Below are 57,671 nucleotides of genomic sequence, written 5' to 3'. Positions count from 1 at the left end.
TGAACTGATAGATGACCCTGCTTTTATTATGGTTAGCTATAAGGGTAAGGTGATCGATGGTTTTAGTACCAGTATCCGTCGTAATCCATTCAGAGGTAAAAGTGCAGAAAAGAATGTGGGACTTGTGGCGTCCCTCTGCCAGGACGCTATCGGGGAGCAGGAACCGAGAATACGCAGACTGATGAAGAAGGCGGCGGAATACAGGAAGGAAGGGGTAGAGGATGTGGCGATTTCGTGGTTCCGGAAATATCTCGATATCACCGTACGACCGTTGATGGGGATGTTTAATAAATACGGATTCGGAATGGAATTCCATCAGCAGAATATGCTTCTGGAGCTCAATGATGAGCTTTTTCCGGAAAAGCTGTATTACCGGGATAACCAGGGCTATTTTTTCCGCGAAGGCAAAATGGGTGAACTCACCGGTATATTACCGGATTTCGGTAAAGACAGCAGGTCATTTATTGCCGAGCCCAGAATGATAAATTTCTGGGGGTATTATTTTTTGGTCAATCATCTTTTCGGATTGATCAATGCGTTCGGAAAGAATAACCTGGTATCTGAGCGCAGGCTTATAGAACTTCTGTACGAAGCTTTAAAAGCCGGGGAAGGAGCTGATAAAACCGGACTGGTTTCTCATATGCTGAATAGTGTGAAGCTTGTGGTTAAAGGCAACTTGCTTACCAGCCTGAACAATATGGATGAGGCCAGTGCGCCACGTACCAATCCGGCAGTTTATACTGCTTTTCCCAATCCGCTCAACAAATACTTTTTTTCCGACCAACTGATCTGCCCTCGGGGAAAAGATATTGTTTTCAGCCGGTATTTTGAAAAAGAAGATGTGACCATCACTTTAAGGCCTGTAGACCTGGATCGCGACCTGGAGATGCTTCACGAATGGTTTCACCGGGAACACACCCTGAATATATGGCAAATGAACTGGCCCATTCGGGAGCTGGAAAAATACTACAGGACATTGCTTCCGGGAGATATGCTGTACAGTTATATAGGTGAAGCCAACGGCGTGCCCACTTTTAATATTGAGGTGTACTGGGCAAGCCGGGATATTGTAGGTGAGTATTACGATGTATTGCCTACGGATTACGGAACCCATCAGCTTATCGCCCCCACCGATCCGAAGCTGAAATATGCCTCTCCGGCCACACAATCGATGATGGATTTTGTTTTTGCAGAACCCAAGGTAGGGAAAATGGTAGGAGAAGGTGCGGTAAATTCCCTGGCCTCCATGATGAACAAGGCACACGTAGGGTTCAAGATTGAAAAGGTTATCGAAATGCCGCATAAAAAGGCAAACCTCAATTTCTGTTACAGGGAATGGTACTGGGCCAAGTTTCCTGCAGCCAGGGATTTTAAGAATATCCCGGTTTCTGAACCCCAGATGTAGAACTTAACCAAATATGTAAAAAAATGAATTCCCAAAATAAATATACTGTCATAGGGATCGGTATCGGGCCTTTTAACCTTGGCCTGGCAGCCCTTTTAGATCCCGTAGAAGAGCTCTCTTCCGTATTTTTTGACCAGTCGGACGGATTTGACTGGCACCCGGGACTGATGTTTAGTAATGCTACGTTACAAGTTCCTTTTCTCGCAGACCTGGTCACTATGGCCGATCCTTCGAGCAAATTCAGTTTTCTGAACTTTATGAAGGAGAACGATAGGTTGTACAAATTCTATATCCGGGAAAGTTTTTTTATGCTGCGAAAAGAGTATAATGCCTACTGTCAATGGGCAGCTTCCCGGCTGCCGAATTGTAAATTCTCGCATCGTGTCGTTGCAATAGACCATAATAAAGGGCTGTATGAGGTCGCCGTAAAGCATACCAAGACCGGGGAAGTTTCCGTGCACTATGCCGAAAAACTGGTTTTGGGCACGGGAACTTCACCCCGTATCCCCGCCTTTGTCCAAACAGAAACTATGCCTGGGGTTATACACACTTCGGGATATCTATATTCCAGGCCTGATATTTTAAAGAAAAAAACAGTGACCATTATAGGTTCCGGTCAAAGTGCAGCGGAAGTTTTCAGAGATCTGCTCCCCGTGACCAAAGAGGGGTTACAGTTAAACTGGTTTACGCGATCTTCCCATTTCTTTCCGCTGGAAAATAATGCCAAGCTTACCCTGGAACTTACCTCCCCGGAATATGTAGACCATTTTCACAGTTTGCCTCACAAAAGCAGGTTACAATTGCTGGCCAGGCAGAGCGGCCTGTATAAAGGAATTGATGAAGACCTGATCAATGAAATTTTCAACACCCTTTATGAAATGAGTGTAGAAGAAGACCTCCTCAATGTCGAATTGCGGTCTAATATTGAACTTGGTGAAATAAAAGTTTCCGCCGATGGGTCTTACGATCTCGGCTTTACCCATACCGAACTACAAAAGCCCTACTACAGTCATAGTGATTTTGTGATCCTCGCTACGGGGTACACCTATAAAGAACCCGATTTCCTGAAAGGGATTGAGGATCGTATAGACCGTATGGAAAGTGGTCTTTATAATGTACACCGATATTACACTATCGATAAGAACGGAGGAGAGATTTTCGTGCAGAATGCAGAACTCCATACTCACGGATTGGTAACACCGGATCTCGGTATGGGGGCGTACCGCAATTCCTGTATTATAAACCGGTTACTCGGGCGGGAGTATTATAAGGTGGAAAAGCGAATTGCATTCCAGGAATTCGGTGTTGAAAAAACATCTTCAGTATCGGGGGTGTCAGAAAAAGAAAATATGGTATTAATAGCCGAAGATACGAAGTAGCAAGCAAAAGCAGAAGATCATGACAAGCATTACAGATATATTTAGCGATACACAACATCTCCGGGTGGAGGTATGGCAGAAAGTCAATCGTAATTTACTGGCTAAGAGTCTGGTAGAGCTGATGCGTGAAGATGTGGCTAAACCACAGGTAACAGGAAAGGAACGGGATGGACTTACACATTTTAAACTGGATACGGACCATAAAAACATTCACTATGTGTTTTCTGCCTACCCGAGATTTCTGAATTACTGGCATGTTCAAAAGGAAACCATTTCTAAATATGAAAACGGAGTGGCGCTGGATACTTTGGATGTCCCTGATTTTTTTATTGAACTTCAGCAGACTTTCGGGATGGAGTCTTTTACGCTCACCCACTATGTCGAAGAGCTGACCCATACATTGTATGCCGATGCCTATGTACATTCCAAAGGGAGAATGACGGCCGAAGAGCTTGTAGCTTCAGATTTTCAGACGATAGAACATCATACTACCGATGGGCATCCCTGGGTGATTGTCAATAAAGGACGTATAGGGTTCGATGCAGATGATTTTAAAAAGTTTACACCTGAAGTGCATAAAAACACGCGCTTATTCTGGGTAGCAGCTCAAAAGCGGCGGACTTCACTGCAATTGATTTCCGGGGAAGACTGTTCTGCTTTTTTCGAAAAAGAGTTGGGAAAAAATCTGTTAGAAAAATTTATTAGAGTACTTGTTGATCAAAATGTGTCTCCTGAGGATTATGTATTTATACCCATTCATTTCTGGCAATGGAAAAATAAACTTGCCATTCAATTTGCCGGAGATATAGCCGCAAAGTATGTCATTCCGTTGGGCGTGGGGGATGACCTTTACAGTCCCCAGCAGAGTATCCGCACTTTTTTCAATCAGAGCCATCCTAACAAGCATTATGTCAAGACGGCTATTTCTATATTGAACACCAGTCATATAAGAGGGTTGCCCCCTAAACAATTATCTGTAGCTCCCCAGTTGACAGATTGGCTAAAAGGTATGATGGAGAGGGACCCGAGTTTACAGGAAATGGGAATTATATTACTGGGAGAAATAGCTTCTGTAAGTTATGCTCACTCAAAATATAGTAAGATTGAAAGTCCACCGTATCAATACAATGAGTTTCTTGGAGCACTTTGGAGAGAAAGCCCTGTGAACTTGCTGGAACCCGGTGAAAAATTGATGACTATGGCTTCCTTGTTATATGTTGATGATGACGGAAAAAGTGTTATACAGGAACTCATAGAAAAATCCGGATACTCCACAGAACAGTGGTTGCGTGCTTATCTTAAAGCTTATTTAAAGCCCGTTCTTCAGATTTATTACAATCATTCTATTTGTATCGATCCTCATGGGCAGAATGTTATTCTGGTAATAAAAGATTACGTGCCGGTTAGGATAGCTCTACAGGATTTCGTCGGAGATATATTGCTCAACGAAGAAGCGCAGAAAAAACTTCCCGAAACATTGGTTAAAAATATGTTTATAACGTCGCCAAATCCCGAAAATGCTCCTTTGACCATACTTATTGCTGTTTTTGATGCGTTTTTTAGGTATTTGAGTAATGTATTGATCGCTTCGTTAAGTTATCCGGAGCAGTCGTTTTGGAGATGTGTATATGAAATAGTTCTGGAACATCAAACCGAGCATCCCGAGTTAAAGGAAAAGTTCGAAAAGTACGATATATTCATTCCGGAGTTCAAGCGTTTGATATTCAATAGCAGGCGCTTATATAACGGATACTCGGAGACGTCGGACTTCCCTCATATGAAGAAAAGTGGTTTGCTTCCCAATCCTATGTACCTTATACAGCAATCCCAAGCGGTAACACTGAACGAAGATCAATGAAAACCGCTTTGCTAAAAACACGGACCTTTCTGAGTCTTTTCAAGCAGGCGTTGCTCGGTAAAGAACATAATTACGTTTCCGGAAGTATTAACAGAACAATTGTTTTGCTCGCTGTACCAATGGTAGGAGAACTTCTCATGGAATCGTTGTTTGTCTGTGCGAACCTCTTTTTTGTAAGCAGAATAGGTACGGAAGCCATATCCATTGCCGGGGGTGTTACCTCGGTAGTTACGCTTTCCTACTCGGTGTCTGTCGGCTTGAGTATTGCTGCTTCGGCATTGGTGTCCAGAAGAATCGGCGAAAAGAATTTCAAAGCAGCCGGACTTCATGCTATGCAGGTCATATATCTCGCCACACCATTGGCGGTGATAATAAGCCTGGTATGTAGTGTATGGGCTAAAGATATCATGAGCCTCATCGGATTGTCTGCCGGGATGGTAGAACGGGGTGGGGGTTATGCGGTGCTTATGTTTGCCTCCGGGGGTTTTCTCATTCTGCGTCTAACGGTAAACGGTATTTTGCGTGGGGCGGGCGATGCTTCCACAGCTATGCGAACACAGTGGTTGTCCAATGGGTTGAATATTATATTATGTCCTCTGTTTATTTACGGTTGGGGGCCTGTTCCTGCTTACGGGCTTCTCGGAGTAGCTATTGCTGCAGTGATTGCCCGGGTAACAGGAGTTGTTTACCAGGCATGGCACCTGGCCGGGGGGAGAACCGTACTGGAAATCGGTAAAGCACAGTTGTGTTTTCATTTCGGAATATTCAAAAAGGTGGTCAGGCTTGCCTTTGGGGGTACCGTACAGTTTATGATCCCGGCTTCGAGCTGGGTATTTATGATAAAGATTATCTCTCATTTCGGCGAAAATGCATTGGCCGGTTACGTCCTTGCCCAAAGGGTAGCTTCCATTGCCACGATGCCGGCATGGGGGATTGGCAATGCCGCGGGGATCTTAACGGGGCAGAATCTCGGGGCAAAGCAACCGGAAAGGGCCGAAAAATCCGTGTGGAGAGCCGGAGGTATCAACATGGGGTTTCTCGTGTTTATTGCAGTTTGCTGGATCTTTCTCGCACAACCTGTAATCCGGATATTTACAGATATTCCCGAGGTCATTGCGCATAGTACAACTTATATCCACTTGATTTCCATGGCATATATCATGTTGGGATATACCATGGTAATTTCCAGGGCCCTCAATGCTGCCGGGGAAGTTATGGTGGTTACACTTCTCTATATACTGATGTTTTATGTGACGCAACTCCCCCTTTCCTATACTATGGGTATTTCCTTTGGTCTGGGACCCAAGGGGGTTTTTGCGGCAATCCTGATTTCGGAAATTGTTCTGGCTACGGCCTGTATCCTGGTTTTCCGGAGAGGTACATGGAAAAAAAGTAAAGTTTAATCAATTGATATATTAATACTAAGTAATAAAAAATGAATACAACAGCACAATTCCACGGAGTATTTGCAAAAGCTTTTGAAATACCTGTAGACAATGTAAATGATCAGTTGGAGTACCAGGGCATAGCCGAATGGGACTCCATGAGTCACCTGGTCCTGGTCACCGAACTGGAAAATTCCTACGAGATCTCCATTGATATGGAGGATATTCTTGAAATGGGCAGCGTAGAGAAGATAAGAGTTATTTTACAGAAGTACGGTGTAGAGATTCAATAATTATATAAGTAAAACGCTATGGGACTTTACGATATAATTAAAGCGAATGAGAATCTGACCTTTATCGATGCCGGATCTGGAGTATCCAGATCTTTCGGGGAGATAGACGGTTCCCTGGATATCGAGAACCTGCGGTCCGTTGTTTTTATCTATAATGATAACCAGCTTCCGGCCATAGAAACTTTTCTGAATTTTTACCGTACAGATCATGTTGCAGCATTGCTCGGTGCAGGTCTTCATGAAGAATTCAAGCAGCATCTCGAAACAGAATATAAACCTTATTACATCTACGATCCTTTACGTTCCCGGATACCGGGGTACATCCGTCTGGATGTTTCGGATGCCATAACGTTATTCCGGCGCTGGGAGAAACCGGAAGAATATGCGATCCATCCCAAAATCAAGGTTTTGATGAGTACCTCCGGGACTACCGGGTCTCCCAAGTTTGTCAGGATTTCGGATGATAACCTTGTGCATAACGCCAGCTCTATCTTGGAGTATATGCCGGTTTCTTCCGATGATGTAGCCCCACTGAATGTCCCCGTAAACTTTGTGTATGGCCTGTCTATTTTTACGACAAACTGTATACGCGGAGGTACAATTGTCTGCACGGATAAAGATGCTTTCCGGAAAGAGTTCTGGACAGATTTTACAAAATATGGTTACACCACACTCGGTGGGGTACCCTATTTCTACGAAATGCTCCACCGGATAGGCTTTTTTAAAAAGGATTATCCTTCGCTTAAATACCTTACACATACCGGAGGAATGTTGAACAGTCAGCTGATCGAAGTGATATCGGACTACAGTCAGAAGCTCGGTAAGCGGTTTTTTGCCCAATACGGACAAACGGAAGCAAGCGGCCGAATGGCCTTTCTGCCTCCGCAGGACCTGGGTAGAAAAGGTTCGTCCATAGGTGTTCCTATCGAAGGAGGACGGTTTGAAATAGATGAGGAAACAGCAGAGCTCGTTTATTACGGCCCCAATGTTTCCGGAGGATATGCTTCTGCAAGTTCGGATCTTAAGTTTTTTGAAACGCGTGAAAAGCTGTACACCGGAGATCGTGCGAGAAAGGATGAAGAAGGGTACTATTATATCATAGGAAGGATAAAGCGTATCGTGAAGTTGTTTGGAATTCGGCTTAATCTGGACGAAACCGAACTTCTCCTGAAAAATACCTTTTCCGGAAAAACTTTTATATGTGCCGGGATCAATGACAGGTTTCTTGCCGTGCTGTTTACCGATCAGGACATCAAGAAAGAGGATGTCATGGGTGTTTTAAAAGAAAAACTAAATCTTCATGCAAGTTCTCTTAAAGTCCTTTATATCGACAATGTCCCGCTGACTCCGAACGGAAAAGTCAATTATCCCACTATTACGAAATGGCTTGAGTCCGGAGATGTTGTCGTATAATCCCAAATTAAATACCATGAGCTTTTACCCCCGATAATTTTTTCAAAATGTGCAGGTTATGCAGCGAAACTGTATGGTGCCAATACGCACAAAAAGTTTAATAGATAAACCAAAACCAAAAACAAAAATGCAGAACAGATCAAATTATTTATTCAGGGTGGAGCGTATACTGGGAGTACTGGTATTGTGGTTTCTGATACCGGCTGTCTCTTTAGCGCAGGATCATTCGGGTAAAGGAGCAGTTACCGGAGTTGTAAAAGACGAAAAAGGAAATCCGATGGCATGGGCCAATGTTGTTGTAAAAGGTACAGCCCATGGTGAAATCACAGATAACTCCGGAGCTTATCGTATAGAAAAAATCCCGGTAGGGGAGAGGGTATTACGTATAACCCTCATCGGATATGAGTCACGTGAGGTCCGCATAACCGTACGGGAAGGACAGACCGCAACCATTCCGGAGGTGATGCTCAGGGAGCAAACCGAACAGCTGGAGGGAGTTACGCTGGAAGGAGATAAAACCAATCGCTTTGCCAATAAAAAGACGGAATACGTGGCAAGGATGCCGCTCCATAATTTAGAGAACCCCCAGGTGTACAGTATTGTAGGGAAAGATCTGATACAGGAACAGATTATTACCGATATCAACGAGACCATGAGAAATGTTCCTGGGGTGGTGCCACTTTCCTATCCTTCGGGTGGTTTTGCAGCTACGTTCAGAGGATTTACGGTTGGGGTGAATGCCAGGAACGGTATGGAATCCCTGTCGTCGAGATCTTCCCTCGATATTGCTAATGTAGAACGTATTGAGGTCCTTAAGGGGCCTTCCGGAACATTGTTCGGAAGTAATATTTCGTCTTTCGGAGGTGTGATAAACCTGGTGACAAAGAGACCGATGGAAGCCGGAAGAACGGAGCTTTCATATACTACCGGAAGTTTTAATCTTCACCGTCTTACCGCAGATATCAATACGCCGCTTAACGAAGACAAGACCGTATTGTTTCGTCTGAATGCCGCAGTAAACCGGGAGAAGAGTTTTCAGGATTTCGGATTTAACAACACCTTCCTTATAGCTCCGAGCCTTACTTACAAAGCATCGGACCGTCTGACTTTTAACCTTGATGCCGAAATATATGATGTAAACAATACCAGGCCGACATACAATTATTACGGAGCCAATTCGGGAATTAACGGTCCGCAGGATATAGCGTTGGGGTACAGAAAATCGTTATTTCACGAAGAATTCGACGCAAAATCCAAATCGTTGAAAATTTTTGCGGAGGCAAAATACATACTTTCGGAAAACTGGACATCGACAACGTTGTTCTCCATGGTAGAAGAGGATTTGCAGCATAGTTATCAGGGGTACGCTACCTGGATATCGCCTACGAAGGCCGTGCGAAGAATGGGGGATTTTGGTCCCATAAATACGTATCATACCAATATTCAGGAAAATATAAACGGCACATTTAATACCGGGAAGATCAGGCACAAGGTTTTGATCGGAGCCAACTACAAGTGGTATAACCAAAATGCGGTGTATACGATGTCCGATGATATTGACACTGTCGATGTAACCACGGATTTTGCCGCACTCCGAAAAGGGGGGCTGGCTGGAGTGAACATAAACCCCAGGAAATTTGATAATCCCAATGAGTACGTGCTTAGCGGTTATGTGACCGATGTTGTGGAGTTTACCGACCGGTTTTCGACAATGCTCAGCCTGAGGGTAGATCATTTTAAGAGAGATAAAGCCGGAGCTAAAGACAGCTATGAACAGACTTCAGTAGCGCCTAAACTGGGCCTGGTATATCAGGTGGTTAAAGACCAGGTTTCGGTATTCGGAAATTATATGAGTGGTTTCCAGAACCAGGAGCCGAGAAATCAACCGGACGGATCTTCCTTGGTTCTGGATCCGCTATATGCCGTACAATATGAAGGAGGAATAAAAGCAGAGACCTTTGACAATAAACTCAGTGCTACAGTCAGCTATTATAATATTACTATTGATGATGCTATCCGAACAGGCTCGGACGGTTTTATCACTCAGGATGGCAAACAGATAAGTAAAGGTGTCGATGTGGATATCGTGGCCAATCCTGTCTCCGGATTGAATATCGTAGCGGGTTATGCCTTTAACGATAATAAGATTGTACGTACCAGTGATCCGGATATCGAAGGGAACAAAGCAGTCAGTTCTCCGGAACACGTAGCCAATTTCTGGGCGTCCTATACATTCCAGAACCATTGGAGAGGACTCGGCATAGGTGTCGGCGGAAATTATGTAAGTGATAATTACAGGTTTAGTGATAACGTGTTTACTATACCTTCCTATACCGTATTGAATGCCACTGTGTTTTACAACCAGCCCAAATGGAGAGTCGGACTTAAATTGAATAATCTGACCGATGAAAAATACTGGTCTGTATGGGAGATGCGGCAACAGCCTTTTAATTTTGCAGCGAATCTAACCCTTAGGTTCTAAATCTGTATAAATATATCTTTTCGGGTCCTCCGGAGCTTTTCACAAATCTTGTGAAATAAGGCTTTGGAGGATCTCCTCGTTGTAAGATGCCATGTCCGGATGTAATCATCCTTTTTTAAAAGGTTCTGGGATGATGTATCCTGGTGTTGAGATACAATGGAATGATATCTGAAAAATATTTTCTTTTAGATTCCGTATATTTGTGATAATGCGTAAAAAAGTAAAACCCAATTACCGGATTCTGATGTTGGAAGCCTCTGCTGATTTGTCTTCCCTGAAGAAGTTTTTCAAAATCATATCTCCTCCATAGCTAAGTCATAAGCGCTTTCTTCTTTTTTAAGAAGTACCCAGTACCCGGTCGACGGCAGGGCGACCGTCTTATTTTATATTTCACATCATTAAAAAGCTAAAACGTATTTCAGCATTATGACATTTGTTATCTACAATCCCAATCAGAAACTTTCCGACGACCAAAAAGAGGAAGTCGCCGGTTTTTTATACACCCAACTCGAAAAATACGGGGATAAAAAAGTGGATATTCTCGCCGCGATAAATTTTGCCATGAGGGATGTTATTCCGTCTATGGGAGGATTTGTTCTGGTAGCTAAGGAAAATAAAGAGATTGTTGCGGTTACTGTGGTAAACAGTACCGGCATGAAAGGGTATATCCCGGAGAATATCCTGGTTTATATTGCAACACACAAGGATAGCAGGGGAAAGGGTATCGGTAAAGAACTCATGCAGAAAGCAATGGAGCTTGCAGATGGTAGTATCGCACTTCACGTGGAGCCGGACAATCCCGCGAAACATCTTTACGAAAAACTCGGTTTTGAAAACAAATACCTCGAAATGCGTTTCACTAAAAAATAGAGCATGAGCTTTATCGATATTGCTATTTTTGCAGCCTACATCATAGGTGTTATGATCGTGGGATGGCATTACTATCTCAAAAATGAAAGTAATGAAGACTATTATGTAGGCGGACGGAATATGAGCAGTGTTCACGTCGGGCTTTCGGTCGTGGCTACGGATGTAGGAGGAGGGTTTTCCATAGGTCTGGGCGGACTTGGATTTGTCATGGGAATTTCCGGATCGTGGATGCTTTTTACCGGGTTAATCGGGGCGTGGCTCGCGTCGGTGCTGCTTATTCCCCGCGTTATAGAAATGGGGCATGCGCACAAACTCCTGACTTTTCCGCAGCTTTTGCACCGGTTTTACGGCAAACAGGTAGCCCTGCTTGCAGGGATTATTTCATTTATAGGGTACCTCGGCTTTACTTCTTCCCAGCTTCTGGCAGGAGCCAAACTGGCCACAGGAACCTTTCCTGCGCTCAGCCTGGATAATGCCTTGATCATTATGGGAGTTGTAGCGGTAGCTTATACCGTGGCAGGTGGTATAAAAGCAGTGATCTATACCGATACTTTTCAGTGGATACTGCTTATGGGCGGACTTATCTGTATAGGGATCCCTCTGGCTTATATAAAACTCGGAGGTATGGATGCCATACGGGAAAGCCTCCCTCCCGAATTTTTCAGCTTCACCAACCTTAGCTGGGTGCAGTTTGTCAATTGGCTGGTTACCATAGTTCCTATCTGGTTTATCGGGATGACCCTGTATCAGCGGATATTTGCCTGTAAGGATGAAAAAACTGCCCGGAAGGCCTGGTATATTGCCGGTTTGTTCGAGTATCCCGTAATGGCCTTTATGGGCGTGTTACTCGGACTTTTTGCACGGGTGGCAGCAGATGCGGGAATGTTTGCCGAGTTTGATTATGCCTCCGGGGCAGCCATGGCCGAGACCGATCCCGAAATGGGATTGCCCCTCTTGCTCCGGTCTATTCTGCCTGTGGGATTGACCGGGTTGATGATGTCGGCTTATTTCTCTGCCATCATGTCTACGGCCGATAGTTGCCTGATGGCGGCTTCGGGAAATTTTGTGACCGATATTCTCGGGTTGAAGAGCACCGATAAAAAAGTGATCCGTATATCACAGATCATCACGCTCGTTATCGGGGTACTCGCTATACTTATCGCTTCCCAGATGCAGAATGTACTCGATCTGATGCTGAATTCTTATGCCTTTATGGTATCCGGGCTCTTTGTTCCTGTTCTTGGTATGCTTTTTGCGGAAAAGGTTAAACCGTATGCAGCCCTTTCTGCTATGCTGGTTGGAGGATGCAGTACATTGATTTTTAGTATTTTTACTATTCCTATCCCCTTCGGATTCGATCCTATTATCGTGGGGATATTATCCTCTGCTCTGGTTTTTGTAGCAGTTAATCGTAAATAAAATATGGCATATCTCGAACTAAATTCGGCAGCTTTAAAACACAATTTTCTTTTTCTCAAGGATTTGTTTGGCGGACATGGGAAAGACTGGGGTGTGGTTTCCAAGCTGTTGTGCGGTAATAAATTGTTTTTGGAAGAAGTGATAAAGCTGCATCCGGATTGTATCTTCGATTCACGGTTGAGCAATCTGCAAATGATAAAGAACATCAACCCGAAAATAAAAACGGGGTATATAAAACCACCTCCGACGCGAAGTATAAAAAAACTTATCGAAGTTGCTGATATCAGTTTCAATACCCAGTTCGAGACCATTGAAATGATCGATCGTTATGCGAAAGAAGCCGGTAAAATTCACCAGATCGTAATTATGATCGAAATGGGAGACCTTAGAGAAGGGGTTATGCGTGAGGATTTCGTAGCGTTCTATGCCCGTATCTTTGAGCTTCAGCATATCGAGGTTATTGGTATCGGGGCAAATCTTAATTGTCTTAACGGTATAATGCCTTCTCATGACAAACTGATACAACTCAGTCTTTACGAGCAACTGATCGAGGCTAAGTTCGACAAGAAAATCCCATGGGTTTCCCTGGGCACATCCATTACCCTGCCTTTGCTCTTAAAGAGCCTGGTTCCTGAAGGAATCAATCACTTCCGGATCGGCGAAAGCCTGTTTTTCGGGAATGACCTGTTCGAAGATGCTCCGCTGGAAGGAATGAAGCAGGATGTTTTTATGCTTTATGCCGAGGTTCTGGAGGTGATGGAAAAACCGGTCAACCCTACGGGATATGTAGGGTCCAACGTTGCCGGAGAGACCCCGGTTTTCGAAATAGAAGACTATTCCGAAACCAGTGTCCGTATCCTGGTAGATATCGGTATCCTCGATATCGAAGTGAAAAATATTCGCCCCTTACGCGAAGAGTACCATCTCGAAGGAGGGAGCTCCGACATGATTGTCCTGGATGTCGGTAAAAACACACATCATATCAAGGTAGGCGATATGGTACCTTTTCATGTCAATTATATGGGGGCATTGCGTTTGCTGAATTCCAAATATATCGAAAAACGCCTCGGGTAATCTATAGGCTTCGGGTACATCACCCGTTCGGCTCTTGAGGATGTCCTTCTACAAAGTCAAGTGAGAATACGGAAGTAACTTTCCAGAGTTCTACGATTTCCTTTTCATCCATTCGTATTTGCGGAGAGATGACTTTTTTGTCATTGATAAGGTGCAGAAATCCGGGATATTGGGTGTCGCGCTTTATCCGGTTGATAAAAACGCCCTTTAATTTACTGACCAGTATATAGATCTGGCCGTCAATGATATGCCCGGTGTCTTCCAAATGTTCGCCAACCACGAAGTTACCATCTTCCAGTTTCGGAGACATTCCTGAGCCCATGATCTGGAAAGCCCGGATGTTTTTACCACTTATAAAAGGAAAGTTAAACCTTGGGAGCGAGTCGATAAACTGCGGATCTTTTAAGTGTGTGACATAGGGATAATAAATTTCCCTGGGCACTACTGGAAATTCCTTTTTCCGGTGCTGCCCGCAACGGGAGAAAACCTTGGGACAAAGAAAAATCTTATTCAGATCGAGCCGGTAACTATGGCACGTTTCCAGCACTTTTTTGTAATCCAGCGTATTGCGTTTCTTCCAGGTAGAAAGGGTGTTGGGTTTTATACCCAGTACGTCCGAGAGCTCCACATCGGTGCGGATGCCTGTCAGTTCTTTGAGCCTTTGGAGTAAAGTGGTGGTTCTGGTTAAGGTCGGGGTGTCGTTATCGGAGAGTGAAAAAGTATTCATGGAGGTAGTTTTTGCGGACTATATCAGGATGGGTATTCCTAATAAAAGTCGATCGGATGATTCAACGGTATGGGTAAGGTATATTTGCGGATAAGGGATGGAGGTTCCTGTAGCTGTTTTTTAAATAAACCTTTATGGTTTACAGTTCGTAACGGTTACTTTTGAGATACACACATTTTTTCCCGTAATCTATAATGGCTTTGGTTTTTTTTAATATGTCGGCTCCAATGATGCCATGTACGGGCAGGGAGTCGTGCTGTATTAAGGCCTCGTTGACATGAGAGAGGTTGAACAGTATAAGTTTTACCTTATCCTTGCTCCAGGGACCTATGGAAAGCGTATTTTTTTTAGATATTTTGGTGTCGAGATTATTGGCCCCGGCTCCGGCAGCCTTAACCTGTGAGTCTTCCGTGTTGAGGTTAAAATGTTCGGCACAATCTGCCCCTACACAGGTGCTTGAAGCTCCTGTGTCCAGAATAAAACGTCCTTCGATACCATTGATCTCGGCTTTGATTTCAAAGTGGTTTGTATTCGTTAATATCAGGGGGATTTTCACAAACCCTTTTTCCCCGAGGAAGGTCTTTAAACTTTTCATACTGTTGTTTTTCGATTTAAAGTGCGGGGCGGCATGTAAAACTATATTCGTTTTTCTGTTCTTTTTCGGGTGGGGTCTTTTTAAAGAATTTGTGCAAAGATAGCTTTAATGTTTTTATTTTTGCCGCATGATGGTAACAGATACACATACACACCTGTACAGTGAGGCTTTCGAAGAAGATAGGGATGACATGATCCGGCGTGCCTTGGATGCGGGTGTTACCCGTTTTTTTCTGCCGGCAATCGATTCTTCTTATACCCCCGGTATGTTACAACTGGAAAAGGATTATCCCGGTACTATCTTCCTGATGTCCGGACTTCACCCCACCCATGTAAAAGAAAATTATCGGGATGAACTCGGTCATGTGAAGGAAATGCTGAACAAACATAAGTTTTATGCTGTCGGAGAAATCGGGATGGATTTGTATTGGGATAAGACCCATATAGATTGGCAACGGGAAGCTTTCCGTTATCAGATAAAACTTGCCAAAGAGCACCGGTTGCCCATAGTAATACATTGTCGGGATGCTTTTGATGAGGTTTTTGAGGTCCTGGAAGAAGAAAAAGGAGATGATCTCTTCGGAATTTTTCACTGTTTTACAGGAACTCGGGAACAGGCAGCGCAAGCCATATCCTATAATATGAAACTCGGTATCGGGGGAGTGGTTACATTTAAGAATGGAAAGATCGACCGTTTTCTGGGAGATATAGGTTTGGAGCACGTGGTGTTGGAGACCGATGCGCCCTATCTTGCCCCGGTACCCTACAGGGGAAAACGTAACGAGAGTGCCTATGTGATCCGTGTGTTACAAAAAGTCGCTGAAATATACGGGCTTCCGGAGAAAGAGGTAGCAGCGGTCACCACAAGAAATTCGAAAGCCGTTTTCGGGGTGTAAAAAGCGGGAGCCTAAGCTTTACGGAACTAAATTTTAAATCCCGCATGGCGGGTAAAGTCAATAAATTTTTGTTCATTTGCCCGATGTGCTTAAATTTGTTACACGGTTCGTATTGTCGTTTGTTGTGAAGTTGATATGGCTGCATTTCATGTTGTTGTCATTATCCAGGCGAACCTGCACAGCATTTAAAGAATTAATCATTGGATAATTATAAAGAAATTCGTCCGTACCTGGACAGTGAGGTCAATGAGGCTCTGAGAGCGTACAAGGATCACCCCATGATCCGTGCCTTGCTCCATTTTACATTTCCGGATAAGTCCCAGGACGAAATAGAGGAAGTATTGGCTTCCTGCCATTCTGTAGGGGACTTTCAGGCAAAAGTGATCTATCAAAGTGTTCGTAATGTTTTGGAAAAGAGTTCGGAGGGACTGTTTACCATAGGTTTTGAAAAACTGAAATCCGACACTTCCTATCTTTTTATATCCAATCACAGGGACATTGTCATGGATACTTCCCTGCTCAATGTGGCATTGATGGAAAATCATCTCGTCATGACAGCGTCTGCCATCGGTGATAACCTCGTACATAAACCGTTTTTGCTGGCTTTGTCAAAACTGGTGCGGAATTTCCTTATTCAGAGAGGGCTTACTCCCCGTGAAATGCTCGAAAGCTCGAGAAAGGTTTCCGGTTTTATAAAATATCTGTTACAGGAAGACAACAGGTCCGTTTGGATCGCGCAACGGGAAGGACGCACCAAAGACGGTAACGACCGAACGCAACAGGGCGTATTGAAAATGCTGGCGCTGGCCAGTGACGAAAAGGAGATCATGGATTATTTCCGGAAGTTGCGTATCGTACCGGTAGCGATTTCCTACGAATATGACCCTACCGACCTTCTGAAAATGCCGGAACTCCTGGCGAGACATTACGATATGGAATATGTCAAGACCAGTAACGAGGATTTCAATTCTATACTCAAGGGGGCCTTAGGGCAGAAAAAGCGGATATGCATTCATGTTGGTGAAGAAATGGATGCCGAACTGGAAACCATTAAAAACAGTGGGGAACCTGTGAATAAACAATTCCAGATGCTTGCCGATTGCATAGATGAACAAATTCACAAAAACTACCGGCTGTGGCCTACCAATTATCTGGCGTATGACCTGCTCCACGGAACCTCGATGTTTGCCGATAAATACAATGACAAGGAAAAACGGCAGTTCGAGAGAAGACTGGAACGAAGAGTAGGAAAAGAGAATGAGGAGATCGGCCGAAAAAATTTCCTTTCCATGTATGCCAATCCGGTAGTAAATCGTATGAAGTACGACGGATAATGTCATAAGAGATCAAGCGAATAAAATATATAAGATAAAAAGGCGTTACCTTACGTAAGTAGAAGACTGTTTCGTACGGGTAAAACAGGTAAAGCTTATTAAAAACAGTTTTGCGGTTATGGGAAAAAGATCGGATATACTCCTGATATATACAGGTGGTACCATCGGAATGATAAAGGATTATGAAACCGGAGCTTTGCGTGCCTTTGACTTTGATAAGCTGCTGAACAGGATTCCCGAATTATCGCATCTGGACTGTAATATCAAGACGGTATCCTTTGAGGATCCTATCGATTCGTCCAATATGAATCCGGAATACTGGAAGCAGATAGCCGGAATGATCGAGGAGAATTACGAGGGTTTTGACGGTTTTGTGGTGCTACATGGCAGTGACACCATGAGTTATACCGGAGCAGCATTGAGCTTTATGCTGGAAAACCTGGCAAAACCTGTTATCCTTACCGGTTCGCAGCTGCCCATAGGCGACCTGCGTACCGATGCCAAAGAAAACCTTATTACTTCGATACAGATCGCTGCATTGCGGGATAAGGGAAAACCGAAAATAGCAGAGGTGTGTCTGTATTTTGAATACAAACTATACCGGGCAAATCGTACGACGAAGATCAACGCGGAACATTTCGAGGCTTTCGCCTCGTTAAATTACCCTGCGTTGGCAGAGAGCGGTGTACATCTGAAAATTAATGATGAGCAACTCCTGATGCCGAACCGCAGGAAAAAATTTCAGGTTCGTAAGGAGTTGGATAATAATATTGCCGTGATCAGGCTGTTTCCGGGGATAAACGAAGCTGTGATTTCGGCGATTTTGCAGACACCCGGTCTCCGGGCAGTCATCGTGGAAACTTATGGTGCGGGGAACGCTCCGACGGAAGATTGGTTTCGTGGGGTCATTGAAAAAGCAGTTAAGAAAGGTATATTTGTAGTCAATGTGACACAATGTTCGGGGGGAAGTGTGTTAATGGGCAAGTATGAGACCAGTACACACCTTCGGAAAATGGGGGTTATCAACGGAAAAAATATCACGACAGAGGCCGCCATTGCTAAGCTGATGTACCTTTTAGGGTGTAAAATCAACAAAAAAGCATTTAAAACTGTGTTCGAAACACCATTGCGGGGGGAATTACATTAAAAATAACAAGATAAATTTTATCAACTAAAAAAAAATTCGTTATTTGGCACCCCGAAGAAAATCATAAAAGTTCTTTACTAAAAATAGAGAGGTGGCCGAGTGGTCGAAGGCGCACGCCTGGAAAGTGTGTATACGCCAAAAGCGTATCGAGGGTTCGAATCCCTTCCTCTCTGCAAATTTTTACAAGTGGTTATAATGCCCTTGTGTGGCAAAAGCCGGTCGGATTGTGTTTTGCGAAAAATATAATTGCCGGAATCATTACAAAGTTCTTAAAAAAAACAGTTAGTTTTCCGGTAACGGAACTCGGAAGGATGGAATCGGAAGAGTTTCTCCTTCTTTGTTGCAAATTCATTAATTGTAAAAATTTTATATCTTTAACCCTATTAACTAACAAAATTTAAGTTTAGAAGAAATGAAAAGATTATTCTCTGTTCTGGCTGTTGCCGGATTGATGGCTCTTAATGCAACAACGGCAGAAGCGAAGGATCTTGCTCCTGTTGTATCTGAAAATATTTCGGAGATAGTTGCTCCCGTAGATGACGCCGCTGCTTTCGTTCAAGACGATGCTGCTGCCACAAGTGAAGACAGCAAACCTTTTCACCAGGTATTGAAAGAGTACTTCATAAAAGGTGGTGCCGGATTTATGGGAATCGTGTTGCTGTGTTTGATTCTCGGACTTGCAGTTGCTATTGAAAGGATTATATTCCTGAACCTTTCCACAACAAACACAAGAAAACTGACAGCCAAAGTAGAAGAAGCACTGGCTACAGGTGGCGTAGAAGCTGCAAAAGAAGTGTGCAGAAACACAAAAGGACCTGTTGCTTCTATATTCTATCAGGGACTTGAAAGAGCCGATGAAGGGCCGGAAGCTGCTGAAAAAGCGGTTGTAGCCTACGGAGGTGTACAAATGGGACAATTGGAGAAGAATGTATCTTGGGTTTCTCTGTTTATCGCTGTAGCCCCGATGCTTGGGTTCATGGGTACGGTAATCGGTATGATCCAGGCCTTCGACAAAATTAGTGCAGCTGGTGGATTGGATGCGTCTCTTATCGCAGCAGATATTCAGGTAGCACTTTTGACTACGGTATTTGGTCTTATTGTGGCAATCATCCTGCAAATATTCTACAACTACATTATTGCAAAAATCGATAGTATCGTAAACGATATGGAAGAAGCTTCTATTACCCTTATCGATTTGTTGGTAGCTCACAAAAAGTACTAAAACCAGATTAAAGCGTAGTTATGAAAATATATAAGATATTATTAATTATAGCCGGTGTCATCGGAGCTGTGTTGTGGTTTATGCTGCCCAGCGGTGATGTGCCGGTAGATGAAGCAGCAGCGAATTCGAACGTAAACCTTATGTTTATCGTATCGTACGTACTGTTCGGAATAGCTGTACTTCTAACCGTATTGTTCAGTGTGAAAAGTTTGTTCTCACATCACAAACTAAAAGAAATGCTGATTTCCCTGGTGGCTTTCGCCGTAATTCTTGTAGTTAGCTATGCGCTGGCTTCGGGTAGCGAAGTAACCACCACAGACGGTAGTGTGTTGGCTACGGCAGAGACTTCCAAGTTGGTTGGAGGCGGACTCATAGCCTTTTACATACTTGCAGCCATTGCAGTGCTTGCAATGATATCCTCAAGCGTGAAAAAAATATTAATTAAATAATTATGGCAAGAAGAAGTATACCGGAAGTAAATGCCGGTTCCATGGCGGACATCGCGTTCCTGCTCCTTATCTTCTTCCTGGTGACAACCACCATTGAGACGGATTCCGGGCTGGATCGTAAACTTCCACCTCTGGAACCGCCAGACACGGATGTAATAATCAAAGAGAGAAACCTGCTTCAGGTGGTGATCAACAAGAATAACCAGTTGCTGGTTAAAGATGAGTTGACCGAACTGAAGGACCTTAGAAAGGCAGCTGTAGCTTTCCTCGATAATGGTGGAGGCTTGAATGATAAGGGAGAGCCTTGTGATTACTGTCAGGGGGCAAAAGATCCCAAATCATCTGTTCACCCTGAAAAAGCAGTAATATCACTGCAAAATGACAGGGAGACGAAGTACAGTACGTATATCGCCGTACAAAATGAGTTGGTTGCTGCTTATAACGAGTTGCGTAACCGGGAGTCGCAGCGTTTGTATAAAATGGATTTTACGGAAATGCAGGCATTGTTCAGCGATCCTAAAACTCCGGATGAACAGCGAGAAAAACTGAGACCCAGAGTAGAGCGTATTCAGAAAATGTATCCACAGATACTCTCGGAAGCAGAACCTAAGAAAAACTAAAAAAATACCTTATTATGGCTAAATTCACGAAGAAGAAAAATGGCGAATTGCCAGCCGTGTCAACGGCATCTTTGCCCGATATCGTATTTATGTTGTTGTTTTTCTTTATGACGGTAACCACGATGAAAGACGATACGCTGATGGTGGATAATACATTGCCTATTGCCGACCAGACACAGAAGCTGGACAAAAAGGATAGGGTTGTTTATATCTATGCAGGGAAACCTCATGAGCGATATCGGTCTAAATACGGATCTCAGGCCAGGATTCAGCTGAACGATAAGTTTGCTGATGTTGATGAAGTAGCACCTTATATACTGGCCGAAAAAGCCAAGATGAGACAGGAGTTACAACCCTTGATGACTACTGCATTGAAAGTGGATAAAGAGACCAATATGGGGCTTATATCCGATATCAAGCAGGAGTTGAGAAAAGTAAATGCTTTAAAAGTAAATTACACCACCAAGGAAGGAGATGCAATGAGGAACATCGAATAATCCTCATTTCTTGAACTTATATTTTGAGAAAACCGGCTGATAACAGCCGGTTTTTTTTATGTATAAAGACCAATAAAAAAGTCTTTGCCCCCGGTAGATAAACTGTAATCAAGTATAGCTTTAGCAATGTTTTCAATACATAAAAAAGTATATTTGTTGAAAATCAATATATATGAAAGTTCGGTTGTATGTGGTTTATGTTATCTTTCTGTGTGTAGTGACAACTATTTATGCGCAGGATGAGCAGGTCATAAAAACACTGGTCCCGGATAGTACGAAGGTCGATAATAAGTACAAAGAAGATCAGGTGTATCTGGGGGTTACCTATAATATATTACTGAACAGGCCCGCAGATGTAAAGCAAAACAATCTCTCCCGGGGTGTACAGTTGGGTGTCATCAAAGATATGCCGCTGAACAAGCGAAGAAATATAGCGCTCGGAGTAGGTTTAGGCTATGCGTATAACGCTTATTTCAATAACCTGCAGTTCCTGGAACGAGATGGAGGTACGTGGTATCGTGTGGTTCCCGATTCTGTAAATTACAGTCGTAACCGTATCGATGCACATCTTTTGGAAATGCCCATAGAACTCCGGTGGCGTTCTTCCACGGCCTCTTCTTATCGTTTTTGGAGGATTTATGCCGGTCTGAAGCTGGGGTACCTCCTGGCCGGAAACTATAAGTTTGTAGGAGACAAGAGGGAAAAATTTACGGCTTCGGATATGTCACGGTTTCAGGCCGGGCTCCATTTGAGTGTGGGGTATAATACCTGGAATTTTTACGCGTACTACGGGCTGCGTAGATTGTTTGATAGTAATGCGGTAATGGAAACCGGAGAAAGCATAGATATGCATGCTCTTAAGGTCGGTATTATTTTCTACGCGCTATAACCAGAACGGAAAAACAACGGTCTGGGGTATGATCCCCAACGCCATGCCCAGCAGGATCTCCCGGTTGTTATGGGTGTTCTGGTGCAGGCCGGACGAGGCCACGATCCCTGAAAAAATAATGAGTGCCGCAAGTAATGAGGTCATATTGAGATGGTAATGCAGGCTGAGGCCAAGTACAAAAGTGCTGAGTCCCGTTATTCCCATCATGTGTATGCTCGCCCTGATCTTGAGTATGACCAGGACAAGACAGCAAAGTAGTGTTCCTAAGATGCCTGTGAAATAATAATGTAAAGCCTCTGAAGGCGGTTCGGGAGTAATACGAATGGATATGATAAAGATAATTGGAATTGCTGCGTAAAGCGGAATTTTGCGGTCTTCGATGTCTGATAATTCCGCAGAACGGATCCATCCGAGATTCCGGAACAGAAAATATAGGAGTACCGGAACGATAAGGGTAAGGATGAGAACAGGTATAATGATACTTTTCCTCGCTTCTTCCGGAATATAGGCAGGTGATGTTACAAAATATGCGATTGTCCCCGCAAATGGCATAAAAACTGGGTGGAAGAGGTAGTTAAATAATTTTGTAAAATACATCCGTATTGTTTGGCCTTATACCGGAATCGGAACAAGTTACCCTTCCCGGATTTTTATATCTGTTTTCGTAATCTTGCAACGGGAATATCCAGTTGTTCCCGGTACTTGGCAATAGTCCTCCGGGCGATGGGATAGCCTTTCTCCTTGAGAAGCACGGCCAGTTTATCGTCGGTAAGCGGAGACCTTTTATCTTCTTCGTCGATAATATTCTCGAGGATCTTCTTGATCTCTCTGGTGGAAACATCTTCTCCCTGCTCGTTTTTCATGGCTTCGGAGAAAAAATCCTTGATGAGCTTGGTACCGTAAGGCGTGTCTACATATTTACTGTTTGCCACCCTGGACACCGTAGAAACATCCATTCCGATGCTGTCTGCTATATCTTTCAGGATCATAGGCTTCAGCTTTCTTTCGTCGCCCGTAAGAAAGTATTCGGATTGATAGTGCATTATGGCGTTCATCGTCACAAAAAGTGTTTCCTGTCGCTGTTTGATAGCGTCTATAAACCATTTGGCGGCATCGAGCTTTTGCTTGATAAACTGTACGGCGTCTTTCTGTGATTTCGACTTCTCCCGGGCATCTTTATAACCCTGCAGCATATTGCTGTATTCTTTGGAAACGTGGAGCTGGGGAGCATTTCTTCCGTTGAGGGAAAGTTCCAGTTCTCCATCCGTAATGCGAATGGTAAAATCCGGTACCACGTGTTCTACAATGCGGTTGTTACCCGAATAGGAACTTCCCGGCTTGGGATTGAGCCGCTCGATCTCGTGAATGGCGTTCTTGAGGTCTTCTTCCTCTATATGGTGCTTTTGAAGGAGCTTTTTGTAGTGTTTCTTGGTGAATTGCTCAAAAGATTTCTCCAGGATATCTATGGCCAGATCTACGGCAGGAGTAGGTTCCTTTCTTCGCAACTGTATGAGTAGGCATTCTTTGAGATCCCGGGCTCCGACTCCGGCAGGATCCAGATGATGTACGATTTGGAGGATCTTCTCTATGGTAGTTTCATCGGTATAGATATTTTGTGTGAATGCCAGATCGTCCATGATGTCTTCGACAGACCTTCTGAGATAACCACTTTCGTCTACGCTTCCCACCAGGAATTCCGCAATATCCTGCTGGTCTTCGTTCAGCGAATACGTGTTGAGTTGATTGATCAGGTGCTGATGAAAGGAAGTTCCGGCGGCATAGGGAACTGTTTTTTCTTCATCATCAGAACTGTAGTTGTTGGCATGAAGCCGGTATTCCGGGATTTCATCGTCACTCAGATACTCATCCACATTGATATCTTCGGCTTCGATTTTTTCATTGCCGTCTTCATACAGATCATCATAAGAATCGTTGATGTCGTCCTCGTAAGTGTTCTCTTCTTCCTTACCGCTTTCTAATGCAGGGTTTTCTTCTATCTCCTGCTTTAGTCGTTGCTCAAAAGCCAGTGTAGGCAATTGGATCAGCTTCATCAGCTGTATCTGTTGCGGTGATAGTTTTTGCGATAATTTAAACTGTAACTGTTGCTTCAGCATCTCTCTTTCAATTACTCCTGCTTATAACTACAAAAATAATCGAAAACTTTGAACCGGAGAATAATAAAGGGATAAATACGGGGGAAACACCCCGGGAAACAGTACCGTAATTCTATTTCCGGTGCTCCGGACCGGTAAGGCCAAGCCATGATAATAAATAGATCATGCTGTGGTGCAGACGTAAGATCAATCTGCAAATAAATAACTTGCCGGGGAGGTATTCTCTACCCAGATTCCGGAGCCTGCACTGAGCACAAATTCACTTAATCCCACCTCTTCGGTTTCCGGAGACCAATCGTAGGTATACCCGAGGCGTGTCCAGGGATAGTGATGGTCGGTTTCTTGGGCAAGTGTCCGGTAGTAAGCAAAAATAATATAATCATTAAACCAGGAGGAGTAGATTTCTGTGACATTATCAGAAAGGACAGACCCGGTTGTAGTCGTGCTGATATCCGGGTTACCGGCAGGACGGTAAAGGTTTTCCGGGCGTACCCATAGGGCGCTGATATGTGTATTGCTGTTTTCGTCAGCCGGAGGGAGTCCCAGTACCTGACAAATACGCATTATGGTATCCGAACTTTGAATAAAATCGTCTTTTAAGCGCGATTTCATTTGATCGGGAATAAATAACCAGGATTCCCCCCAGGTGTTGGTAATAGAATCTCCTTCGGGATAACTGGAAGGGTATTTGTGAAAACTGGCCATTAATACATACTCGTGTCCATTGATGGTCTTCCATTGTAGTCTTTCGTTTGCAGGGGATATGGTCCACAAGGAATCGATGATCTCCTCTTCTTCGGTCACCATGGCATCCGAAATAGAAAGGTAATATAGTTCTTCGAAAGTCAATTCCGGTTCCGGAATCGTGTCGTCATCACTGCTACAGGCAGCACAGAGTATGGTAATTAACAGGGCGGCAAATGGCCGTAACGGGGTAGTACGAAAGGTCATAAGTCAGGTTTTAAAGATTTGGTTGGGTAAATATAGCTAAAAAACGACAGGGATAATAAGATTGTGTAGGAAAAATAACCGATACGTAAGCTTTTTACATTGCTGTAAGTAGGTAATTGCAGTGCAATGGCGTGAGGAAGAAAATCCGGAGGATGTGTAGAGAAGTTGTGAAAATAAATCCCGATCCGAAATGATCCGGACCGGGAGGTATAATAAGAATCTTAAAACTCCGCATTTTGCGGTGTCCTCGGGAAGGGGATAACGTCCCGTATATTGGTCATGCCTGTGGTAAACAACACCAGTCTTTCAAAACCCAATCCGAAACCACTGTGTACGGCCGTGCCGTATTTACGGAGATCGAGGTACCACCACAACTCCTTTTCATCGATGCCCATGGCTTTCACTTTTTCCAGCAGTACATCGTAACGCTCTTCCCGTTGCGACCCTCCCACAATCTCGCCGATACCCGGGAAAAGAATATCCATGGCTCTTACGGTCTTGCCGTCGTCATTCAGGCGCATGTAAAAAGCCTTGATTTTGGCCGGGTAATCAAAAAGAATTACGGGACATTTGAAATGTTTTTCAACGAGAAAGCGCTCGTGTTCGCTTTGCAGGTCTGCGCCCCATGCGTCGATGGGGTACTGGAATTTTTTCTTTTTGTTGGGTTTGCTGTTCTTGAGGATGTCGATAGCCTCCGTATAGCTTACCCTTTTGAAATTATTGTCGAGAACAAAATGAAGCTTTTCCGTGAGGGTCATTTCGCTTCTTTCGCTCTGGGGTTTTGTTTTTTCCTCGTCGATCAGACGTTTTTCCAGAAAGTCCAGATCGTCCTGGCAGTTGTCCAGTGCATAACGTACGACATACTTAATGAAATCTTCTGCCAGATCCATATTGCCGTCGAGATCCATAAAAGCCACTTCCGGTTCGATCATCCAGAATTCAGCCAGGTGTCTGGACGTATTGGAGTTTTCCGCACGGAAAGTAGGTCCGAAGGTGTACACTTTTCCGAGGGACATGGCATAGGCTTCGGCCTCGAGCTGCCCGGAAACCGTAAGGTTTGTTTCTTTACCGAAAAAATCCTCTTTGTAATCCACCTCACCGTTTTCGAGCAATGGCGGTTTTTTGGCGTCCAGAGTGGTTACCCGAAACATTTCTCCCGCACCTTCGGCGTCACTTCCGGTAATGACCGGGGTGTTGACGTAGTTAAATCCGTTACGCTGAAAATACTGGTGTACGGCAAACGATAAAGCCGACCGTACGCGCATAACCGCGCTGAATGTACTGGTACGGGTACGCAAATGCGCTTTTTCCCGGAGAAATTCCAGCGAGTGTTTCTTGGGTTGTATCGGGTATTCGTCCGGATGAGAGTCCCCAAGGATATCCAGCTGATTTACCTGGATCTCTACCTTTTGTCCTTTTCCCGAACTTTCGACGAGTGTACCTTTTATCTGAATGGCAGCACCCGTTGTAATACGCTTCAACGTATCTTCGGGAGTATTTTCGAAGTCTACGACACATTGGATGTTGTGTATGGTAGAGCCATCATTCAGCGCAATGAAACGGTTGCTTCGGAATGTTCTTACCCATCCTTTTACATAGATTTCCTGTAATAGCAGGTCTTCGACAAGCAGGTCTTTTACACGGTGTACCTTCATGTTTTAATATTCGTTGATGAATGCTATATTTCAGTACCGGGTTTATGGTTTTACTGCCGTTTACCGGGCTGTCCGGGGCAACAAACGCATGATGTACTTTTGATATCAGTTGGCAAATATAGGTGTTTTTTTAAAGAATGTCCCGGCATTACAAAAAACAAAAAGGGGATTTTTCCCCTTATTTATAATGCTTTGCAGTCTTACTTTTGAAGAGTCATTTAATACCATGTATTATTTGAATCAGGAAAAGTAGGTTTGGGGAAACCGAAAGAGCCTGCTGGTTTTACCGGCAGGTTTTTTTTTTTTTCTTCGTCCTCTTCGTCGTCCGAAAGTACATCGATATTGGGTTCTTTCAGCACCTGTTTGTTCGCAATGCTCTTTTCGAGGGAAAGGAGCAGTGATGGTAACAGGATAAGGTTGGACAACATGGCAAAAAGCAATGTCGAAGAAACCAGTCCACCGAGTGCTACGGTACCTCCGAAACTCGATGTTGTAAATACGGAGAACCCGAAAAAGAGCACGATGGAGGTATAAAACATACTGACTCCCGTTTCACGAAGTGCAGCGAATACCGATTTGCGTATTTTCCAGCCGTTGCTTACCAGTTCCTGACGGTATTTGGCAAGAAAGTGTATGGTGTCGTCCACCGAGATTCCAAATGCTATACTAAATACCAGTATCGTAGAGGGCTTTATCGGGATGCCGAGGAAGCCCATTATTCCCGCGGTAATAACCAGAGGGAACAGGTTGGGTATCAGTGATATGATGATCATCTTGAAAGACCGGAACATATAAGCCATAAATATAGCTATGAGAAGCACAGCCAGGGCCAGGGAAAGAATGAGGTTGTTAACCAGGTACTTGGTGCCTTTCATGAAGACCAGAGCTTTCCCGGTCATGCTTACGTCGTAGCGGTCTTCCGGAAATACCTTATGGATGGTTCCCCAAAGCCGCTCCTGTATCCCCTCCATTTTGTCTGTGCCCATATCCTGCATGAAGGTCGTAATTCTTGCGATCTGTCCTGTAGAGTCAACAAAGCTCCGCAGAAGATTTGCATTCCCGGAAGATTTTTTGGCATAAGAGAGGATAAAGTTGTTTTCCTGGTTGGAAGGAAGCTGATAGTATGCGGGATTACCGTTGTAATAAGCCTGTTTGGAATATTTGACCAGGTTGACTACGGATATGGGCTTGGAAAGTCCCGGGATTTCCGTAATAAGCTCTTCCAGCTGGTCCATTCTGCGCAAGGTGGAGAGCTTCATAACACCGTTCTTCCTTTTGGTGTCTATCATGATCTCAAGGGGCATAATGCCGTCAAATTCCTTTTCGAAAAAACGAATGTCCTCAAAGAAACCGGTGCTCTTGGGCATATCTTCAATGATACTTCCCGAAATCCGGATCTGGTAAATTCCGATGATGCTGGCCACAAGCAGGACGATCGAACATATACCGATCTCGATACGCCTGTGTTTTACCGTTTTTTCCATCCAGTTCACGAAACCACCTATCCAGCGTTTATTGAGGTGTTTTAAATGCCTTTTCTTGGGCAAAGACATAAAACTGTATATAATGGGGATAATGAGTAGCGACAGGATGAATATAGCCAGGATATTGAGAGAGGCAACGATACCGAATTCTTTGAGCAGCTTGCTTTCCGTTACGATAAAAGAGGCAAAACCTATAGCTGTAGTGGCATTGGTCATCAGGGTGGCATTACCTACCTTGGATATCACACGTTGCAGTGATTTGGCCTGGTTGCCGTGTTTCTTGACCTCCTGCTGGTATTTGTTGATGAGGAATATACAGTTCGGAATACCTATAACGATGATCAGGGGCGGAATAAGTGCCGTCAGTACCGTAATTTCATAATGTAACAGCCCAAGGAAACCGAAGGCCCACATCACCCCGATAATCACTACGACCATAGAGATCAATGTGGCGCGGAACGAGCGGAAAAAGAAAAAGAAAATGAGGGAAGTTACACCGAGGGCGGCCAGGATAAACCCTCCAATCTCGTCGATAATGTTTTGTGAGTTGAGTGTCCGGATGTAGGGCATTCCGGAGATATGTACTTTCAGGCCGGTATTATTCTCAAACTTTTTGATCAGTGGAATGAAATCGTTAAAGATGAAATCTTTACGCACCGGGGTGTTTACAATTTCTTTATCCAGATACACTGCGGTACGTATGGTTTCGGTTTCCTTATTGAACAGCAGACTTTCGTAAAAAGGGAGCTCATGAAATAAATGATTTTTAAGCGTATCAATGGCTTCCTCAGATTGGGGTTCATGATCGAGAAAAGGTTTGAGCTCGAATTCCTGTTTATCCGTATTCTTTACAAGCTCTTTCAGATTATCTGTAGATACGACGATATCTACTTCCGGAAAGGCATTGAGTTGTTTGCTGAGCTTATTCCAGAGCTTAAAATTGTGTGGAGTGAACAGCGCGGGATCTTTAACCGCAAGGACGATCAGGTTGCCTTCTTCTCCGAAAGTTTCCAGAAATCTGTTATACTCCACGTTTACCGGATGATGATCCGGTAACAGGTTGGCCTCGGTATAAGTGAAACGCATATTTTTCCACTGCATGGCAAGGAAAAAGGTTATACCTGCAATGATGAGAAGTATAAGAATTCTGTTTCGTAGAATTATTCGTGCGACCCTTTCCCAAAAGCCTTTACGTATCCAAGCAACCATGTCGTTATTTTAACTTGGCAAAGGTAATAAATTAGTGCAGAATAGACCCTTAACTTTTTGTTAGAAACAAAAGCAGTGCCGGAGTTCTCACTAAAATCCCAAGCTCATATAGTATGTGAATTTAAAAGAAATATTGTCGTCAAAGTTAGGCAGGTGATATGCGCCGTAACGGTACATGGCGCTAAGACCGAAGCCTTTGAATATCTTATTGAGTTCAAAACCGCTTTCGAAGTATCCCTTGTTGAGCGATTTGAAGTCCAGCCCGATGTGATTGTCCGTATTGGCTATACTACCTATTGCGAAACGGGAAATCAGGGTGAATTCCGGTCTTATTTTTCCGATGAGTTTAAAAGGTGTCGTCCGGTGCTTTACCTGTGCCATGACGTAACGGTCTGACAGGAACTCATTGAAAAACATGGTTTCGAAACTATTTCTTCCGGCAACTGCAAACCGGCGTAGTATGGCATCCCCTTGGGGTTGGTTGGGAGAGGAATTGTACAGGTGTGTAGCGGGAATGTCTCCGTAAGCCAGTCCGCCTTTGATCAGGAAACTGCTGACGGTCCGGTTAGGATGGACAATCTCGTGCATTCCCCGAAAATCAAATTTCGTAAATTCGAAATCACTTTCGAATACGTTGCGGAAGGTCCGTGTAATCTGAAAGGTAAAGTTCGGATAGCTGTTGCGCATCGTAGCTTTTCCGTGTCTGGTTTGCATATAGCGGCTGAACGGAGCCCATTGCAGGGCCAGAGTGGCTTCCGAAAGTTTAAAATTATAATAAGAGGTTCCGTCGTGTATGTAGAAATAGTTATATGTAGGAGTTATGTCGCTTTGGCTGAACTGGACCTTTGCCCCGATCTTTGCAGTGATATCATGTTCCAGATAGGCACTCGTTTTACGGGTCTTATGAAACATAGTAATATTGAAAAGCCTTGGTTCGAACAGCGAGAAACTCCTTGCTTCATTGATGAATTCGGCGCTTCCGGTCTCCACAAGGTCGTCCATATAGGTGGCTCCGATCCAGGTGTTGGTTATTTTAGCTAATCGGGCAGCTGCTCCGAACCCGAATTTAATCTTTTTATCTTTTGTTCCGTAAACACTGTATCCCTTAAGACGGTATTTCGACGAAAAATCCGTATTGGTGATGGCGCCGAGTCCAAGTCTGAAGCCTTCGTAATTGTTATATTTTAATAAGTATCTCAGATCCAGGTCTACATACTTGAGCGGATAATATCCGATAAGTAATTTTCGGGCAAGGTTGATTTTCCGTTCGATATTATTGGCTTCAGCCATGCTGTCTACCATAATATAAGTTTCTCTTCCCCGGTCTGTCAGGGGAGAAGTACGATACGACTCCCAGAAATCTTCACTGCGTTGATCGGCATCATCCACAATTTCCATGGCTATGCCTCGTCCCTTTATTTTTACCGGTGTGTTGAGCGAGATGTCAAAATTTTCTTCCCGGCTTATGAAATGTATCAGCTTGGAAACTTCTTCTGTTGTGGACAGGGAAGTAGAATCTTTCGGTTGATCTTCAGGGCCGGTTATGGAGGCACCCATAAGAGCAATGGCGTCTTTGGTTTCGCCGCGGACGATCTTCATTTGCCGGGAAACGGGGAACCAGAGTTTTTCTTCCGGGAAATACTCGAAATTCTGTGATGCGTTGATATCGATAACAGCTTTGAGTTGGGCAATGCCCTTTTGAAGTGCATGCGATGCCGTGTCGATATATAATACCCCTTCCATAGCGGCAGTTTTGGCCTGACTTTTAGGGTAGTAATAGATCATGTATGCCGGTCTCCGGTTTTGTTCGTTGGGTACAGTGTCGAGGATTCTGTAATTGTAGGTGCTGGGCCCACTGATGCCTATAGGTCCGGGATAATCGGTGCCGAAGATGGTGTATTTGTTCTTGTAAAAAGAAAAAGACTGCATCTGTAATGCCAGAAACTCATAGACAGGTTCTTGGAAACCTGCCATTCTGGAGCCCAGGACAGTTTCTCTTTTTCCTTTTTGCTGATTGAAAGTGTATTCGGAGACCTTCTCGGTAATATACAGATGTGATTTGGAGAGTTGTTTTTTGATCTCGTAATTGGAAGAGTCCAGTTTTTCCAATACTTTTTTACCGTTTTCTTTTTTAAAAACGGAATCTATAGTACCGCTGATAGAATCGGGATTTGCGGTAACCAACAGTTTGTTATAAGCACTGAATTTATAGCTCTTCAGAACTTTTTCCGGGTCGTTGGCTCCGCGTTTCCGGATGGTTTCTCGAATAATGCGCAGTGCCGGATTTTCACCGCCCGTAACTACGACTTCTTTGAGTTTTTCTGGTTTTTCCGTAAGTGTTACGGTGTAGAAGAATTTCCCGTCTTCGATGTCGATGGTCTTTTCAAGGTATCCTATGTAGCTGAAGGAAAGACTCCGTATTTCTTTTTTGGGATTGAGGACTTCAAATTTTCCATCGGCATTCGTGATAAGACCCTCGCCTGTATCGGTAAGAATGTTAGCAAAGGGAAGGGGATTTCCGGAATCCTGATCCCGTAATATCCCGGAAAGCACTTCCTGGGAAAGGCAAAATGCAGGGATAACCATGCTTAGGAAAAGGAGTAGCTGCTTTTTCATCGATAGAGGGTGTTTATATATCGCATAACACATTATAAACGGTAATGTTACAAAAAAAATGCCCGTTTTTTGCGGGCACTTGGAAAAATATAAAAAATAGATAATTATACGGTCATGATCTCCTTTTCTTTGACTGCGAGGAGCTCATCTATTTTTTTGATGTATTTGTCCGTAAGTTCCTGGATGTCAACTTCGGCATTTTTTTTCAGGTCTTCGGAGGCATCTTCGAGTTTTTTCACATCTTTGTTTCCTTCCTGTCTTGCCGCGCGGATACTGACTTTGGCATCTTCAGCTTCGGCTTTGGCCTGCTTCACCAGTTCTTTTCTTCGTTCTTCGGTAAGCGGTGGCACATTGATGATCACGATTTCGCCGTTATTCATCGGGTTGAAGCCTAAGTTAGCGACAATAATAGCTTTTTCTATAGGCTGAAGCATACTCTTTTCCCAGGGTTGAATAGAGATGGTTCTGGCATCGGGTGTACTGACGTTGGCTACCTGGCCCAGGGGAGTCTGTGCTCCGTAATAATCTACAAATACACTTCCTACCATAGCAGGACTTGCTTTCCCCGCACGGATATTTACAAATTGCTTTTCCAGGTGAGTGATAGCACCATCCATGGCTTCTTTGGTGCCGTCAAGTATAAAATCGATCTCTTCGTTCATGTTGTTGATTTTACGTGGTTGTATTGCTTCCGGATGATTACAGGTTTACTGTGGTTCCGACATTTTCACCGGAAACGACTTTGTAAAGGTTTCCTCTTTTGTTCATGTCAAAAACCACAATGGGCAGTTCGTTTTCCTGACTGAGTGTAAAAGCTGTGGTGTCCATAACTTTCAGGCCTTTTTTCAGAACATCGTCAAAAGAGATAAAGTCAAATTTGGTTGCATTTTTGTCTTTTTCCGGGTCGGATGTGTATATGCCGTCTACCCGGGTTCCTTTGAGGATCACATCGGCTTCGATTTCGATGGCCCGGAGTACGGCGGCGGAATCTGTAGTGAAATAAGGATTTCCCGTACCACCACCGAAGATGACAACTCTTCCTTTTTCGAGATGTCGTATGGCCCTGCGGCGGATAAAGGGTTCGGCTACTTCATTGATTTTTATAGCGGATTGCAAGCGGGTCTGGATGCCTTTATTCTCCAGTGCGCTTTGAAGGGCAAGGCCGTTGATGACGGTTGCGAGCATTCCCATATGATCGCCCTGGACCCTGTCCATGCCATTGCTGGCACCTGCTACGCCTCTGAAAATATTACCTCCTCCTATTACGATGGCTACTTCTACGCCCTGATCTGCGATTTCCTTAATGTCTGTCGCATATTCTGCAAGGCGCTTAGGGTCTATTCCGTATTGTCGTTCTCCCATTAAGGCCTCGCCACTTAGTTTGAGGAGGATTCTCTTGTATTGCATAGTTTTTCGGATGAGTTGAGTGCAAATATAAGGATAATCTCAAATTAAGAAAGTGGAAATTTTACAGGCTGAGAAAGGGGAGAAATATAGAGATAAAAAAAGCCGTACTGCGGTTGAATGCGATACGGCTTTTTGAAATATGGTAATGAAGAACTGCTTATCCTAAAGCAACTCTTTTAAATCCGGTTACGGTAAGATCTCCGTTAATAGACTTTACATAGGCAGCAACACTCATTTTGCTGTCTTTGATGTAGTCCTGGTTGACCAAAGTGTTGTCTTTAAAGAAACGCTTGAGTTTTCCTTTGGCGATATTTTCGAGCATAGCTTCGGGTTTCCCTTCGGCACGCAACTGATCCTTGGCGATCTCAATTTCTTTATCGATTACAGACTGGTCAACACCCTCTTCATTCAAAGAAATAGGGTTCATGGCTGCAGCCTGCATGGCTACGTTTTTAGCAGCTTCTTCGGCTCCGTCTACATTAGCAGACAAACCAACTACAGTAGCAATTTTGTTTCCGGCATGGATGTAAGATCCTACGAAAGGAGCTTCTATAGTCTCAAAACCACCGATCTCGATTTTTTCTCCGATAACTCCGGTTTGCTCCGTAAGTTTCTCTTCTACGGTGATTCCGTTGTAATCAGCTTTGAGAAGTTCTTCTTTAGTCGCGTATTTAAGAGCCATATCGGCGAGGTCGTTCGCCAGTTTTATGAAAGATTCGTTTTTGGCAACGAAGTCTGTTTCGCAATTCAGGGAAACGATTACTCCTTGTGTAGCATCATCGTTTACTTTAGCGATAACAGCACCTTCTGTAGACTCTCTGTCTGCGCGGTTAGCTGCTACTTTTTGTCCTTTTTTACGAAGAATTTCTATTGCTTTGTCAAAATCGCCTTCAGCTTCTACCAACGCTTTTTTGCAGTCCATCATTCCTGCACCGGTAGCTTGCCTTAGTTTGTTAACTTCTGCGGCTGTGATGTTTGCCATTTTTTTTCGTTTTATTTACGTAATATCAAAAGAGCCGACCCGATAATGTCTTATACAAATGTATTGGTCTGACGTTATATGGTCGGCACTTCAATATTAATTTTAAGTTTAATTTTCGTTGTTGCTTTCTGCTGCTTCTGCTTTAGCCTCTTCCGTTACTGCAGCTTCTTCGTTTTTAGAAGCGTCTTTATCGGTTTTGGCAGCATCCTTTTCAGCTTTTTCAGCTTTTCTTTCGGTAAGTCCTTCGGCAACAGCAGCTGTTACATGATAAAGAACTTTTTCGATAGATTTGGAAGCATCGTCATTTGACGGAATTACATAATCCACATCACGGGGATCGGAGTTGGTGTCCACCATTGCAAATATTGGAATGTTTAATTTTTGCGCTTCTTTCACAGCAATGTGCTCACGCATAGTGTCCACGATAAACAGTGCTCCCGGAAGACGTGTCATGTCTGCAATCGATCCAAGTTGTTTTTCCAACTTAGCTCTTAAACGATCTACCTGTAAACGTTCTTTTTTGGAAAGTGTGTTGAACGTACCATCTTTTTTCATCTTGTCGATGGACGTCATTTTTTTAACGGCTTTACGGATGGTCACAAAGTTAGTGAGCATACCACCGGGCCATCTTTCTGTGATATAAGGCATGTTCACCGCTCCTGCTTTTTCAGCAACGATGTCTTTAGCCTGCTTCTTTGTAGCTACAAAAAGTATTTTTCGGCCTGAAGCTGCGATTTTCTTGAGGGCTTCTCCTGCCTCATCGATTTTTGCAGCGGTTTTGTAAAGGTTGATAACGTGAATCCCGTTGCGCTCCATGTAGATATAGGGAGCCATGTTGGGATTCCATTTTCTGGTGAGGTGTCCGAAGTGTACACCTGCTTCTAATAATTCTTTTACGTCTATTTTGCTTGCCATTTTTGTAATAGTTTACGTTCCGTTGAGATTAGCAATGTTGAAGCGGCTCGCGTTGAGGCCTTCACCATTTGGATGCTAAACTAATTTCCCGTTTCTTAAGCGGGACAACGACAACATGGTTATTTTTATACCGTATATCCGAAATGCGGATGCGGTAAGAACGAATTGCGGATAAAACCTGAATGCCGAAAGACAGCAGGTATCCTGAAAAATTAACGCTTGGAGAACTGGAATTTCTTACGGGCTTTCTTCTGACCGTATTTCTTACGTTCTACCATTCGTGGATCCCTGGTAAGTAAACCTTCCGGTTTCAGGGTAACTCTGTTTTCCGTGTCTACTTCGCAAAGTGCTCTTGAAATGGCCAGACGAATGGCTTCTGCCTGTCCGGTAATGCCACCGCCATAAACATTTACCTTAACGTCAAAGTTCTCTGCGTTTTCGGTAAGGTTCAGCGGTTGCTTCACTTTGTACTGTAAAGTAGCCGTAGGAAAATAAGTGTTCAGTTCTTTCTTGTTGATGGTAATGTTTCCGCTTCCCTGAGAAACATATACACGTGCAACTGCAGTTTTTCTTCTGCCGATTTTGTGAATTACTTCCATTACTTCAGCTCGTTTAAGTTAATTGCAGTAGGTTTTTGAGCTTCTTGCTTGTGCTCTGCGCCTACGTAGACTTTCAGATTGCGGAATAAGGCGGATCCCAGTCTGTTTTTAGGTAACATACCTTTTACGGATTTCTCAATGAGTCTTGCCGGGTCTTTAGCAAAAAGTTCTCTTGCGTTCAGAGAGCGCTGACCACCCGGGTATCCGGTGTGACGGATGTACTCTTTGGCTTCCCACTTGTTACCTGTTAAATTGATTTTTTCTGCGTTGATAATTACCACATTATCTCCACAGTCCACATGCGGGGTGTAATTAGGTTTGTACTTACCTCTCAGTAGCTTGGCTACTTTAGAAGCAAGACGCCCTAACGTCTGTCCTTCGGCATCAACCAGCACCCACTTCTTGTCAGCAGTAGCTTTGTTAGCCGAGATGGTTTTGTAGCTTAACGTGTTCACACTAATTTTTTTAAATTAAACATTCCATTCCCAATAAACGGGGTGCAAATGTACAACTATAAATCGTAATTACAAACACAGTTCAGGTATTATTTTGGAGTAGATAATTGTTTGGTTTTCATAGTGGTAATTTCAGGGATCCAGAATGGATGTCTGTAAAGATATGTCCGGAAGTCCTTGTAGGTTTTTATGGCATATTATTTGTTATTTGCAGAGGAAGAGCCGTAGAAAATATGTATTTTTAATACGGTTATAAATAAAATATTCGCCTTTCGGGCACAATGCCCGGTAAACAGCAGTTATATATGAAGACGTATTTATTTTGTGTAGTGGCTCTTTTTTGTCTCCCGTTGGCCGCGCGGGAATTTCCATACGATAAGAAATGGGAGGAGATCGAGAAGAAAGAAGCGCAGGGTCTCCTTAAAGAACTGCTCCCCGGTGTCGATGAGATTTATGATGCCGCAGAAAAAGACGGAAATGTAGTTCAGCGGATTCGGGCATTGCTTTATAAAAGTAAAATTGCGGTCATAACAAGCGATGATGATGAGATACAATTCCGGATTATCAGGGATTTTGAGACTGAGATATCCGAAGCGGATGTAAGGGAAAAGCATATCCTGGAATCTATGCTTGCAGAAGCCCTGTATGGATATTACAGGAATAACCGTTGGAAAATCGATCAGCGCACCAGAACAGAAGAGGCTTCTTCCGAAGATTTCCGCTTCTGGACCGAAAATATCTTCAATGATAAGATCACCGACCTTTACCTGCGTTCCCTGGAAAACGAAAAAAAACTGAAAGCAGCCTCCTTAGCAGAGTGGCAGGGGCTTCTGGAAAATAACCTATGGCTTCGCACTCCGGAAGAAAAGATGTCGAAAGAAGATGTGCGTATTACTAAAGGCAGGGAACTCCGGCCGACGATTTACGACATTCTCGTGCATCGTGCTACAGACTTTTTGCAGGACCGGTCAGCAATGTTTTTCCGGACTTTTGATACGGACGCGGGAGCAATCGCCAAAAAAGAAAAGGCAGCGGCATTAGTACTGGCGCTCGCCGATGCCCATAAGGAGCAGGGCAATACCAATGCTTTTCTTTATAATAAGCTGAAAGTGTTGAGGATGTCTAAGACGGAATATACAGTTTCATTATATGTCTCCGAGCTCGAAAAACTTTCATCCTTTTCGCCTCAAAGCTGGTATACCGGGCAAGTTCTTCTGGAAATGGCCCGTTTTTATAAGGAACAGGCAGACAAAACGGAAAATAGTGATTTCCAAACGAGAAAACAATGGTATGAAAAAGTACTCCGAACAACGGGACGTATAAAAAAGGAATACGACAATACCTCTGCTGCCGGTGAGGCCTTACGGCTGGAAGAAGAGCTCCGAAAAACGGAATTTTCTATCCGGATCGAAACTTATCTTCCTTCAGGACAGAATAATCCGTTGTCAGTAACACACAAAAACCTTGATAAGATCTATTTCAGGGTGTTGCGGTACGTTCCGGATATCAAAGATTATTTTTACGATCCCTTGCAGGAAATACAATACCCTAAAGATACAGTGCGACAGCAACTCCTCGATGCTTTGTTCCGAAAATATCCGATTGAAAAGGAATTTGCCATTTCTCTGAAAACCTTCGATGATTATCAGAGCCATATGACAACAGCAGCATTGGAAGCCCTCCGGGGAGGGGCATATCTCGTGATCGCCTCTGCCGATCCGGATTTTGATACAAAAAAACAAAGAACCATTCTGCAATATCAATGGGTCTATATTTCCGATTACGCTATTGCAGATAACGGAGAGGAGTTGCTGGTGACAGACCGTAAAAGCGGGCATCCTCAAAAAGGGGTAACCGTAGAAGTCTATCGGAGAAATGATAAAAAACTGGAATTGGTCACACAGGTCAGGACCGGTGTTGCCGGGAAGGCTGCAGTACGGTATCCTGCGGGGAAGGGGTATTACAACCAGTATTACTACCGCGTAGCTGGAGAAGATGTGTTTTACAGTAAATACCAATACAGATACAACCGTAGCACTAATCCGGAAGAAACGAACTATTATACCAGGTTATTTACAGACCGTTCCATATACCGGCCGGGACAGACCGTTTATTTTAAAGCAATTCATTACAAGGAAGCTCCCGATGGCTTCAGGGAAGTAGTGGGCGGAGAAGAGCTGGATATCGAATTACGGGACCCTAACGATGACACTGTTGGAGAAATGAGTCTGACGACCAATGATTTCGGTGCGGTGTCCGGGGAATTCGTATTGCCTTCGGGAGGGTTGACCGGGATATTTACCCTGGATAGCGATGATGGAGAAACCTATCGTTTTAGCGTTGAAGCCTACAAGCGCCCCCGTTTTGAGGTGGTCTTTGATACGGTAAAAAAGACTTTTCGCCTTGGGGAAGAGATCACCGCAACGGCAAAAGCACAGTCCTATTCCGGAGCCAATGCGGATCGGGCCCGTGTTACATACCGCGTGTACCGAGAAGCTGTTTATCCTTACCTTCCGTGGTGGAGACGGGAATATATCCGGTCGGCACCCCGTGAAGAAATTGCCCATGGAGAGACCGTGACAGATGCGGAAGGGAATTTCAAAGTTCCGTTTATGGCAAAAGCCCCTGCTGGCATTGTTTCGGAAGGCCCCCGTACCTATTCCTATACGATAACGGCAGACGTGACCGATATCAACGGAGAGACCCGGTCCGGAAGCCAGCGTATTACCGTAGGAGATTTGCGTTACACGCTCAATCTGGATGTGCCCTCCCGACTGGCTTGGGAGGATTTTAAGAGTATAGGTATTCGTACGGAGAACCTCAACGGGCAGTTTATACCCGCACAGGGCAAGGTTACCCTGTCCAGAATAACACCTCCGGAGCGGGTACTCAGGGAAAGCCCGTTACCGTCCGGGGACTATGAATTATATGAGAAAGCGGAATTCATAGCACATTTTCCGCACGATCCCTACGCAGGAGAAGATAAATTGGAAAACCGGGAGGTGCAGGAACCAGTACTTGCTGTGAATTTTGATACGGGGAAACAGACCGAGATTAGCGTAATGCCCGGAAAAGACTGGCAGGAAGGATATTATGTGCTTCGGGGATATATCCGTGACGAAAAGGACAGTATCCCTTCAGAGCAGTTGGTGTATTTGTACAAAAAAGAAAAGAAAAAGCCAGTAGACCAGGAACTGTTTTCCGTAACGACCAGTAAAACCAGCTATAAGCCCGGAGATGTTGCAAAAGTGACATTTGCGTCTTCTGCCCGTAATGCTGTCGTTGTTGCCGAACTGGAATATAACGGGAAAGTGGTCAAACGGGAAGAATTAAAAATAAACAACGGCGTAAAGACATTTTCATTTCCGGTAAAAGAGAATTATCGCGGAAATGTCTTTGTCCGTTATTATTTCGGCAAATATAATACCGCACGTCAGGGAATAGAGACCATATATGTTCCCTATGAAGAAAACAAGTTGGAGATCACTGCCGGGACCATGCGAAATACGCTGCGCCCCGGAGATGAAGAAACATGGGAACTTACCGTGAAAGGAGAAGGTAAGGATGCTTTCCTGGCGGGGTTGGCTACCGAAGGAGCAGAAATGCTCGCCACCATGTATGATGCTTCACTCGATCAGTTTAAACCTCACAGCATCGGGTGGTCACCCTATTACAGCCGAAACAGGTCTTCGGTACTGAAATCCTGGGATCTCCAAATGGGATACGGTTCCAAATCGTTTTTACAGTTTTACCGGAGCTACCCGGAAATAAGTGCATCCGTGCCTTCACCTGTTTTTGAGCAACTCAACTGGTTCGGTTTTGATATTAACGGGCGAGGCCGGCAGAACAGGTATGTTTCCCGACTTCATACCAAATACCGTTTGTTCGGAATACTGGAGAAAAAAGCTAAAGAAGCCGGTAAGAAAATAGAAGGTAAGGAAGGATATGTTGCCGGTTTTGTAGTGGATACTTCAGGAGATCCTCTTCCCGGGGTCAATGTCATAGTAGAAGGAACAACAACAGGAGTCACTACCGATTTTGACGGGATATTTGTGATAAAATCGGCTGAGGGAGATCGTCTGAACTTTACATTTATAGGAATGGAATCCCGTTCCGTTACTATAGGGAAGGGGATGACTATCGTAGAGATTATCATGGAAGAAGACAGCTCAAGGCTGGAAGAGGTCGTTGTGGTGGGTTACGGTGGCCGGCAAAAACTCGCCAGGACAGCGGCAGCTCCTGTTTCGGAGATGGCCGGGGAAGTCATGCATGACAGTGCAGCCCTGGAAGAGGTGGTAGAGGAGCAGATGGCTTCCGGTGCGGAAAAAACGGAGGGCATGGCTTCTGTGCAACCCAGAAGAGCCTTGCAGGAAACCGCATTTTTCTTTCCGCACCTCAAAACAGATAAAGAAGGTAACGTAACGTTACGCTTTACGACCCCCGAGAGTCTGACCACATGGAAATTTATGGCTATGGCCCATACCAAAGCGCTGTACACAGCCAATTATGAAGCCAGCATACGTACCCGGAAAGAACTGATGGTCGTGCCCAATCCGCCACGGTTTTTAAGGGAAGGAGACCGTATAGCGTTCCAGTCTAAAATTACCAATCTCTCCGATGAGATACTTTCGGGCAGGGCACAATTACTGCTCTTTGATGCTTTTACCATGCAACCCCTGGATACCGTTTTCGGAAACAGTGATAACGAACGCAGTTTTCAAACCCGGGCAGGGCAGAGCACTGACGTATCGTGGACCTTGGAGGTTCCGTCCGGGCATCAGGCCGTAGTATATCGCGTAGTGGCCCGTGCAGGGAATTATTCGGACGGAGAAGAATCGGCATTACCTGTTTTGACCAACCGGATGCTGGTGACCGAAACCCTGCCGCTACATATCCGGGAAGGTCAGGATAAAACCTTTACAATGGATAAACTGGTGCATACGAAGTCTGCAACACGGGAAAACTATAAGCTTACCCTGGAAATGACGACCAATCCGGTGTGGTATGCCGTATTTTCCCTGCCTTATCTCAGAGAGTTCCCCTATGAGTGTTCCGAACAGGTTTTTTCAAGACTTTACGGAAACCTGATATCTCAATATCTTGTGAACTCCAACCCTAAAATAAAAGCTGTTTTCGATGACTGGAACAGCAAAGGACAGCTGAAATCAGACCTGGAGCAAAACCAGGAGTTGAAGTCGCTCCTGCTCGAAGAGACTCCTTGGGTAAGGGAAGCTGCCGATGAAGCGGAGCAGATGAAACGGATTGCGGTGCTGTTCGATCTGAATACCATGCGCAACGAACTCGGAGTGACCTTCCGTAAATTGAAGAACAAACAACTGGACTCGGGAGGCTTTCCCTGGTTCGAAGGCGGGGAAGCCAACCTTAATATCACTACACATATCGTTTCCGGTTTCGGCCACTTGCAGGCCATGGGGATCAGTAAAGAAAATTATGATCCCGACAGCGATGACATGATCGAAAAGGCGATCCGTTTTATCGATGAAAAGATGGAAGAAGCTTGGGACCGATATAAAAACAATAACAAGTATCCGCCTTCGCTTTATCAGGGGGTGTCCTGGATGTACGCCCGGAGTTATTTTCTGGAAAGCTATCCGTTACGTAAAAAAGGAGAGGACATAGCTGGTTATTTCCTGGGAAAACTGGAAAAAGAATCATTCAGCCAGTCCCGTTATCACCAGGCCGTTCTTGCCCTTGTTTTTCATCGTTTCGGGAAAAATATACCGGCAAAGAAAATATTGAAAGCTGTAAAAGACCAGTCGGTGATAAGCGATGAAATGGGAATGTATTGGAAAGATAATCGCCCGGGGTGGTACTGGTACAATGCCCCCATCGAAACACAATCAAGGCTTATCGAAGCGTTTGATGAAGTTTTACAGGATACCGAAAGTGTGGAGCTGATGAAAGTCTGGTTGCTGAAGAACAGGCAAACCAACCGATGGAGTTCTACAAAGGCCACAACGGAGGCTGTTTTTGTGCTGATGAATACCGGAAAGGATTGGATAAATTCCTCAGGCGGACTGGAAGTAAGCCTCGGTAATGAAAAAACCGATCTCGAACATGCCGAAGGGCAGCAGCAGGGAAGTGGTTATATAAAACTGGCCTGGGATAAAGAAGAGGTAAAGCCGGAGATGGGTGTCGTGAAAGTGAGTAAGACATCGCCGGGCGTAGCTTGGGGTGCGGTGTACTGGCAGTATTTCGAAGATCTGGACCAGATTACTTCTGCAGCCACAGGAATACGTTTTAAAAAAGAACTCTACCTCAAAAAAGTGACCGAAAAAGGTCCGGAATTACAGAAGATCACAGCAAATACACCGATACATGTGGGAGACCTGGTTACCGTGCGCCTGGAGATCAGGAACGACAGGGATATGGAGTTTGTACATATCAAAGATATGCGTGCGAGTGGTTTTGAACCCGTAAATGTACTTTCCGGGTATCGCTGGCAGGGAGGAATGGGGTATTATGAGAGTACAAGAGATGCAGCCACCAATTTCTTTGCAGACTATATGCCAAAGGGGGTCTACGTTTTTGAGTATGATCTCAGAGCAAATAACGGGGGAGATTTTTCTAACGGGATTACTTCTCTGCAATGTATGTATGCTCCCGAAATGGGTGCGAATTCCGAAGGTATCCGGGTTCGCATAGAATAGTGTACTATGTATTGATATGGTAACGAAAATGTCTGATGTGAAAACAGCAGCTCTTATCATGGAGAGCTGCTGTTTTTTTATTCCGGAGAGTGGGATTATTAGTGTGCGGTGAGCCAATCATCACCCAGTCCGATTTCCACCTCAAGAGGAACGGCCAGTTGATAGGCAGTTTCCATTTCGGACTTTATCAGGGGTTTTATCTCTTCCAGTTCGGCCTTGTGTGCGTCAAAAACAAGTTCGTCATGTACTTGCAGCAGCATTTTTGTTTGGTAATTCCCTTCGTTCAGTTTCCGGTGAATATTGATCATTGCCATTTTTATGATATCCGCAGCGCTCCCTTGTATCGGGGCATTTACTGCGTTTCTTTCGGCGGCACCCCGTACCACCTGGTTTCTGGAGTTGATATCCGGCAGATAACGCCTTCGGCCGAGAATGGTTTCTACATAACCGTGATCCTGGGCGAAGTGTATCTGATTATTGATGTAAGCCCTTAGCTTCGGGTAGGTCTTGTAGTACGTATCTATAAGTTCTTTCGACTCACTTCGGGACAGCGTAGTCTGGTTACTAAGCCCGAAAGCAGAGACCCCGTAGATGATACCGAAGTTTACGGTTTTCGCATTGCTACGTTGTTCGCGTGTGACCTCTTCCAGCGGAACACCGAAAACCTTCGCCGCTGTAGATGCGTGAATATCTTCCCCGTCGCGGAAGGCCCTGATCATGTTCTCTTCCTCACTCAGCGCAGCGATAATGCGCAGTTCTATCTGCGAATAGTCAGCTGCCAGAAGCGTGTATTCCTCATTTCGCGGAACGAAGGCTTTACGAACCTGCCGGCCTCTTTCCGTACGGATCGGGATGTTCTGAAGGTTAGGGTTATTACTGCTCAAACGCCCGGTAGCAGCGACAGCCTGGCTGTACACGGTATGCACCCGGTTTGTTTTGGGATTGATCTCGTTCGGGAGGGCATCTACATAGGTATTCTGGAGTTTCTGAAGCTGTCTCCACATCAGGATGTCCGCTATGATCTTATGATCTTTGGAAAGGTAAGACAGTACATCTTCCGCGGTAGAATACTGTCCGGTTTTGGTTTTTTTGGGCTTGTCGACCAGCTTTAATTTGTCGAACAGAATGGGGCCAAGCTGTTTGGGAGAAGCGAGATTGAATTCCTCTCCGGCCTGTTCATAAATACTTTTTTCCAGTTCTTTGACGTCCTTGTCCAGCGCCTGTGAAAGCGATTTCAGAAATCCGGTATCCACCCGGATCCCTTCGATTTCCATGTCGGCCAGTACCTGCACCAGGGGAGCTTCGATTTCTTCAAAGAGTTTCAGGGCGTTCCGATTGGGAAGTTCTCCCTGGAATAATTGTTTGAGCTGTAGGGTGATATCGGCATCTTCTACGGCATATTCAGTCTGTTTTTCGATCTCCACCGTGCGCATTGATTTCTGGTTCTTCCCTTTCTTGCCGATAAGGCTTTCTATCGGAACCGGCTGGTAATTGAGATAGGTTTCTGCCAGCACATCCATATTATGGCGCATATCGGGGTTGATGAGGTAATGTGCTATCATGGTGTCAAAGAGTTTCCCTTTGACAGGCATGTCGTAGTTAGATAGTACTTTGATGTCGTATTTGAGATTCTGTCCGATCTTTTCGACGTGTTCTGCTTCGAAAAAAGGGCGGAACTCTTCCAGTATGGTCCTGGTCTCTTCCTGATCTTCGGGAAATGTGACGTAATATCCCTTGCCGGGCTCCCAGGAAAAGGCGATACCTACCAGCTCTGCTTCGAGCGATTTGATACTGGTCGTTTCCGTGTCAAAACACACGCTGGTACAAAGCATCATTTTTTCCCGTAACAATTTTCGCCCGATAGGAGTGTCGATATACTGATAAAAGTGCCGGTTTGTAAGCAGGGTATTGTACGGAGAAGGTGTAGAAGAAGTGTTGGTTTCTTCTTCCGCCGGGGCTCCGAAGAGGTCGAACTGGATATTATCCGGTGATTTTGTCGTTTTTGTAGCGGGATTTCCCTGGTTGACAGGTAAGGTTTCCGAACTGCTGTCCTGCCCGAAAATCCTCATGAGATTTTCGGTAAGACGACGGAACTCCAGTTCGTGAAAAATATCTTTCACTTTGTCAAAATCAGGAGTGCTCAATTCAAAATCTTCCTCGTGAAAAGTCACGGGGACATCGAGCATGATCCGGGCGAGTTCTTTGGAGAGGAGTCCCTGCTCGGCATTTTCCTTGATTTTTTCTTTCATTTTGCCCTTCAGGCTATCTGCATTGGCGATGAGATTCTCCACACTGCCGAATTCTTTGAGAAATTTCTTTGCTGTCTTTTCTCCGACTCCGGGAAATCCCGGGATATTATCTACGGAATCTCCCATCATGCCGAGGTAATCGACGACCTGTTCCGGAGTTTCCACTTCAAACTTCTTCTGTACTTCCGGGATCCCCCATATTTCAATGCCATTCCCCATCCTTGCCGGTCGGTAGATAAAGATATTTTCCGATACCAATTGTGCAAAATCCTTATCCGGAGTAACCATATAGGTGAGGTATCCCTGTTTTTCGGCCTGTTTGGCCAGGGTGCCGATAATGTCATCCGCTTCGAAACCTTCTTTTTCGATCACCGGAATATGCATGGCTTTCAGGATATCCTGGATATATGGAATAGCAGTACGGATGGCTTCCGGTGTTTCGTCCCGGTTAGCTTTATACGCTTCGAACATTTCGGTTCTGGCGACAGAACCTCCCCTGTCGAAAGCTACGGCGAGATGATCCGGTTTTTCACGCTTTATCACATCGAGCAGGGAGTTTGTAAATCCCATAATAGCCGAGGTGTCCATGCCCTTGGAGTTGATTCTCGGATTCTTGATAAAAGCATAATATCCTCGGAATATCAAGGCGTAAGCGTCCAGTAAGAAAAGGCGTTTCTGTGCTGACATAAGAATTTTTGAAGTTTATTTCCGTAAAAGTAAGGATTTAATTTTTTCCGGCAGGAAAGCGGGCATAACATATATTTGTGATATATTACAGGTTCACTGCCCGTGTAAAGTCCGACAATACCATGAGAAATTCAATAGAGAAATTATATCGCATAGCCAACCGGAAATCCCGTGTTATTATCGGATTGATGAGCGGGACTTCCCTGGACGGACTTGATATCGCCCTGTGCAGGGTCTCGGGGAACGGAAGAGAAACGCAGGTAGAACTCCTGGAATTCGCAACCTTTCCGTACGAACCTGTTTTCGGAAGGCGTGTACGCGAGGTTTTTGCCAGGCCGGACGGTGAACTCGAAAAGATATGTCTGCTCCATCCCTGGATCGCTGCCGAGCATGCGCAAATGATACTACAGGCACTGCAGAACTGGAATGTAAGTCCCGAAACGGTAGACCTTATCGCCAGTCATGGGCAAACGGTATATCACGCTCCCCGTTCTTTTCACGATGTGCCGGGATATCCGGATGCCACTTTACAGCTGGGCGACGGAGATCACCTGGCCTGTGCTACGGGCATTATTACGATTTCAGATTTCAGGCAAAAACATATTGCTGCCGGGGGCGAAGGGGCTCCCCTGGCTCCGTACGGAGATTACCTGCTCTTCAGCGACCCAGGTATGTCGAGATTATTGCTCAATATGGGAGGCATTTCCAACTTTACATTTCTTCCGGCAGGAAAAGGTTTTGATGCCGTATTCTCTACAGATGCGGGCCCCGGAAACACCCTTATGGATGCTTATGTTCAAAAGTATTTTGATATTCCGTATGATGCGGATGCCGGGATTGCCATGCAGGGGCAATTGCACGAGGAGCTTTTACAGAATCTGATGTCGCATCCCTTTTTCGAATGGCCCTTCCCGAAAACCACCGGCCCGGAGTTGTTTAATCTCGATTATCTGGCAAAGGCGATGAACACTACATCCGGAGGAGATTGTATACCGCACGGGGATGTAATGCATACCCTTGCACATTTTACGGTACGCGCCATATTGCGCAGCTTGGAGGAATGCCTTTCCTCCGACACGCCGGTACGTGGCTATGTAAGCGGTGGTGGTGCGTCAAATCCGCTGGTGATGGCCTTGCTTAAAGAAGCATTACCCACTCTGGAGTTTACGAATACTTCGACACTGGGACTGAATCCCGATGCCAAAGAAGCAGTATTATTTGCCCTTCTTGCCAACGAAATGGTAAGTGGAGAGCATCATTTTCAGGGCAAAAAAGGGTATCCGTGGGTGAGTATGGGGAAAATCAGTTTTCCCGATTAAGTCTTTGGGAGCGATTCAGCCCTGAAACAAGTAGGTGATCGTGCCTACCTGGGAGTCGTTACCTTCCTTCTCTTCAAATTTTGCACGTAAGGCATAAGTTATAGCGTGTTCGACAAGACAACCGTTGCCGGAGGTGGAGCTACGCTTGTTAAACGAAGCATCCGTAACATTACCCAGAGCATCGACTTTGATATTGATCACGATTTTGCCCCTGGCCGAGCAGGTGTACACCGGGTTGGGTAAGCTGCGGTGTACCCGGTTTACCAAAGAATAGGAAATTGAGCTATGGTGATTGACACTATTGTTTTCTACTTTGGTGTCTGAAGTATTATCGCCCTCCGATTTCTCCGCTTGTTGTTTTTTGTTTCGGGTGGCCCGGGAAGCCACAGATTCACCTGTCTCCGAACTCATGTAGTCTTGCTGGGGTTCGGAAGGTATTTCGTCGCTGGTTTCCGCTTCTTCGTTTTCTTCGTTTTCTTCGGCTTCGTCCGACTTTTTTCCTTCTTTGAGTTCTTCAAGGGTTTTAAATTCCCTGACCTCTTTATCGAACCGGCTTTTAACGCTTTCGTTATAGGCCATGTGGGTTTCGAGTTTGTCTTCTTCGGGAGATGAGGTTTTTTCAGGTTTCTTCGGATCTTCGAAACGCAGTTCGTAGAGGATTTCTTTATCTTCTTTTGCGGAAAGGTGAATATTGAACAGGGTAAGCAATACCAGCATCATTATAAAAAATGATATGAGCAGAGACCATTGTTTCCTGTTCAGTTTCATAGTATATAAACGCTCAAACCGTAAAATAATTGGATTGAATTTTAATTATCAGTTTCCGGGGCAGGAAACTAAGATATTAAAAAATAGTTTTACGGATTCAGCCGGGCTACGAATTCTTCGGGAGAGATGGCGTTGTCCACACGGTATTCACCTATTCCGGTTCGTCGCAGGGAAGAGAGGTGCGCGCCGGATTGTAGCGCTTTTCCAAAATCGTGTGCCAGTGAACGAATATATGTTCCTTTGCTGCAAACCACGCGAAATGACAATTCCGGAAAGCGGATGGTAGTGATATCGAAAACACTGATATTTATGGTTCGGGAGGCTATTTCTACATGCTCTCCCTTTCTCGCATGTTCATAAAGGCGTTTACCGTCTTTTTTAATCGCTGAGAATACCGGGGGCACCTGTTCGATATCACCAATGAATCCGGCAGTAGTATGATGTATCTTTTCTTCGGTAATATGTTGGGTCGGATAGGTCTGGTCCGTTTCGGTTTCCAGGTCATAAGATGGTGTAGTAGCCCCTATTGATATCGTACCCGTATATTCTTTGACCTGCCCTTGCAGTTCCGGTATTTTTTTCGTGAATTTTCCGGTGCATATAATCAGTAACCCTGTTGCGAGCGGATCCAGAGTCCCGGCATGACCTACCTTGATCTTTTTTAGACCGTACTTTTTACGGATGGCCCATTTGATTTTGTTGACGGCCTGGAAAGACGACCAGTGGAGGGGCTTGTCGATGAGTAATATCGTTCCGTTTTTAAATTCTTCTTCCGAATACATTATAAACCGGTAAAAAAGGAATAGACAATAGTAATGGCTCCTACGATGAGGCAATATATGGCGAAATATGTCAGCTTACTGTTTTTAACCAGCTTTATCATCCAGGTACAGGCAAAGAGTCCCGAAATAAATGCAGCGACAAAACCTATGGCCAGCGGAGTAAATTGCTGGGAATCGTAACTTATCTTGCCGTAAATGATTTCTTTGGCAATGCTTCCGAAGATCAGTGGGACGACCATTAAAAAAGAAAACCTGGCTGCTTTTGATTTATCGATTCCAAGCAATACGGAGGTCGAAATGGTAGAACCGCTTCTCGAAATTCCCGGAAGCATGGCAATGGCCTGTGATACTCCGATGATAAAAGCGTTGCCGTAAGTAACGTTTTTCGAAGTGTCTTTGGCCCGGTCGGCAAGAAACAGCAGCAGGGCTGTGATGAGCAGCATAAAACCTACCAGCTGTATGTTTTCTCCGAAAAGCTGTTCGAGTTGTTTTTCGAAGAACAGGCCAATAAAAACCGCAGGGATCATGGATATGATGATCTTCAGTGAAAACCGGGTCTCTTCGTTCCAGCGAAACTGGAATAACCCCCCGACAATTTCCTGAACCTCCTTACGGAATACCACGATAGTGCTCAAAGCCGTAGCAAAGTGCAGGACAATGGTAAAAATAAGACTCTCCTGGGGGATGGAATTGTCACCAAGCAGTGCTTTTCCAAGTTCCAGGTGTCCGCTGGAGGAGACAGGCAAAAATTCGGTAAGTCCCTGGATGATCCCAAGGATGATAGCGTCGATAATATCCATGTGTCTTAATCGTTTTTGGTGCGGAAAATATGGCTGCTCAAGCCAAAACGAAAGTTTTCAGGTTTTATTTGTCCTGTGCTTTCTTTTTTTTCGCGGGCACCAAAATGGCGTAAATCTCCAGGGCAAAACCCAGAATAACAAGGGTGGGGGCCAGGCGGATACGTCTGAAGCTGAAGATCTCGGGGTTGAAGACATCCGGGTTATCCGTACCTCCCCCGCTCATGAGAATAAAGCCCAGGGCAATACAGGCCAGCCCGGCAAACATAATCGTATAGTTTTTTTTCTCGAATATAAATTCCTGAGGTGTAGTGTTCTTATCTTTTTTTTGCATTTTTTAGCTTTTTCCGGGTTTAGTAATACAGGTCGTCCGTTCTCAGGTTCAGGAACCGTTGCGCGGCAAAATAGGTACTTATCCAGCTTATTATCGCGCCCATCAGGAAGATGCCGATAAACAGAAGGACCAACCAGGTCGGGTCTTGCATGAGGTTGAGTTCCGGGAATCTTTCATTGAAATAGTAAAGGCATATTCCCATGGCTATTACAGCTATTACGGCACCAATCATGCCGAGTTTTACACTGGTCCATATAAAAGGACGCCGGATGAATTGTTTTGTGGCCCCTACCATTTGCATGGTTTTTATGATAAAACGTTTGGAGTAAATAGACAGGCGGATGGAGCTGTTAATAAGCAGAACCGCTATGATCGTAAAGGCTGCACTGACCAGAAGTATCCAGAAACTAAGTCTTCTGATGTTGTCGTTAAGTAGTGTTATCAACGGGCGGTCATAAGAGACTTCGTCTACGAAATCCTTAGCAGCGATCTCAGTGGCAATTTCTTCTAATTTTACAGCATCGACATAATCCGCTTTCAGCCGTACATCTATAGAGTTTTGCAGGGGATTTGACCCCAGAAATTTCATGAAGTCTTCCCCGATCTCGGCACTCTGGGCTTCCGCGGCAGCTTCTTTAGAGACAAATTCTACCGACTTTGTGTATTCTGCCAGGGCCAGGCCTTTTTGTAGCTGGTCTATTTCTACTTTTTTGGCATCGTCTTTCAGGAATATAGAAACAGCGACCTGCTCCTTGAAATGATCTGCGAGTTTCTTGGTGTTGATGACCAGAAGACCGAGCATTCCCAAAAGGAAAAGGACTAAAGAAATACTTAAGATAACAGAGAAATACGAAGAGATCAGTCTCCGTTTTTGATATCTTTCAAAAGATTTGCTCATGGCTTATGACATATTTATCCGGCTTTCATGCAAATATAGCGAATTAGGAATTCGGATATTGCTAAGATAACGGTTTAATGTAAAAACAGGAGGATTCCGAAAGAAATCACTCCTGTTGTACTCTGTTTTTTTAATATCCGGTTTCGGAGTGTGCTGCTTCTTTGACCACAAAAGGGCTCAGGGCCTTCAAAGCCTTGTTGACCGAGGTGATATGGTCAAAAGTAAGTAAAAGCCTCAATCCGCCGAGACGGGTATTCTTTTCTTTCATTTTGCACAGGGCCGGGTTTTGCTGTACGGTCCGGATCACGCGGTTGAAGGTTTTACTCTGGTAAAAACTGCTCTGTTGATCGGCAATGAAATAACCGACCATTTTACCGTGTTTAAGTACTACTTTTTCCAGCCCGGCTTCCGAAGCAATCCACTTGATCCGTACACTGTTCAGGAGGTCTTTTACCTGTCGGGGAAGGGGACCGAAACGGTCAATGAGGTCTGTTTCGTACTTTTCGAGTTCTTCTTCGGTCGTAATCGTGCTCAGACGGTTGTACAGGTTGAGCCTTTCGGTAATATTGTTGACGTATTCGTCCGGGAAGAGCAGTTCGAAATCGGTATCGATCTGGGTATCTTTGACATATTCCCGTGTTTCTTCATCCTGCGGATAAAGGTCCTTGAATTCGTTTTCCTTGAGTTCCTCTATGGCTTCGCTCAGTATCTTCTGGTAAGTGTCAAAACCGATATCGTTAATAAATCCGCTTTGTTCTCCGCCGAGTAGGTCACCCGCACCACGGATTTCCAGGTCTTTCATGGCAATATTAAAACCACTTCCCAGTTCGGTGAATTGTTCCAGCGCCTGTATTCGTTTACGGGCATCTTCGGTCATGGCCGAATAGGGCGGGGTAATGAAATAACAAAAAGCCTTTTTATTACTCCGGCCGACACGTCCCCGCATCTGGTGCAGGTCGCTCAACCCGAAATTATTGGCATTATTGATAAAGATCGTATTGGCATTAGGAACATCAAGACCACTTTCGATAATGGTTGTGGAGATCAGGACATCAAATTCTCCGTTCATAAAACCGAGCATGAGCTGTTCCAGTTTTTTTCCTTCCATCTGGCCGTGTCCTATACCTACCTTGGCATCGGGGACCAGCCGCTGGATCATGCCGGCGACTTCCTTGATGTTTTCTATGCGGTTATGAATAAAAAAGACCTGCCCTCCGCGTTGTATTTCATAGGATACCGCATCGCGGATGATCTCTTCGTTAAACTGTATCACATGGCTCTCTATAGGGTAACGGTTGGGCGGGGGGGTGGTGATCACGGATAAATCCCTTGCAGCCATAAGGCTGAACTGCAGTGTCCTGGGAATAGGCGTGGCCGTTAGCGTAAGAACGTCGACATTTTCTTTCAGGTTCTTTAGTTTTTCCTTGGCGGCTACCCCGAATTTTTGTTCTTCATCTACGATGAGCAATCCCAGGTCTTTGAATTGTACATTTTTATTAACCAACTGATGCGTTCCGATGATAATATCGATCTGTCCTGTTCCGAGCTTTTCAAGGATATCCCTTTTTTCTCTGGCTGTACGGAAACGATTGAGGTAATCTACGGTGACGGGCAGATCTTTGAGCCGCTCACTGAAAGTCTTGTAATGCTGAAAGGCAAGTATGGTGGTAGGGACCAGAATAGCCACCTGCTTGCTGTTGTCTACCGCTTTGAATGCGGCCCTGATGGCAACTTCCGTTTTTCCGAACCCTACATCGCCGCAAACAAGCCGGTCCATCGGATGTTCGCTTTCCATGTCGTTTTTAACATCCTGTGTCGCTTTGCTCTGGTCGGGGGTGTCCTCATAAATGAAGGAGGCTTCGAGTTCGTGTTGCAGGTAACTGTCCGGAGCGTAGGAATATCCTTTTTCTGTCCGTCGTTTGGCGTATAAATTTATAAGGCTGAATGCTATTTCCTTGACCCGGCTTTTGGTTTTCTTTTTCAGGTTTTTCCAAGCACTGCTTCCCAGTTTGAATATCTTGGGAGGTTTGCCGTCCTTACCGTTGTATTTGGTGATCTTGTGCAGGGAGTGAATACTTACATACAGGATATCCCCGTCGCCATACACGAGTTTTATGGCTTCCTGGAGTTTGCCTTCCACCTGTATCTTCTGTAGTCCGCCGAACTTACCGATACCGTGATCTATATGGGTTACATAATCGCCGATCTCGAGCTGGGTCAGTTCTTTGAGGGTTATGGCCTGTTTTTTTGCATAACCATTCTTGAGGTGAAATTTATGATAACGTTCAAAGATCTGATGGTCCGTATAACAGACCATCTTTCGGTCATCATCGATAAAACCCTGGTATATGGGGAAAACGATCGTTTTGTAATAGACCTCACCCTCGATCTCCTCGAAAATATCGTGAAAGCGTTTGGCCTGCTGCTCGCTGACACAGAAGATGTAGTTGGTGTAGCCATCGGCCCGGTTCCTGTCGAGATCTTCGATCAGGAGGTCAAACTGTTTGTTGAACGAAGGCTGTGGTCTGGTGCGGAACGTAATGATCTCTCCGTGTTTTTCCTTCGCTTTATGCCGGAATGCGATTCCGGACTGGTTTCCGGTCTCCGCTACGACCAAACGGGACAATTGCTCGTGAATGTGTTTTGGAGTACAGAAAAGTTCATGAGGAGAAGCGTGCTTTGTTTCGGTAGAAAGTGATGCAAAAGCCTCTTCAGCTTTCCGGAATAACGAATCTATCCGCGATGACAAAATTTCGTAACTCTGGAAGAAAACAACGGTTTTCGGTGAAATATATTCCAGAAAACCTTCTCTGGATTCATTCCGGACTTTATTCTCTACATTCGGAATAATCGTAATTTTGTTGAGCTTGTGTACGGAAAGCTGTGTTTCCACATCAAAGGTTCGGATACTGTCTACTTCGTCACCGAAAAACTCAATCCTGTAGGGTTCGTCATTGGAAAAGGAGAACACATCTATGATCCCGCCACGTACCGAAAATTCGCCGGGTTCGGAAACGAAGTCCACTCTCTTAAAACGGTATTCGAACAGGACTTCATTGATGAAATCGGGAGCAATGGTTTCGCCTACTTTCATTTTCAGCGTATTTTTTTCCAGCTCTTTCCGGGTAACAACCTTCTCGAAGAGGGCATCGGGATAGGTGACGATCAACGCAGGTTTTTTACGCGAGTTCAGGCGGTTCAGTACTTCTGCCCGAAGCAGTACGTTGGCATTATCCGTCTCTTCGATCTGGTAGGGCCTTCGGTAGCTTCCGGGATAAAACAACACGTGTTCTTCGCCGATAAGTTGTTCCAGGTCGTTGAGGTAATAGGCTGCTTCTTCCTTGTCGTTGAGTATCAACAGGTAGGGAAGGTCGTTGTTTTTAAAACTGTCGGCAATGACAAACGAAAGCGAAGATCCTATGAGTCCGTTGAGATATATGCGTTGCGGAGGTTGGATCCGGGCAATAGCGTCCTGCAGTTTTCGCGTTTGCGGAGACTGTTCTGTTCCCATTGTCCCGATGGATGGCGGGAGTGAAACTGGCGAGGCATGGGTCTTGCTCACATTATAAATTTTGTGCAAAGGTAATAAAAACCGATTTGTAACCGTATTAACGGATTAAATATGAACGGGGAGGGGAGTTGCCTGTTCTGCGATACGGTTTAATATTGGAGATGTATCTTGTTCGTGTTTGGTATAAAGATGTATATTTGCGCAAAATTTGAAGATTTAACAATAAGAGGTATGTCAATCTTAGATTTATATTCGAATGCATTTTTGGAGCGTAACAGGGATCATTTCGCGGCGATAGTCCGTGTGGCACTTTCTGACGGAGCTATAAACCCGGAAGAAAAAGCGTTCCTCGATCGCCTTGCTCATAATCTTAATATTTCGGAAGAAGATTATGCCGCGGTTCTTAAAAACCCGGAGAAGTATCCGATCAACCCTCCTTTTTTCTACGATTCACGGCTGGAAAGGCTTTATGATCTGACCCGTATGGTTTATGCCGATCATATTGCAGATGAAGAAGAAACCAGTGTATTGTCTAAACTGGCAGTAGGACTCGGCTTCACTCCCGGCAACATCAAATATATTATAGCCAAAGCGTATGACCTGGTATCTCATGGTGTAGACCTGGATACATTTAAGGAAGAGATGAAGCATATGAACAGATAGGATCTCCCCGGTTTTTTGAACCGGGGTTGTTCAACGCTTCTACTTCAGGTGTTTATGAAGCTTTTGCAGCAATTGTTGTTCCTGGAAAGGCTTCTGAAGTGCATCGTTAATTCCTGCTTTTCTGTATTTTTGCTTTCCGTCGCCGAGCATACTTCCCGATAGGGCTATAATCGGTGTTTTGGTATGTTTTTTCTCTGCGTGATTCCGCAGTGCAGGTGCAAGTTCATACCCTGTTACATCGGGTAATCTTATATCCAGGAGAATAAGGTCGTAACGGGTTTCCTCGGTTCTTTCCATGGCCTGAGTGCCGTTTTCGGCAATATCCAGAAAAAAAGAACCCTGCGAAGAGAGTATCTTCAATACGATAATCTGACTGATCTTATTGTCTTCAACCAACAGGATGTTGTATTTTTTCTTTGTGTTGAAGAGCACTTTTTTCTCCACCTTTTCTTTCCTGGCGGTTTCTTTGTAATGGAGAGGAAACCTGAGTTTGAGATTGAAAGAAATAGTAGTTCCCCGACCCGGCTCGCTTTCTGCCGAGATATCTCCCTGCATCAGGGTGACGAGATTTTTTACGATGGTCAGCCCCAGTCCAGTTCCCGGATATTTGTTGTCTTTGTGTACCTGGGAAAAACTGGTGAAAATATCATGAATAGCTTCTTTGGGTATCCCTATTCCGGTATCTGTGATTCGAAATTGTATATTCGCCTTGTTCGCCCGTTTGTGATTTAATGTTATATGCAGGTCTATGTCGCCTTTTTCCGTGAACTTGATGGCATTTTCTATGACATTGGTAAGTATTTGTTTTATGCGTGTTTTGTCTCCCTCGATATATTTGGGCAGTTTTTTGTCGACATGCATCCGGAAGTTGAGGTTTTTCTGCCTTGCTTTGGTCGTGTAGATAAATTCCGTGGAGTGCAGTAACTCGGAAAAATCGAATATTTCATTATTTACCACGAATTTGCCTACTTCTATTTTGGAGAGGTCAAGAATGTCGTTGATCATGATGTTCAAATCCTGACAGAGCGATTTGATCACTTCAACCAGGTCGAACTGTTCGTCGGACAAACTGGTTTTTTCGAGCATTTCCGTAAAGGAAAATACCCCGGTAAGGGGGTTGCGTATCTCATGACTGAAATTAGCAATAAACGTTCGTTTAAAAGCCTCTTTTTCTTTGAGATATGTGTTTTGCAGTGTCAGTATTTCGGATTCGATGAGGGTTTCGTTCCGCTTCTGTGCGACGGTCTGCAGCGATTCGTAGTGTTCGGACAGATCGTGAATAGTGATCAGGGGATGTTTGTCTTTAAAGGTCCTGCAATTAATATCGCATATTTTTTCACCTATATGTACACAGGAAAAAGAGAGTGCATCTTCTTTGGGCTCCATAAGCGGGAGGATACTTTCGAAAAAGGGATGGCAATCTGCTATGTTTTCCTTTTCCGCAAACGGAAAAAGGATATCGTCAGAAGCCAGGATCTTGCCTTCTCCCGAAATCACAATAAACTGAACTTTGGGATATAAGAATTGCTCTTTATAGGATTCAAGCATATTACAGGATTATTTTTTTGGTAAGTTCTTCAAAAATAGTGTCCACATTGGCCCCTGTCTTGGCACTGGAGAAGTAATCTACCGGTTTGAAATAAGCCTTGTTCTCCTTCATGTGACTTCTGGTGACCAGGTCACTTTTGTTCCCGACCACAACCACAGGGACATTGTTATATGTAGTCTTTAAGTGTTCCAGGTCTGAAGCGAGATTTTCATAAGTTGTTTTCCGGGTAGTATCAAACACGTAAATAAAGCCGTGAGATCCCAGGAGGTATGAGGAGCGTGTTTTCGTAATATCTTCATTACCCTCTATGTCCCAGATAATCAGGTTTACCTGGTTTTCGGGCAGAGTAACTTCTTTTTTTAGGATATGTACTCCAATGGTAACTTTGTAATTGTCCGAAAAGGAGTCTTCTACAAAACGTCTTACCAAAGACGTTTTTCCGACACCAAAATGCCCCAAAAGAACAATTTTTTTAGATGTGATCATCGTTAAAATAAAAATTTAGTTCGTTTACAATATCATCTTGTGTGATTTCCGGATTGTAGAGCATCAGGCTCAGGAAATTTTCCGAAAATTTGAAAATGGTGTCCTGTAGTTTGTTTTTTAACGGGGTGTTGTATTGTCCTGAGACCACTACGGCAATGTAATACGAAACAAAACTTTGTATGTGAATATGGTACAGTTCATATTCTATAAGTTCCAGATTCTGGGCTTTTTGCCGGAATGCGTCTTCGACAAACGATTTGATTGCCGTTAGCATTCCGGAGAACATCTCTTTATCTATGGTTTCCCTTTTGGCATAGTTTCCGAGAAGGATCCCGGAATTTTTTTCGATGACAAAAACCTGTTCGATAGAGACGTCTCCCAATTCCGATAAAATAAGGTCGTGTTCCTTAACCCCGGTGATCCAGGATTTTAGCCTCCGTTTCCATGCGGCGAGCGAAAAACTGTTTTCTACCTGAGAGCTGACCTGCTCGGATAGTAACTTTATTTCCTGCCAGACGTACTTTTTAATCATTCGTCCCATAATGGGGTAAAGGGCTTCCACAACCTGATCTTTGGAATTTTTGATTTCGATCTTAAGTGTTTCCGTAATAGTCGGT

The 57,671-nt window shown here is 44.5% G+C and carries 45 protein-coding genes and 1 tRNA gene (2 of these 46 only partly in view); 22 read left to right on the top strand and 24 right to left on the bottom strand.

Going from position 1 to position 57,671, the window contains the following annotated elements; genetic code table 11:
• The 10 genes from BT112_RS06460 to BT112_RS06415 form a co-directional block, all read left to right on the top strand.
• A protein-coding gene (locus BT112_RS06460; RefSeq protein WP_072316535.1) for a GNAT family N-acetyltransferase crosses the window boundary here: on the top strand, positions 1-1,405 show its 3' portion. 1,037 nt of this gene lie to the left of the window's left edge; 1,405 of the gene's 2,442 nt are visible here — the last part of the coding sequence; its start codon lies beyond the left edge, outside the window; the stop codon is at positions 1,403-1,405.
• A 23-nt stretch (positions 1,406-1,428) separates the two neighbouring features.
• Entirely contained in the window at positions 1,429-2,784 is a 1,356-nt protein-coding gene (locus tag BT112_RS06455) for a lysine N(6)-hydroxylase/L-ornithine N(5)-oxygenase family protein (RefSeq protein WP_072316534.1), read from the top strand.
• Between the two features lie 19 nt (positions 2,785-2,803).
• Positions 2,804-4,642, top strand: coding sequence for an IucA/IucC family protein (locus BT112_RS06450; protein WP_072316533.1), 1,839 nt, complete (start codon positions 2,804-2,806; stop codon positions 4,640-4,642).
• The gene (locus tag BT112_RS06445) at positions 4,639-6,045 is read left to right on the top strand and encodes an MATE family efflux transporter (protein ID WP_072316532.1); all 1,407 of its coding nucleotides are present in this window, start codon (positions 4,639-4,641) and stop codon (positions 6,043-6,045) included. Before BT112_RS06450 ends, BT112_RS06445 begins: the two co-directional genes overlap by 4 nt.
• 32 nt (positions 6,046-6,077) lie before the next feature.
• A complete protein-coding gene (locus tag BT112_RS06440) occupies positions 6,078-6,320 on the top strand; it encodes an acyl carrier protein (RefSeq protein ID WP_072316531.1) in 243 nt (80 codons plus the stop codon).
• Positions 6,321-6,338: 18 nt separating this feature from the next.
• The gene (locus BT112_RS06435; protein WP_072316530.1) at positions 6,339-7,733 is read left to right on the top strand and encodes an AMP-binding protein; all 1,395 of its coding nucleotides are present in this window, start codon (positions 6,339-6,341) and stop codon (positions 7,731-7,733) included.
• 127 nt (positions 7,734-7,860) lie between these two features.
• Complete coding sequence (locus BT112_RS06430) at positions 7,861-10,215, top strand: TonB-dependent receptor (RefSeq protein WP_072316529.1); 2,355 nt, start codon at positions 7,861-7,863, stop codon at positions 10,213-10,215.
• Between the two features lie 426 nt (positions 10,216-10,641).
• Entirely contained in the window at positions 10,642-11,085 is a 444-nt protein-coding gene (locus BT112_RS06425; RefSeq protein ID WP_072316528.1) for a GNAT family N-acetyltransferase, read from the top strand.
• Positions 11,086-11,088: 3 nt separating this feature from the next.
• Entirely contained in the window at positions 11,089-12,504 is a 1,416-nt protein-coding gene (locus BT112_RS06420; RefSeq protein ID WP_072316527.1) for a sodium:solute symporter family protein, read from the top strand.
• Between the two features lie 3 nt (positions 12,505-12,507).
• Positions 12,508-13,578 (top strand): alanine racemase, encoded by a 1,071-nt coding sequence (locus BT112_RS06415; RefSeq protein ID WP_072316526.1) that lies wholly within the window; start codon positions 12,508-12,510, stop codon positions 13,576-13,578.
• Between the two features lie 19 nt (positions 13,579-13,597).
• Here BT112_RS06415 and BT112_RS06410 read toward each other — a convergent pair whose 3' ends face one another.
• On the bottom strand, positions 13,598-14,305 hold the full coding sequence (locus BT112_RS06410) for a LexA family transcriptional regulator (RefSeq protein ID WP_072316525.1): 708 nt from the start codon (positions 14,303-14,305) through the stop codon (positions 13,598-13,600).
• A 139-nt stretch (positions 14,306-14,444) separates the two neighbouring features.
• Positions 14,445-14,900 carry a retropepsin-like aspartic protease family protein gene (locus tag BT112_RS06405; protein ID WP_072316524.1) on the bottom strand — a complete coding sequence of 152 codons (456 nt, stop codon included), beginning with the start codon at positions 14,898-14,900 and terminating at the stop codon, positions 14,445-14,447.
• A gap of 127 nt (positions 14,901-15,027) precedes the next feature.
• Between BT112_RS06405 and BT112_RS06400 the strand changes: the two genes are divergently transcribed.
• The 9 genes from BT112_RS06400 to BT112_RS06360 all read left to right on the top strand — a co-directional run bounded on the left by BT112_RS06400 (position 15,028) and on the right by BT112_RS06360 (position 21,953).
• Positions 15,028-15,795 (top strand): TatD family hydrolase, encoded by a 768-nt coding sequence (locus BT112_RS06400; protein WP_072316523.1) that lies wholly within the window; start codon positions 15,028-15,030, stop codon positions 15,793-15,795.
• 200 nt (positions 15,796-15,995) lie between these two features.
• The gene (locus BT112_RS06395) at positions 15,996-17,129 is read left to right on the top strand and encodes a 1-acyl-sn-glycerol-3-phosphate acyltransferase (protein WP_072316522.1); all 1,134 of its coding nucleotides are present in this window, start codon (positions 15,996-15,998) and stop codon (positions 17,127-17,129) included.
• 118 nt (positions 17,130-17,247) lie between these two features.
• Positions 17,248-18,276 carry an asparaginase gene (locus BT112_RS06390; RefSeq protein WP_072316521.1) on the top strand — a complete coding sequence of 343 codons (1,029 nt, stop codon included), beginning with the start codon at positions 17,248-17,250 and terminating at the stop codon, positions 18,274-18,276.
• Positions 18,277-18,361: 85 nt separating this feature from the next.
• A tRNA-Ser gene (locus tag BT112_RS06385) sits at positions 18,362-18,449 on the top strand.
• 239 nt (positions 18,450-18,688) lie between these two features.
• Positions 18,689-19,498: a MotA/TolQ/ExbB proton channel family protein gene (locus BT112_RS06380; protein ID WP_072316520.1), complete on the top strand. Its 810-nt coding sequence runs from the start codon at positions 18,689-18,691 to the stop codon at positions 19,496-19,498.
• A gap of 20 nt (positions 19,499-19,518) precedes the next feature.
• Positions 19,519-19,947, top strand: a complete 429-nt coding sequence (locus tag BT112_RS06375; protein ID WP_072316519.1) for a hypothetical protein — start codon at positions 19,519-19,521, stop codon at positions 19,945-19,947.
• Positions 19,948-19,949: 2 nt separating this feature from the next.
• Entirely contained in the window at positions 19,950-20,567 is a 618-nt protein-coding gene (locus BT112_RS06370; protein WP_072316518.1) for an ExbD/TolR family protein, read from the top strand.
• Positions 20,568-20,581: 14 nt separating this feature from the next.
• Positions 20,582-21,064 carry an ExbD/TolR family protein gene (locus BT112_RS06365; RefSeq protein WP_072316517.1) on the top strand — a complete coding sequence of 161 codons (483 nt, stop codon included), beginning with the start codon at positions 20,582-20,584 and terminating at the stop codon, positions 21,062-21,064.
• Positions 21,065-21,236: 172 nt separating this feature from the next.
• Complete coding sequence (locus BT112_RS06360) at positions 21,237-21,953, top strand: porin family protein (protein WP_072316516.1); 717 nt, start codon at positions 21,237-21,239, stop codon at positions 21,951-21,953.
• On the opposite strand, the gene BT112_RS06355 is transcribed toward BT112_RS06360, so the two are convergent.
• The 12 genes from BT112_RS06355 to rplM form a co-directional block, all read right to left on the bottom strand.
• Complete coding sequence (locus tag BT112_RS06355; protein ID WP_139276023.1) at positions 21,948-22,550, bottom strand: hypothetical protein; 603 nt, start codon at positions 22,548-22,550, stop codon at positions 21,948-21,950. The genes BT112_RS06360 and BT112_RS06355 overlap by 6 nt on opposite strands.
• A 53-nt stretch (positions 22,551-22,603) precedes the next feature.
• Positions 22,604-24,067 (bottom strand): RNA polymerase factor sigma-54, encoded by a 1,464-nt coding sequence (gene rpoN / locus BT112_RS06350; protein WP_072316514.1) that lies wholly within the window; start codon positions 24,065-24,067, stop codon positions 22,604-22,606.
• A gap of 186 nt (positions 24,068-24,253) precedes the next feature.
• Entirely contained in the window at positions 24,254-25,018 is a 765-nt protein-coding gene (locus BT112_RS06345) for a hypothetical protein (protein ID WP_072316513.1), read from the bottom strand.
• Positions 25,019-25,239: 221 nt separating this feature from the next.
• A complete protein-coding gene (gene asnS / locus BT112_RS06340) occupies positions 25,240-26,673 on the bottom strand; it encodes an asparagine--tRNA ligase (RefSeq protein ID WP_072316512.1) in 1,434 nt (477 codons plus the stop codon).
• A 218-nt stretch (positions 26,674-26,891) separates the two neighbouring features.
• Positions 26,892-29,366, bottom strand: a complete 2,475-nt coding sequence (locus BT112_RS06335) for an efflux RND transporter permease subunit (RefSeq protein WP_083564809.1) — start codon at positions 29,364-29,366, stop codon at positions 26,892-26,894.
• Positions 29,367-29,456: 90 nt separating this feature from the next.
• Positions 29,457-31,982, bottom strand: coding sequence for a DUF5686 and carboxypeptidase-like regulatory domain-containing protein (locus BT112_RS06330; protein WP_072316511.1), 2,526 nt, complete (start codon positions 31,980-31,982; stop codon positions 29,457-29,459).
• A 104-nt stretch (positions 31,983-32,086) separates the two neighbouring features.
• Positions 32,087-32,644, bottom strand: coding sequence for a ribosome recycling factor (frr, locus tag BT112_RS06325; protein ID WP_072316510.1), 558 nt, complete (start codon positions 32,642-32,644; stop codon positions 32,087-32,089).
• A 37-nt stretch (positions 32,645-32,681) separates the two neighbouring features.
• Positions 32,682-33,389 carry a UMP kinase gene (gene pyrH / locus BT112_RS06320; protein ID WP_072316509.1) on the bottom strand — a complete coding sequence of 236 codons (708 nt, stop codon included), beginning with the start codon at positions 33,387-33,389 and terminating at the stop codon, positions 32,682-32,684.
• 157 nt (positions 33,390-33,546) lie between these two features.
• Positions 33,547-34,371 (bottom strand): translation elongation factor Ts, encoded by an 825-nt coding sequence (gene tsf / locus BT112_RS06315; RefSeq protein WP_072316508.1) that lies wholly within the window; start codon positions 34,369-34,371, stop codon positions 33,547-33,549.
• A gap of 108 nt (positions 34,372-34,479) precedes the next feature.
• Positions 34,480-35,286 carry a 30S ribosomal protein S2 gene (gene rpsB / locus BT112_RS06310; RefSeq protein WP_072316507.1) on the bottom strand — a complete coding sequence of 269 codons (807 nt, stop codon included), beginning with the start codon at positions 35,284-35,286 and terminating at the stop codon, positions 34,480-34,482.
• 212 nt (positions 35,287-35,498) lie between these two features.
• On the bottom strand, positions 35,499-35,885 hold the full coding sequence (gene rpsI / locus BT112_RS06305) for a 30S ribosomal protein S9 (RefSeq protein ID WP_072316506.1): 387 nt from the start codon (positions 35,883-35,885) through the stop codon (positions 35,499-35,501).
• A complete protein-coding gene (gene rplM / locus BT112_RS06300) occupies positions 35,885-36,340 on the bottom strand; it encodes a 50S ribosomal protein L13 (RefSeq protein WP_072316505.1) in 456 nt (151 codons plus the stop codon). Before rplM ends, rpsI begins: the two co-directional genes overlap by 1 nt.
• Positions 36,341-36,645: 305 nt before the next feature.
• On the opposite strand from rplM, the gene BT112_RS06295 reads away from it, so the two are divergent.
• Positions 36,646-43,011: an alpha-2-macroglobulin family protein gene (locus BT112_RS06295; RefSeq protein ID WP_175545757.1), complete on the top strand. Its 6,366-nt coding sequence runs from the start codon at positions 36,646-36,648 to the stop codon at positions 43,009-43,011.
• A gap of 98 nt (positions 43,012-43,109) precedes the next feature.
• Here the strand turns inward: BT112_RS06295 and polA are convergent, their stop codons facing one another.
• Entirely contained in the window at positions 43,110-45,947 is a 2,838-nt protein-coding gene (polA, locus tag BT112_RS06290) for a DNA polymerase I (RefSeq protein WP_072316503.1), read from the bottom strand.
• Positions 45,948-46,069: 122 nt separating this feature from the next.
• Between polA and BT112_RS06285 the strand changes: the two genes are divergently transcribed.
• On the top strand, positions 46,070-47,266 hold the full coding sequence (locus BT112_RS06285; protein ID WP_072316502.1) for an anhydro-N-acetylmuramic acid kinase: 1,197 nt from the start codon (positions 46,070-46,072) through the stop codon (positions 47,264-47,266).
• 15 nt (positions 47,267-47,281) lie between these two features.
• Here BT112_RS06285 and BT112_RS06280 read toward each other — a convergent pair whose 3' ends face one another.
• The 6 genes from BT112_RS06280 to mfd all read right to left on the bottom strand — a co-directional run bounded on the left by BT112_RS06280 (position 47,282) and on the right by mfd (position 54,356).
• Positions 47,282-48,034 (bottom strand): energy transducer TonB, encoded by a 753-nt coding sequence (locus tag BT112_RS06280; RefSeq protein ID WP_072316501.1) that lies wholly within the window; start codon positions 48,032-48,034, stop codon positions 47,282-47,284.
• Between the two features lie 89 nt (positions 48,035-48,123).
• On the bottom strand, positions 48,124-48,816 hold the full coding sequence (truB, locus tag BT112_RS06275; RefSeq protein ID WP_083564808.1) for a tRNA pseudouridine(55) synthase TruB: 693 nt from the start codon (positions 48,814-48,816) through the stop codon (positions 48,124-48,126).
• The gene (locus BT112_RS06270; protein WP_072316500.1) at positions 48,816-49,616 is read right to left on the bottom strand and encodes an undecaprenyl-diphosphate phosphatase; all 801 of its coding nucleotides are present in this window, start codon (positions 49,614-49,616) and stop codon (positions 48,816-48,818) included. Before BT112_RS06270 ends, truB begins: the two co-directional genes overlap by 1 nt.
• Before the next feature lie 64 nt (positions 49,617-49,680).
• The gene (locus BT112_RS06265) at positions 49,681-49,947 is read right to left on the bottom strand and encodes a DUF3098 domain-containing protein (protein ID WP_072316499.1); all 267 of its coding nucleotides are present in this window, start codon (positions 49,945-49,947) and stop codon (positions 49,681-49,683) included.
• A 19-nt stretch (positions 49,948-49,966) separates the two neighbouring features.
• Positions 49,967-50,845, bottom strand: coding sequence for a cell division protein FtsX (locus tag BT112_RS06260; protein ID WP_072316498.1), 879 nt, complete (start codon positions 50,843-50,845; stop codon positions 49,967-49,969).
• Between the two features lie 130 nt (positions 50,846-50,975).
• The gene (mfd, locus tag BT112_RS06255; RefSeq protein ID WP_072316497.1) at positions 50,976-54,356 is read right to left on the bottom strand and encodes a transcription-repair coupling factor; all 3,381 of its coding nucleotides are present in this window, start codon (positions 54,354-54,356) and stop codon (positions 50,976-50,978) included.
• A gap of 231 nt (positions 54,357-54,587) precedes the next feature.
• Here mfd and BT112_RS06250 point away from each other — a divergent pair, with 231 nt between their 5' ends.
• A complete protein-coding gene (locus BT112_RS06250; RefSeq protein WP_072316496.1) occupies positions 54,588-55,019 on the top strand; it encodes a TerB family tellurite resistance protein in 432 nt (143 codons plus the stop codon).
• A gap of 39 nt (positions 55,020-55,058) precedes the next feature.
• On the opposite strand, the gene BT112_RS06245 is transcribed toward BT112_RS06250, so the two are convergent.
• The 3 genes in view from BT112_RS06245 to BT112_RS06235 are tightly spaced (at most 1 nt apart) and all read right to left on the bottom strand, a layout consistent with a single transcriptional unit that may run on beyond the window.
• Entirely contained in the window at positions 55,059-56,567 is a 1,509-nt protein-coding gene (locus BT112_RS06245; protein WP_072316495.1) for an ATP-binding protein, read from the bottom strand.
• A 1-nt stretch (position 56,568) separates the two neighbouring features.
• Entirely contained in the window at positions 56,569-57,054 is a 486-nt protein-coding gene (locus BT112_RS06240) for a Rab family GTPase (protein ID WP_072316494.1), read from the bottom strand.
• Positions 57,041-57,671 carry the 3' portion of a cell envelope biogenesis protein OmpA gene (locus BT112_RS06235; RefSeq protein ID WP_245776994.1) on the bottom strand. 200 nt of this gene lie beyond the right edge of the window, so 631 of the gene's 831 nt are visible here — the last part of the coding sequence; its start codon lies beyond the right edge, outside the window — the gene reads right to left on this strand; the stop codon is at positions 57,041-57,043. The genes BT112_RS06240 and BT112_RS06235 overlap by 14 nt, the downstream gene beginning before the upstream one ends.

Origin of the sequence: Sinomicrobium oceani, from assembly GCF_900119185.1 — a bacterium.
In the GTDB taxonomy this organism is placed as follows: domain Bacteria; phylum Bacteroidota; class Bacteroidia; order Flavobacteriales; family Flavobacteriaceae; genus Sinomicrobium; species Sinomicrobium oceani.
The sequence above is the reverse complement of the archived record's forward strand: the minus strand, read 5'-3'. Positions and strand labels throughout refer to the sequence as shown.

Bases quoted from the DNA above. Each gene is read 5' to 3' on its own strand.
- asnS (WP_072316512.1), bottom strand. From the start codon at position 26,673: ATGAAGGTACACCGTGTAAAAGACCTGCTTGTCGAAGACCTGCTATTA.
- BT112_RS06280 (WP_072316501.1), bottom strand. From the start codon at position 48,034: ATGAAACTGAACAGGAAACAATGGTCTCTGCTCATATCATTTTTTATA.
- BT112_RS06455 (WP_072316534.1), top strand. From the start codon at position 1,429: ATGAATTCCCAAAATAAATATACTGTCATAGGGATCGGTATCGGGCCT.
- rpsI (WP_072316506.1), bottom strand. From the start codon at position 35,885: ATGGAAGTAATTCACAAAATCGGCAGAAGAAAAACTGCAGTTGCACGT.
- rpsB (WP_072316507.1), bottom strand. From the start codon at position 35,286: ATGGCAAGCAAAATAGACGTAAAAGAATTATTAGAAGCAGGTGTACAC.
- BT112_RS06440 (WP_072316531.1), top strand. From the start codon at position 6,078: ATGAATACAACAGCACAATTCCACGGAGTATTTGCAAAAGCTTTTGAA.
- BT112_RS06260 (WP_072316498.1), bottom strand. From the start codon at position 50,845: ATGAGCAAATCTTTTGAAAGATATCAAAAACGGAGACTGATCTCTTCG.
- BT112_RS06375 (WP_072316519.1), top strand. From the start codon at position 19,519: ATGAAAATATATAAGATATTATTAATTATAGCCGGTGTCATCGGAGCT.
- BT112_RS06435 (WP_072316530.1), top strand. From the start codon at position 6,339: ATGGGACTTTACGATATAATTAAAGCGAATGAGAATCTGACCTTTATC.
- BT112_RS06415 (WP_072316526.1), top strand. From the start codon at position 12,508: ATGGCATATCTCGAACTAAATTCGGCAGCTTTAAAACACAATTTTCTT.
- tsf (WP_072316508.1), bottom strand. From the start codon at position 34,371: ATGGCAAACATCACAGCCGCAGAAGTTAACAAACTAAGGCAAGCTACC.
- polA (WP_072316503.1), bottom strand. From the start codon at position 45,947: ATGTCAGCACAGAAACGCCTTTTCTTACTGGACGCTTACGCCTTGATA.
- frr (WP_072316510.1), bottom strand. From the start codon at position 32,644: ATGAACGAAGAGATCGATTTTATACTTGACGGCACCAAAGAAGCCATG.
- BT112_RS06425 (WP_072316528.1), top strand. From the start codon at position 10,642: ATGACATTTGTTATCTACAATCCCAATCAGAAACTTTCCGACGACCAA.
- pyrH (WP_072316509.1), bottom strand. From the start codon at position 33,389: ATGCAATACAAGAGAATCCTCCTCAAACTAAGTGGCGAGGCCTTAATG.
- BT112_RS06285 (WP_072316502.1), top strand. From the start codon at position 46,070: ATGAGAAATTCAATAGAGAAATTATATCGCATAGCCAACCGGAAATCC.
- BT112_RS06400 (WP_072316523.1), top strand. From the start codon at position 15,028: ATGATGGTAACAGATACACATACACACCTGTACAGTGAGGCTTTCGAA.
- BT112_RS06330 (WP_072316511.1), bottom strand. From the start codon at position 31,982: ATGAAAAAGCAGCTACTCCTTTTCCTAAGCATGGTTATCCCTGCATTT.
- BT112_RS06380 (WP_072316520.1), top strand. From the start codon at position 18,689: ATGAAAAGATTATTCTCTGTTCTGGCTGTTGCCGGATTGATGGCTCTT.
- BT112_RS06405 (WP_072316524.1), bottom strand. From the start codon at position 14,900: ATGAAAAGTTTAAAGACCTTCCTCGGGGAAAAAGGGTTTGTGAAAATC.
- BT112_RS06390 (WP_072316521.1), top strand. From the start codon at position 17,248: ATGGGAAAAAGATCGGATATACTCCTGATATATACAGGTGGTACCATC.
- rpoN (WP_072316514.1), bottom strand. From the start codon at position 24,067: ATGCTGAAGCAACAGTTACAGTTTAAATTATCGCAAAAACTATCACCG.
- BT112_RS06420 (WP_072316527.1), top strand. From the start codon at position 11,089: ATGAGCTTTATCGATATTGCTATTTTTGCAGCCTACATCATAGGTGTT.
- BT112_RS06335 (WP_083564809.1), bottom strand. From the start codon at position 29,366: ATGGTTGCTTGGATACGTAAAGGCTTTTGGGAAAGGGTCGCACGAATA.
- BT112_RS06450 (WP_072316533.1), top strand. From the start codon at position 2,804: ATGACAAGCATTACAGATATATTTAGCGATACACAACATCTCCGGGTG.
- BT112_RS06445 (WP_072316532.1), top strand. From the start codon at position 4,639: ATGAAAACCGCTTTGCTAAAAACACGGACCTTTCTGAGTCTTTTCAAG.
- BT112_RS06370 (WP_072316518.1), top strand. From the start codon at position 19,950: ATGGCAAGAAGAAGTATACCGGAAGTAAATGCCGGTTCCATGGCGGAC.
- BT112_RS06250 (WP_072316496.1), top strand. From the start codon at position 54,588: ATGTCAATCTTAGATTTATATTCGAATGCATTTTTGGAGCGTAACAGG.
- BT112_RS06410 (WP_072316525.1), bottom strand. From the start codon at position 14,305: ATGAATACTTTTTCACTCTCCGATAACGACACCCCGACCTTAACCAGA.
- BT112_RS06365 (WP_072316517.1), top strand. From the start codon at position 20,582: ATGGCTAAATTCACGAAGAAGAAAAATGGCGAATTGCCAGCCGTGTCA.
- BT112_RS06345 (WP_072316513.1), bottom strand. From the start codon at position 25,018: ATGACCTTTCGTACTACCCCGTTACGGCCATTTGCCGCCCTGTTAATT.
- truB (WP_083564808.1), bottom strand. From the start codon at position 48,816: ATGTATTCGGAAGAAGAATTTAAAAACGGAACGATATTACTCATCGAC.
- BT112_RS06270 (WP_072316500.1), bottom strand. From the start codon at position 49,616: ATGGATATTATCGACGCTATCATCCTTGGGATCATCCAGGGACTTACC.
- BT112_RS06265 (WP_072316499.1), bottom strand. From the start codon at position 49,947: ATGCAAAAAAAAGATAAGAACACTACACCTCAGGAATTTATATTCGAG.
- BT112_RS06355 (WP_139276023.1), bottom strand. From the start codon at position 22,550: ATGTATTTTACAAAATTATTTAACTACCTCTTCCACCCAGTTTTTATG.
- BT112_RS06430 (WP_072316529.1), top strand. From the start codon at position 7,861: ATGCAGAACAGATCAAATTATTTATTCAGGGTGGAGCGTATACTGGGA.
- BT112_RS06295 (WP_175545757.1), top strand. From the start codon at position 36,646: ATGAAGACGTATTTATTTTGTGTAGTGGCTCTTTTTTGTCTCCCGTTG.
- BT112_RS06245 (WP_072316495.1), bottom strand. From the start codon at position 56,567: ATGCTTGAATCCTATAAAGAGCAATTCTTATATCCCAAAGTTCAGTTT.
- BT112_RS06240 (WP_072316494.1), bottom strand. From the start codon at position 57,054: ATGATCACATCTAAAAAAATTGTTCTTTTGGGGCATTTTGGTGTCGGA.
- mfd (WP_072316497.1), bottom strand. From the start codon at position 54,356: ATGGGAACAGAACAGTCTCCGCAAACGCGAAAACTGCAGGACGCTATT.
- BT112_RS06360 (WP_072316516.1), top strand. From the start codon at position 21,237: ATGAAAGTTCGGTTGTATGTGGTTTATGTTATCTTTCTGTGTGTAGTG.